The following is a 56,143-nucleotide window of genomic DNA, read 5'->3' on the forward strand; positions in this document are numbered from 1 at the left end:
ACACCATTTTGCCGCAGGCGATGCGGGCTATTCTGCCTCCTGCGGGGAATGAAGTGATCGGTCAGCTGAAAACCACCGCGGTCGTTTCGGTGATTTCATTACAGGATGTGCTGTTCTCGGCGCAGATTATTTATCAGCGCACCTATGAAGTGATCCCGCTGCTGCTGGTCGCCACATTATGGTACCTGTTGCTGACGTCGTTGCTGTCGGTGATTCAGTATTACGTCGAACGACATTTCAGCCGCAGCAGCCACAGGAAGGTAAAACGTAAAGTCACGAAAACCGGCGCAGCCCGCACGGTCAGCACCGTCAGTCTCAGCGCAGGAGAAACCAGCCATGGGTGAGGCCATTGAATTTCGCAAAGTCACCAAGCGTTTCTCCGGTAATACCATACTGGATGAAATCAGCCTCGATATTCCGGCCGGTTCGGTCACGGTGATCCTCGGGCCTTCTGGTTCAGGGAAATCCACCTTGCTGCGCTGTATCAATCATCTTGAAAAACTCGATGGCGGCACAATCCGTATCGGAGGTGAACTGGTCGGTTATCAGCAGAAAGGTTCCGCGCTGTATGAACTGAGCAGCCGCAAAATTGCCGCACAGCGCAGCCGTACCGGCATGGTGTTTCAGCAATTTAATCTGTTTCCGCACCGTACGGTTTTGCAAAATATTATCGATGCACCGCTGCGGGTGAAGAAGCAAAACCGTCAGCAGGTAGTCAGTAAAGCCCGCGCGTTGCTCCGGCAGGTCGGCTTAGACAACCGCGAAGATGACTGGCCTCAGCAGCTTTCCGGTGGCCAGCAACAACGCGTGGCAATTGCCCGTGCGCTGGCGATGGACCCGGAAGTGATGTTATTCGATGAACCGACCTCCGCGCTGGATCCCGAACTGGTGGGCGAAGTGTTGCAGGTGATCAAAAAGCTGGCGCATTCAGGGATAACGATGGTGATCGTCACCCACGAAATCGGCTTTGCACGTGAAGTGGCGGATAACGTCATTTTTATGGAGGGCGGAAAAATTGTGGCGTCAGGGCCGACGAAAAGCGTGCTGGATGAAACGGAGAACGTCCGTGTCCGCCATTTTCTGTCGACTGTTTTATAACGTTATTCCTTAACCCGTTTCCCAAACAATATCTCTGCAAGCCGTGGCAGACTGTCGCGGCTTTCCAGCCTGCTCAGTGCCACGATTTCTGTCCGCTGTGCGTCAGTGAAATCCGGCAAACAGGTGCGCAGTTTCGCCGGCAAATCAAACGGGATCGCCAGACTTTGCTGACGGGTGAAACGCCGTTGCAGCAGGGTGCCGTCGCGCAGGAATACCGTCACCTGATGAAAACGCGCAGCGGGGTTCAGCTCGTCCGGCGGTGCGGAGAAATCCGGGCAACGCGAGACACGCTCTGCCAGTGCGGCAATGTCGGCTTCCACCGCTTGCGGGGTGAAATCCTCTAAGCGTAAGTCTCCGCGCAGCAGACAGGCTGCAATCACGTATTCCAGGCTGAACCGCGCTTCAACGCCGGTTGCCGGTTTTCGTACCGACGCCGCAATATCACCGCCCGGCGGGAAAGACACCTCTATCCGTTCGATGGCGCCGATCAGTGCATCTGTGCCTTGACCGGTTTGCAGCCAGTCATAACGAATAGTCCGCGCGGCATCGGCAGCGCTGTGCGTGCCACCGCAGGTCGGATAGGGTTTGAATTCCAGACCGGGCGAGACAATCCGCCACGGCGCGCCCCAGTCTGAAATGAGTTTTTCCGGCTGTTGCTGACCGGCGCAGTAAGCCGATAAAAAGCTGTCAAGCACGTTGTCTGCCTGGCCGTGAAAGCCTGCCAGCGTCAGCTGTGTGGCAATGACGGCGGTCTGCGCCGCCAGCCCGGCGTGCAGCGGTTTGACGTCACTACCGAACTGCGCACGTAACCCTGCGGACTGCGTCGCCGCTAAACCCAGAATCAACGCCGTTTGCCGTTCAGTGGCATCCACCAGCCGCGCACAGGCAGCGGAGGCCGCAATCGTGCCGAGCGTGGCGGTATTGTGAAAACCGAGTTTGTAATGCTGAGAACCGGCGGCCAGCCCGAGGCGTCCGGCCATTTCCACGCCGGTCACGTACGCATCGAGAAACTGCCCGCCGCTGATGTCTGGCCGTTGTGAGGCCAGCGCCAACAGCGCGGGCAAAATCACCACGCCGGGATGGCCGCGAAAGTCGGGATGGAAATCATCAAAATCCAGCGCGTGACCGGCATATCCGAGCAGTAACGCGTGGGTGGCCCGATCGCCAGCGCGGTAAACCTGATGCAAACTGTTCAGCCCTGCATCGGGTAAATCGCCGCGTAAAACCGGCAGGGTAACCGCCAGAAAATCCAGTAACCCTTCGCGGGCTGCCTCATGAGCGGCTGGAGTAGGGGATGAACTGACGATAAGTTTCGCCAGCGACTGCGTTAATGTCATAGGTGTATTTCCCGCTTCAGGCCCGAATGACCGGAGATAATAAATCAACGAAATGTTCACGCTCGCAAAGAGCATGTAATTGCGCCAGAAGGGCGTCTGAAACTAAACACATCGGGATCACCAAACGCGGCCGTATCCAGCGCCAGAAAGAAATGCCCGATATTGGGCATTCCCCACCCGGTAAAAATGATCATGGCTTGCTGACGAAGTCATTGCGCCGAAAAATGTCTCTGCTTATTCAATCTTTTTTTTCTTTGCTGAGAATTTCCGCACTCAGCGTTTGCAGTGCCTGTACCGCCAGTTGCGACAGGTAATGTGCAGTCGGAAACAGGGCGCGATCGTCAACGCGAAATTGCGGATGATGCAGCGCGTAAGGACCACCGGAGCCGATCATGATGAACGCGCCGGGTAATTTTTGCTGATAGAACGCGAAGTCTTCGCCAATCGGGCTGGCTTCAACGCGACGGGCTTCGAAGCCGGAGCCTTCGCCTCGCGCCAGCGCGAAATCCACCCACTTAGCCGTATTGACCACTGACGGCGGGCCTGGCTGCCAGTCCAGGCTGATGTCGGTATCAAATGCCGCAGCGATGCCTGCGAGAACCTGCCGGAAACGGCGCTCGATCAGTTCTCGTGTATCCTGATTAAAGGTGCGGACAGTGCCTTCCAGCCAGGCGGAATCCGGGATTACGTTCCAGGTACTGCCACTGTGAACCTGAGTGATGGATATCACCGCGTTGTGTGCGGACGGCACGTTGCGGGCGATCAGGGTTTGCAGTGCGGAAATCACCTGTCCGGCGATAATAATCGGGTCGTTGCCTTCGTGCGGACGTGCCGCGTGGCTGCCGGTACCGGAAATGGCGATCGCAAAGCGATCCACGCCCGCTGTTAATGCGCCGTCTTTGCTGCCGATAACGCCGACCGGCAAAGAGGGATCGTTATGAATGCCGAAAATGACGGCGGCGTTATCGAGCGCGCCGGTATCAATCAGCGCCGGGGCTCCGTGACCGGTTTCTTCCGCCGCCTGAAACAGTATGCGCACCGTGCCGGAAAGCGACTCTTCCTGCGCTTTCAGCAAAATCGCCGCGCCGAGCGCCGCCGAGGTGTGGAAATCGTGGCCGCAGGCGTGCATCACACCGGGATTTTGCGAGGTGTAATCCACGCCGGATTGTTCTTCAATTGGCAGAGCATCGATATCAGAACGTAGCACCACCAGTTCACCGGGATTGATGCCGCCAATTTCTGCTACCAGACCGGTTTTGAGCGGCAAATCCAACACGCGGATTTGATACTTCTCCAGTGCCTCCCTGATGCTGGCGGTGGTGTTAACTTCTTCGTTGGACAGTTCCGGATAGCGGTGCATGTGGTGGCGGAAATCCTGAATGAACGCCGCCACAGGCTGATGGTCTTGCGTGATATCTGACATTTAAACTCCTGTAGGTGGCTGACGTTCCAGCCAGCGGGTGTGGCTTTTCTCATCGAGAATTTTTTTCAGGTACAGCGTGATATGCCCTTTGCCGAGGTCTCTTTCGAAGACCGGTTGAAAACCCAGTTTCAGGTACATGTCGCGCAGCCACGGATGGCTGGTGGCGGTGCCGAGGGAGTAAGCCGGGGCTTTCAGTTCGCGGATCAGAATGTTGTCTTCCAGCCAGCCCAGCAGTTTTTTGCCGAGGCTCTGACCGGTGTAGTCCGGATGCGTGCCGAACCAGCCAATATGCGGCAGGCCCATCGGCCCAGGCATTGCGCCCCACGGGAAACGCAGGGTGACAGAAGCGACCATTCGATGGTCATCAAACAGCGCAAACACCGCATGATCGTCGAGATGTTGCGTCACGCGTGCCAGATCGGCGGTGGCCGCATCAAACTGAATCCCGAGCGCTTTAATGGGCGCGTAGGCGGCCAGCATCAGCGCCAGATAATCGTGTTTATCATCCAGCGTCAGACGCCTGAAATGGTGCGTCATAACCCGTGCTCCTCAGGAGAACTCAGATGACCGGACTGCACGGCAAAACGGATGACGTCATCGACTTTTTGCGCGGCGCAGCCGGTGTAATGAGCCGGATCTAACCAGTGGTCAAGATCCTGTTCAGTAATACTGGCTGCCAGCACCGGATGCGCAAGCAGAACAGTTTTAAATGATTGCCGTTTTTCAAACGCCTGCATGGCACAGTCATACACCAGATGATGTGCAGTTTGTTTGCCGAGTTTTTTACCGACCTCAAACATCACTTTTTCGGACAGCAGCAGGCCGTCCTGCATCTGTAAATTCGCCAGCATACGGGCTTTATTGACCGTCAGGCCGGAGAGAATCGCTTGGGCATTTTGCAACTGGGCAGAGAGATAAATCGAGATTTCCGGCAGGGTGATCCACTCGGCGCGCCAGCTCATCGCATCACGTTCATGCTCCACGTGCATTGACTGATAAATCAGAGATGCGCTGTGCAACAACGGTTGGGTCAGGCTGGCGAGACCTTCGAGGGCTGCAGGATTGCGTTTGTGCGGCATGGTGGTGGAGCCGATTTTTCCACTGCTGAATGGTTCTTCGATTTCATTAATTTCGGTGCGCATCAGGTTGTAAAGTTCGTTGCCAATTTTGCCCAGCGTGCCGCTGATCAGCACCGCCACCGAGGCGTATTCAGAAAAGCGGTCACGCGCGGCCTGCCAGCCGATATTCGGCGTATTAAGGTTCAGGCGCGCCAGTGTGCGGCGTTCAACTTCCGGACCCGCTTCGCCCAGTGCGGCGTAGGTACTGATCGCTCCGCTGATATTGCCGGTCAGCAGGCGCGGCGTGATGGCGTCCAGGCGGTCGAGATGGCGGATAAATTCATCCAGCCAGACGGCGACTTTAAAACCAAATGTGGTCGGCAGCGCCTGCATGCCGTGGGTGCGGCCAGCCATCAGCGTGTACTGATGCTCGCACGCCAGAGATTTCAGCACATTCGCCACGGCGGTACTGTCACGGACGATCGCTTTCAGGGTTTGCGCCAGCTGTAAAACGGTGGCGGTATCGACGATATCCTGCGTGGTCGCGCCGTAATGAATGTATTCCCCTGCGTCACCACATTGCTGTTGTAGTGCGCTGAGCACCGGCATCAGGGAATGCTTCATCTGCGAGCCAGAAGCGGCGATATCCTCAATATTCAGCTGGCTGGCATCGGCCAGCTCAGCAATGGTCAGCGCGGCCTGTTGCGGGATTACACCCAGCTCACCTTCGGCTAATGCCAGCGCAACTTCGACATTGATTTGCTGTGTCAGGCGATTTTGCTCTGACCAGATTTCCCGCATTTCTGGTGTGCCAAAATTGTTACCAAGTAAAAGAAAATCTATCGGATGTGAGGACATAATACTCTCTTCTTATATAAGGGTTAATTAACGTTGTTTTTAAGGCCGTAATTAAAAACAAATCATCGAAATAGCGTATCAGGTATAGGAAGATGCCAGATGCGTCTGTTTTCATTGCGTTAAATTAGCCCTGCCTGACACTATCATTTCTTTGATCCAGCACAGCATGCAAGGGGTTTATCGACTATAGCAAAAATCAATCTATGCTATTGAGAATAAGTTAATAAGAATCCCCACTTAGCACTTTGTTAATTTTTTCAATTCTCGTAGGATGTTTTTAATAACACTTGAATATATCCCATATCAAATTCCTGTTTAATTACGGGCAGTTTCTCTTTAACCAGACGACAAATACAGGGCATCGATGTGTTCGCCATAAAATCACCGCAGACCTATCATCATCAGCCCGACCTGCTTTCACGTACCGGTGAGCTGCTTGCCGTTCATTCCTCCGATATCGCGATCATCACCAGCCCGAAAGCGTGGCGGGCAGTGAATCCGCAACTGGAAACCAGCCTGAAGGCAGCCGGTATTCGCTGGCAGGTCAATTTTCTCACCACGGAATGCACCGATGCGGCTATCGAAAAACATCTGGTCAGCGTGCGGGAACAAAACGCCACGCTGGTGCTGGGCATTGGCGGTGGGCGGGTGCTTGATTGTGCCAAAGCGGTGGCGAACCTGCTGACCGGCGTCGGGCTGGTGACAATACCGACAGTTGCCGCGACCTGCGCCGCCTGGTCGCCGGTCAGCATCATTTATAATGAGCACGGCGGGCATGTGCGCAGCCAGCCATTGTCGCGTATGCCACTTATGCTGCTGGTCGACACGAATGTGATTGCGCAAAACGATGTGCGTTATCTCAAAGCAGGCATTGTGGATGCGCTGGCTAAATGGTACGAATTCCGCCCGTATAAACAGAAAAGCGACGATAGTCTGGCGCTGAACCTTAAAGTGCAGGCAGCACAACTGGCGGTGGACGTCTTTGAACAATATGGCGCTCAGGCGGTGAAAGACAACGCCCGCCATGTAGTCACGCCGGCGCTGATGAAAGTTATCGACGCTAATATCGCGGTGGCAGGTATGGCTAACAGCATGCGCGATGAAACCCCCGCGCCGGGCGTGGCGCACGCGATCCACAACCGTTTCACCCATCAGCCGGAATTGCATGACTGGCTGCACGGCGAGAAAGTGGGTTTCGGGTTGCTGGTGCAGTCGCTGATGGAAAGCTATAACGGCCAGCCGGAGCTGCAGTTGCTGGGGTTGTTGCGTCAATATGGCGCGCCGCTGGCACTGCCGCCACTGAATGGCGACCGGGACACGATCATCGCGGCCATTGCCCGCGAAGTGAAATTCTCCACCGAAAATGCCGACCGTTTGCCGTTCTCAGTGGCAGCGGAAAATATCGAAAAAGCCCTGCGGGCAACTGAAGTTCATCATTATTCTCAGGGATAACGCCATGACCTCTTCTTCATCTTCTTCAGAAAACACGCGTAAATTGCGTCTTGGTCTGTTTGTGCAGCCGCTCGGGCATCACGTCAGTGGCTGGCGCTTAACTGAAAACCTCGGTTCGCCGACCGATATCGACTGGCTGACGTGGATCGCCAGAAAAGCCGAAGCGGGTAAATTCGATATGTTCTTCATCGGCGATGCCCTGGCGACCAGCGTCTACCGTTTACCGTCCACCATGGCGCGGCTTGAACCGCTGACCTTGCTGTCGGCGCTGGCGGTACAAACCCGCCATATCGGGCTGGCCGCCACGGCTTCAACGACATTCAGCGATCCGTTTAATCTGGCACGCAGCTTTTCTTCTCTCGATCACATCAGCCGCGGCCGGGCGGCGTGGAACGTGGTGACGTCGTTTTCAACGGACGTGGCGCGTAATTTCAGCCGTGACGATATGCCCGCACATGCCGAACGTTACGCTGTGGCGCATGAGTTTCTCGAGGTGACGTTCAAACTGTGGGAAGGTTGGCAGGAAGGGGCGGTACAGCCGGACAATGCCAGCGGTCAGTATTTCGTCAATGAGAAAATCAAACCGGTGAACCATCAGGGCAAGTATTTCCAGGTACAGGGGCCGCTGAATATTACCCGTTCGCCGCAGGGGCGTCCGGTAATTATCGAAGCGGGTTCCTCCGCTGACGGCCAGAAACTGGCTGCGGCCACCGCCGAAGTCGTGTTTACCGCTGCCGCAACGCTGGAAGAAGCGCAAACATTTTACCGTGCGCAGAAACAGCAGGTGAAAGAGGCCGGACGTAATCCGGAGCATGTGCTGATTTTGCCGGGTGTAATGCCCATTGTCGGCCGCACGCGGGAAGAGGCGCGCGAAACCTGGCGCGAACTGAATTCGCTGGTGGATATTGATAACGGCATCCGCCAGCTGTCCACTCGCTTTAATATGGATCTGAGCGTGTTTCCGCTCGACGGGCCGGTGCCGGATGTGCCTGCCGGTGAAGGTAATCAGAGCCGTGTGAAACTGCTGACCGATCTGGCATATCGCGAAAATCTGACCTTACGTGAACTGGCCGCAATTGCTGCCGGTTCGCGTGGGCATCGCGTGCTGGTCGGTACGGCGGAAGATATCGCCGATGATTTCCAGCACTGGCTGGAAGAAGGCGGAGCAGACGGTTTCAACATCATGCCTGCAGTGATGCCGGAACAGCTTTCGCTGTTTGTTGAGCTGGTGATCCCCGAATTGCGTCGCCGTGGGTTGTTCCGTGAAGAATACGAATTCAGCACGCTGCGTGAAAACCTCGGTCTGCCTGAGCCTGACTTTAACCCTCAGAGTTAACTTTAGCGTTGGAAAATTACGATGACGATTTCTTTGTCAGACCGCGTTCAGCGCGCGTCACTTTCCGCCAATGCGGCGGCGAAACAGCGCACCAATGACCTGAAAAAAGCCGGGGTGGATATTTTGGATCTCACCACCGGCGAACCGGATTTTGATACACCCGATCACATCAAACAGGCAGCATACGAGGCGATTGCGCGTGGCGAAACTAAATACACGCCGACGCCGGGGATTCCGGCGTTGCGTGAGGCGGTGCAGCAGAAATTACAGCGGGAAAACCGGCTGGAATTCGCTGTTGCAGACATCATTATTGCCAACGGTGCCAAGCAGGTCATTTTCAATGCCTTTGCCGCCACGCTTAATGATGGCGATGAAGTGATTGTACCGGTGCCGTACTGGCCGACATTTCCGGACAGCGTGCGGTTTAACGGCGGCACGCCGGTGTTTATCGAATGCCATCTGGAGCAGGGTCACAAACTGACGCCGGAACAACTGGCTGCCAGCATTACGTCGCGTACCCGCTGGCTGGTACTCAATCATCCGGGAAACCCGAGCGGTGCGGTATATTCTACCGCTGAATTACGGGCGCTGGCCGCGGTCCTGCGCGGGCATCCGCAGGTGCTGGTCATGCTCGATGACTTATATGAGCAGATTCTGTTTGATGGCTGTGAACATCAGAATCTGCTCAACGTGGCCGATGATTTTCAGGCGCGTAGCCTGCTGGTGGGCGGCGTATCCAAAACCTATGCGATGACCGGCTGGCGGATTGGTTTCGGTGCCGGGCCGAAGGCGCTTATTACCGCCATGACCGTGGTGCAGTCGCAAATCAGTTCCGGTGCCAGTTCGGTGAGTCAGGCGGCTGCGCTTGCAGCTTTTAACGGCGGGCTGGATTTTATTGCACCACAGGTTGCGGCGTATCAACAACGGCGCGATGTGATAACCGACATTCTGGCGAATATTGATGGGCTGGAGTTGCGGGTGCCGCAGGGCGGTTTCTTTGTCTTTTGCCGCTGCGCCGGATTAATCGGACGTTACCGGCCTGACGGGACAAAAATCAAAAACGAAGCTGACGTGCTGGATTATCTGCTGGAAAGCGGCGTGTCCGGCGTTGGCGGCAGCGCATACGGCTTGTCGCCCTATTTCCGCTTATCGATTGCCACCGATAACGCTACAGTAGCTGAAGCCGGGCGGCGTATTGCATCGGCTTGCGCGAAACTCAGCACCGCTCAGTAAATTCAACGTAATTATTGAACCGCCTGGATTGACTAAAAGGTACAGGCCACGAGAGTCGGAACTTTGAAAGGTTTAGCGGATGATTTTAAGCTGCGGATTTTAGTGTCGTTCAGAGGCATAGGGTGGCCACTCCATAATCGAACTGAAATGACCCCAAATCAGACCACCAATCTTGCCCGATGCGCAGGGGAAAATGAAAATGCATCAGGAAGACTTTTCACGCTAACCTGTTGAATCTAAATCGTATAAAGATTCGTGAAGATGCATGAAAACAAGAATTTGGCTCCTCTGACTGGACTCGAACCAGTGACATACGGATTAACAGTCCGCCGTTCTACCGACTGAACTACAGAGGAATCGTGTGAACGGGGCGAATACTACTGGTCTCGGATTTTTGTGTCAACACTAAATTTAACTTGCTGATTCAAATGGCTAAATTTAGTGCAGGTCGTTGTTTTAGTGTACTGCCGGGCTATCACCGTCATCCGGTGGGGTATTCTCACGTAATCTCTCCAGCGGATCCTGGCGATAGAACAGGCAAAAACGCTGCCAAAGCGCGGGAAAACGCGGGGCGAACAGCTCTGGCGCGCTGAAGAAGTATTCAGAGAGCACGGCGAAACATTCGCCAGGATCGGTGGCCGCGTAGGCGTCAATACTGGCGGCGCTTTCACCGACCAGATCGATCTCATCCTGAATATTGTTCATGGCAGCATGGAGATCGTGTGCCCAGCCTGCCACCTCGCGCAGGGGGATAAACGGCACGCCGCTCGCGCGATCGCCATTGCGGGTATCCAGCTTATGCGCCACTTCATGAATAATCAGATTGAAACCGGAAGCGTCGAAGGAGTCCTGAATATCCAGCCAGTTTAGAACAATGGGCCCTTGCTGCCAGCTTTGCCCTGATTGCACGATTCGCTGGCTATGCACCAGGCCGATATCATCTTCCCATTCGTCGTCGACAACGAAGGGGGCAGGGTAGATAAGCACTTCGTGAAAACCATCTAACCACTCGATGCCCAGTTCGAGAACCGGCAGGCAAAACAGGAGCGCGATACGAGCGCTCTGCAGGGGAGTGAGCTCCAGCCCCTGTAATGCAACCAGACGCTTCTGTTGCAAAAAGCGGGATGCCATTTGCGCCAGCTGCTGCTGCTCATGGTCGGAGAGGTTGGCTAATACAGGGATGGCAAGCGCCTTTTCCCAGGGGATTTCCGCGTTGCCGGACTCTTCATCTACTTTCCAGGGCCATTTAAACATCATATTGCTCGCAAAGTCGTCACTTGAACTGAATTAAAGAGACAGGAACTATTAAAATGCCAAAGAACCTGGCATTATAGCAACCTCAACAGCGGAGAGATGCCGGAGCGGCTGAACGGACCGGTCTCGAAAACCGGAGTAGGGGCAACTCTACCGGGGGTTCAAATCCCCCTCTCTCCGCCACTATTCAACAAAATCAACCAGTCGCAAAGCGCTTTTGATTTTGCCCTGCATGAATCCCTGCATTAAAATTTCTTTCTATCGCTCTGTTTTCTCGCCTCTAACGCTGTCTTTTTTACCATGTTGCCTCTTGTTGGGCATCCACTTTTATCCTCTTTAGTTCACAAGCTCACACTCTTTACAATAGCTTAGCCCGTCTTGCATCACAGATAACAAAGCAGTTAACTGCCCTTGCTACACACGGATTCTGTAAGGATATCCTCAAGAGAAGGGATGATGGATGAAAAGGAGCGAACTCAGAAAAGCACGGGAAGCATGGTTGACTGTCGAGCGCTGTGAGGTGATAGAGAGACTTATGACCCAGGCCCGAGCTGCCGGGATAAAAACTATCCCGCGCGGATCTGGCGCGGGATCATATACCGGTATGCGGGGTGGCGAAAAGTTTCAATAGTTGGAGGTTGAACTCCTCATCGCATCGCCCGTTTTTATAATGATGCAATCAGTGGCGCATTGCTCCTTTGCCGTCAGAATAACATTATCGGGAAGCCTGAAATGCATTGACTTGCTAATTAAGATTTGCTCCGCCATCCCCTTGATAGCCCAGGGAGCCGCAAGGGAAATATTGCCAAACTCGTCATAACGTTGTGTTTTAGTAAAGGCGTTATAGGCAGGATCTTGGATGTCAAAAAGAACATCCCCTGTAAATGTTTTCCCCACCTTGTAGGAAAGCGCGCTGGCTAATGCGTTTAACTCCGATTTTTGTGGGATAATGAAACCATTAAAGATATTGTATGATGCAGCGATCATCGCGAATACCGTCAATATGGGTAGCGCTTTTTTTGCTATGTTGAGTTTGCTTGTCAAGGCATCTAACCCAATAATAATAAGAGCGCATGTGAAGAATTCCAGTGCTATCAGTGACCTATATGCAGCCCAGTTTTCCTTGACTAATAAGTTTGGAGAGTAGGCGCCAATCCCCATGATAATAAACATAAGAACCTTAATCGGGCCTGATTTGCCTTTTATTATTGAAAGTAAACCTATTGCGCAAATTATTAATGAGAGCGTTGTGAAAAAGGTGCCTGGAGTTATATTAAAGTTGTTGATAGCGTTAATCAACGGTTCTTTTATAAACCATCGTAATTTCTCAAGTGGATTATTAGTTAACTCGGCACGTGCAATTGAACTGCCATATAACCATACAGGTATAAATTTTGAAAATAGCAGGCTGCCAAGCATGCCGATAAATAAAGCTGCGCCACTGATTAAAACAATGTGGATAGAAAATGGTTTGTCTTTTTTCAGACAGTTATCAAGCATGACGAAAAATAAAAATGCCATCGCCGTTGGTTGATATATGGCAAATGCAAACCATAAAATAATGACGGATGCTGCAAATCTTATAATTGTCGTTTTCTTATTGATCGGTTTTAATGTCGCATAACTTATTCCGGCAAGGAGTATGGAGAGTACAAAAGGGAAACATGTCGCCCAGGAATTATAAACCTGTACTGCGGGCGTCAGGCATATTAATAAAGGGAATACGATCGTTGTTATTTTACGCTCGAATATGTTTCTTTTTTCTATAAATGAAAAAAGGAAAAAGCAAAGCATAAATACCGATATTACGGTAAAAAATCTAAGATAGGCAAGGTCATCGATATTGTGAACTAGCGTAAAGGCAAGTCGTCTGGCAACGGCATACAAGGGTCTGCCGGATTGCATATCCCATTGAAACGGAGAGCCTTTCCCTGAAAAAACATCGGAAAGTGTCGACCAGTCATCTGAAAATGCGTAACTAAATATAATCGTTGGGCTATAAACTAAGAAAATTGCCGCGAGGTAAAACATTGCAATAATTTTTTTAGAGTAAGACGTCATCCGTTCGTCCTCAGTGTTCATTGCTCGCCTCTCATTTCGTGTTTTGCTACCTCTTCGATAAAATATTTGGGCCGATTTTTGGATTCCATATATATTTTCCCAACGTATTCGCCAATTATCCCCAAAGAAAGCATCTGGACACCGCCAAGGAAGAAAATCGCAATCATTACCGATGTCCAACCCGCAACGGTATTTCCCAGGAGCTTCTCAATGAAGGCATAGATTGCAGCAAGTGAAGATAGAAGGCATGTGGCAACCCCAGCGGCAGCGATCATACGTAATGGGGTAATTGTCAGAGACGTTATTCCTTCTAACGCCAGTGCTACCATCTTTTTTAAGGGGTATTTTGATTCGCCTGCAACCCTTTCATCTCTGCTATAATAAACGCTGCTGGACTTATAACCCAACAGCGGAATTAGCCCCCTTAAATATAAATTTTGTTCTTTAAAATCCTTTAAAGCTGTCAACGCTGTACGGCTAAGAAGCCGGAAGTCCGCATGGTTAGGAACCTGATTGACGCCCAGCCCTGACATCAGAGAATAGAATTTATTGGCTGTTGCCCTTTTGAATACTGAGTCACTACTCCTGTTGTCGCGTACGCCATAAACAATCTCAAACCCTTCATTATATTTGTCTATCATTTCCTCAATGCAACCTATATCATCCTGTAAGTCTGCATCAATACTTACGGTAACGTCCGTATCCGCGTTTGCCAACCCCGCCAGCAGGGCGATCTGATGGCCCCGGTTCCTTGATAATTTCAGACCGCGGACGAATGACTTTTCCTGTGATGTGGATTTAATTTGTTCCCAGGTGTTGTCTTTACTGCCATCATCGACAAAGAGGATATAACTATTTCGAGCGATTTTTTCTTTTTCGAGGAGGTTTTGTAATACCGTGGTAAGCCCCTCCAGGCAGTATGGAAAGGCCTCTTTTTCATTATAACAAGGAACAACGATTGCTAACGAAGGTATTTTGCTCCTCGTGTGGTTTATATTAATTTCTTTCATTTCATTGACCAGTATTTGTTTAGAATAAAACCAGCTGTTGTGTAAATCACCATGCCTACAACTTGCGCTGTATAAATAGCATTAGGTATGACGATGAAAAAAACTTTCATTGCTATTAAATTTAAAATGTAACAAAAAGCGCATGTGGACAGGAATTTGATAAATCTCAGGGGGCTTAATGTCGTTGAGAAAGTGAACTTCGCATTCATAACAAAACTGAAAATAATACCAACGACATAACCTGTTGCATTTGAAAGGTAGACTCCCATGCCGACATGCATCAGGCCAAATATAACAACTGCCGTAATGGCTGTATTTGCCAGGCCAACGATAATGTACCTGACCGCTTCTCTGGATATATTTTTTTTCAAGGTGTAATTAATCATTTATTGATTTACATCAATTTTGCAAAGGGGCGGTTAAGAGACTGAATGCACGGTCGATATAAGCAATGAGCCCCTGGAATATAAGTATTTGACGCCAACTCGTGGTCGGTGTCAACCTGGGTTTTTATTACTGTGGACATATTCCTCGTCGGGTATTGTTTTACGTTTCTCTGGCCGAGCTTGTATGGATATGATAATGCCGAATGGCTGCGATATAAAAGCCGGAAAGCAATCGGAGGCGTGAGCTCTGGTGCGGTCATATCAGGCAGAGCTGCGGTATTAACTTGTCTACTGTTACGGTATTTATGCGCGGACGTTGCTGCGCTCAAGAAGAAAAAACAGTTTAAATCTCCCGGATAGGGCTGAGGGCGGGGAGTGAAAATATTGTGAGTTTTTTGTTTTTTATTGTTAATTATATCATTTGCATGATGACGTAATTTTCTTCCAACGTCTCCCGTCACAAAGGATATCACGCCTCGAAGGGGCTATAATTATCATCTTCATGATTTACTGCGGAGCAATCGTTGATAGATCGCAACGCCTCATCTTTCTGCCGTGTAGCGATATTCGCGATGCAGGACGAGGAGTCGTTGGTAAAAACGAAAAAACCCGCACGAGGCGGGCTTTAGATTAACCAGGCAGTCTTAGAACTGGTAGGTGATACCCACGGCGAACTGATCGTCGGTGGCTGCGCCACTAACCGCCGCGTCTTCATCATCGATCAGATTGAATTTGTATGCGGTGTAAACGTTGAAGTTTTTGTTGAAATAGTACCAGGCACCCAATTCAACGTAGTTCATGATATCCGCATTAGTGTCTTCTTTGGCGCCCAGGTCTTTACCTTTCGCGTAGACATAGCCCAGGGATGGACGCAGGCCAAAATCAAACTGATACTGAACAACGGCTTCGATGTTCTGGGTGTGATTGGCAAAGCTGCCAAAAGTCGTTTTCTCCAGCGGAGTCATGTTACGGGATTCACCGTACATGACTGATGCATACAGACTATTTGCATCGTATTTAGCCGCCAGGTTCCAGACTTCAGCTTTTTCGCCTCTGCGGTCCGCAGTTTGTTCATCAGTACGGTCAGAGTTGCTGTAGGCGCCAACGAAACCGAAGCCGTCAAAGTTGTAGTTAACGGAGAAACCAAAACCGTCGCCGTTTGATTTTTTCGCGGTGGTATCGTTGTTTTTACCCTGATACTGCAGAGCAAAGTTCAGGCCATCCACCATGCCGAAGAAGTCGGTGTTACGGTAGGTTGCTACGCCGTTGGTACGGCCGGTCATGAAGTTATCGGTGTAAACCAGACCGTCACCACCCCACTCAACGAGCATATCAGTGTAACCCGCCGCGTCATAAACCACGCCGTAGTTACGACCATAATCGAATGAACCGTAGTCGCTGAATTTCAGACCGGCGAATGCTAAACGAGTAGCGCTGCCCTGTTGACCTTCCGGTTTGTCCGCTTTGATGTTGTATTCAAACTGGCCATAGCCGGTCAGTTCATTGCTAATCTGGGTCTCGCCCTTGACGCCGAAACGCGCATAGGAGGTATCGTCAGAGTTGTTGTTGCCGCCATCATGGGTCATGATGTGTTCGCCAACCATTTTGCCGTAGAAATCCAGTTTGTTGCCGTTCTTATTATAGATCTCTGCTGCATTAGCCGCGCCAGCAACTAATAAAGCTGGAACCAGAATTGCCAGTACTTTTCTTTTCATTATATATTCCCTTTTGATTATAATTAATATGAATTGTGTCATTCCTTCCGGGGTGACTATTAAATACTAACGGCGAAGTTCATTTTTCTTTAAATTAAAAATGTAACTAAATTATATCTAATATTACAAAATGTTTCTGTTCTATTCATTATATTTAAATTGTATTGGTGTTTGAAAATTTATTTATTGTGTTTATGTCTTTTAATAACATTGGTTTATGATTGGTTTTGTATGATTTTTGTTGTCCATAAGCTTCATGTGCTCTATGAATTGCGGGGTTGTATTTATATGTTATATGTTTATTTCTCAATCTCTTATTGCCGCCACTTTTCTGTAAAGATAAAGCGAAGGGCGAGCAAGCAAATATGATATTTGAGGCAGGGAAGGTGGGGGTGAATATGGTCTCAGAAATTCAGTTATATTCATTAATTTGTATTATTTAAAAACGAAATGAATTCATTGACTATATGTAGCAGGCGATAGGGTCGTGCTCCCGACCAGTGCGCAAAATCGAACCCGTGAGAGAGGGATCTGCTGTTTTGCAGGCGTTTTCGCTATATAATGTGACCGATATCACATTTTTACCGGTGGGTGATAGGGGTTGTGAAGTAGATGGAGAACAAATGAATGGAAGATAAAGCGAAAAGAAGTCCTGGCGGGAAACTGGCGCTGTGGGCATTTTACGCCTTTTGCGGCTATTTCCTGTGGGCGATGGCGCGTTACTGGTGGGTTGTGGGGAAGATTGAAAGCGTGCCCGGCGCCACGATTGACGGCGAGCTCGGCTCAACGGCAGGAAAATGGATTGGCGCGCTGCTGGGTTTTCTTGTGTTGGGTATTGTCGGGACCCTTCTCGGGGCGATCGCCTGGTACACGCGTCCTAATCCGCAGATGTATGAACATCACGATTAAAATTGCTATGCTCGTTGCTGGCCTTATATCAAAGGAACGCGCATGGATCTTTATCACTGGCAGCAACGATTTGAAGCCTGGCTAAGCCAACATCACGGGCAAGAGGATGCTGCTCACGATATTTCACACTTCCGCCGGGTATGGGCTACCGCGCAGCAGTTGGCCGAAGAGACCGCTGCCGACCGTCTGGTGATCCTCACTGCCTGCTACTTTCATGACATTGTCAGCCTGGCGAAAAACCATCCTGAGCGAAGCCGTTCTTCCGCGATGGCGGCGGAAAAAACGCTGGCTATCCTTCAGTCCGCTTTTCCTGATTTCCCCCCGGAACGCTACGCGGCGGTTTTACACGCGATTGAAGCCCACAGTTTTAGCGCGGCAATTGCTCCGCAAAGCGAAGAAGCGAAAATCGTCCAGGATGCCGATCGCCTTGAGGCGCTGGGGGCGATAGGGCTGGCGCGCGTATTTGCGGTGTCCGGCGCGCTGAACAATAGCTTGTTTGATGCCCGCGATCCCTTTGCTGACCGGCGGGAATTGGATGACAAAACGTATGCGCTGGATCACTTCCAGTGCAAGCTGCTGCGTTTACCGAAAACGATGCAGACAGAAAAGGGCAGGGCAATGGCGGTGCACAATGCGCGTTTTCTGGTGCAGTTTATGGCCAAGCTGAGCGCAGAGCTTCGCGGAGAGCCGATGGCGCTTGATGCTGAGGTTTTGCAGCGCTTTGATCCACTAGCATAAAACTGACCGCGCTATTTATGGTAACCTCTGCAAAAATAGTCGGGCTGGTTGAGGTTATGGCGCAAAATTTATCCAAGGAAAATCCCCCGTCTTTGAAGGTTGAACATACCGGAGAAGACGCGCAGGCGCTATTGCGTCAGCTAATGGCGATATACGATGTCAAAACGCTGGTCGCGCAGTTAATTGCCGTCGGCGAGCAGCACTGGAGCCCGGCTATCCTCAAGCGCGTTGCGACGGTAGCGCGCGCGGCAGGTCGTATCACCCGCCAGGAGCAGGCCCACCTGCGCACGCTCCTGCCGCAGCCGCCGGCGCATCATCCGCATTATGGGTTCCGCTTCGTCGATCTGTTTGCTGGTATCGGCGGTATTCGCCACGGTTTTGAAGCGATTGGCGGGCAATGCGTGTTTACCAGCGAATGGAATAAACATGCGGTGCGCACCTATAAAGCCAACTGGTACTGCGATCCTGAGCAGCATCGTTTCAATGAAGATATCCGCGATGTGACTTTGAGCCATCTCCCTGAGGTGAGCGAGGAAGAAGCCGCGCAGCATATACGCCAGACTATCCCGCAGCATGACGTTTTACTGGCCGGCTTCCCCTGCCAGCCGTTTTCTCTCGCCGGCGTGTCGAAGAAGAATGCCCTTGGTCGCGCTCACGGCTTTGCCTGCGAAACGCAGGGGACGCTGTTTTTTGACGTGGTCAGGATTATCGCCGCCCGTCAGCCGCCGATTTTTGTTCTGGAGAACGTCAAAAACCTGAAGAGTCACGATCGGGGGCGGACGTTTCGTATCATTATGCAGACGCTGGATGAGCTGGGGTACGAGGTTGCCGACGCGGCGCATACCGGGGCGGATGACCCTAAAGTCATCGACGGGCGCTATTTTTTACCCCAGCACCGGGAGCGTATTGTGCTGGTGGGTTTCCGGCGCGATCTCCAGCTGCATGAGGGATTTACCCTGCGCGATATCGCCGCTCTCTATCCCACTCGCCGGCCGACCTTTGGCGAGCTGCTGGAGCCCGCGGTTGACGACAAATTTATTCTCACCAGGGTGCTGTGGAAGTATCTCTATCGCTACGCGCGTAAGCACCAGGAGCGGGGGAACGGTTTTGGCTACGGGCTCGTCGACCCAACGAATCCGCACAGCGTGGCGCGAACGCTCTCTGCGCGCTATTACAAAGATGGCGCGGAAATCCTCATTGACCGGGGCTGGGATCGGCCTCTGGGCGAAAAGCATTTTGATGACCCTGAAAACCAGCTTCGTCGTCCGCGCAGGCTGACGCCCCGCGAGTGCGCGAGGCTTATGGGTTTTGAGACGCCGCAGGGATATCGCTTCCGTATTCCGGTCTCGGATACCCAGGCCTATCGCCAGTTTGGCAATTCCGTCGTCGTGCCGGTATTTGCGGCGGTGGCGAAGCTGCTGGCGCCGCGTATTGAACAAGCGGTTGCCAGGCGTGAGCAAGAGATTAACCATGGCCGACGTTCACGATAAAGCCACCCGCAGTAAAAACATGCGCGCGATAGGCACCCGCGATACGGCAATAGAGAAACGGCTGGCTGGGCTACTGGCGGGCGCCGGATTCTCTTTTACCGTACAGGATGCCGCGCTGCCCGGCCGCCCGGATTTTGTCGTGGCGGACTATCAGTGCGTTATCTTTACCCACGGCTGCTTCTGGCATCATCATGATTGCTATCTGTTCAAGGTTCCCGCCACAAGAACCGCGTTCTGGCTGGATAAAATAGCCAAAAACGTGGCGCGCGATCGCCGGGATATCGGGCGACTGGCGGAGCAGGGATGGCGGGTGCTGGTGGTCTGGGAGTGCGCGCTGCGCGGGCGAAAGAAGCTCAATGACGACGCGCTGGGAGAACGGCTGGAAGAGTGGATCTGCGGCGGCGGTCAGTGCGCGCAGATCGATACTCAGGGCATAGGTGTGCTGGACGTTACTTCTCCGCCTTACAGGATGTAATTTCACGACGCGCCGGGAGCAGGTATTTGCCGAGCGTCACCAGAATGACCGCGAAGATGATAATCCCGAGCGCCAGCCACTCTACGGCAGATAAGCTTTCTCCGGCAAAACCGGTTCCCAGCAGTACGGCGACCACCGGGTTTACGTAGGCATAGCTGGTCGCTACCGCCGGTGTTACGTTACGAATCAAATACATATATGCATTAATGGCGATAAGCGAACCGAAGATAGCCAGATAGGCGACGGCAAAAATACCGGACCACGACGGCATCTGGGTTAATTTTTCTCCGGTTAGCGCGGAGGCAATCATCAGCACGACGCCTGCCGCCAGCATCTCAATGGCGCCCGCCATCATCCCCGTTGGTAGCTCGATTCGCGAGCCGTAGACGGAACCAAACGCCCAGCTCATTGAACCGATAAGTATCAGCAGCGCGCCCCAGGGGTTACCGTTCAGGTTGCCGCCGCTGTTGAGCAGTACGATCCCCGCGAGGCCAATAGCGATACCCAACCACTCAAGCTTACGGGTCGCAATACCAAAAAAGCGGCTAAAACACAGGGTGAACAGCGGCACCGTCGCAACCATGACCGCCGCAATGCCTGAAGGCACGTGCTGATGTTCGGCGAGCGTCACAAAGCCATTACCTACCGCCAGCAGCAGCACACCAATCAGCGCCGCGTTAAGCAGCGGCTTTCGCGCAGGCAGCTTATGACCGGTTGCCAGCAGCCAGGCGGTCAGCACCGCGCCCGCGGAAAGAAAACGCACGCCAGCCATCATCAGCGGAGGCCAGCTGGCGACGCCGACGGCGATAGCGAAATAGGTGGAACCCCAGATGATATACAGCGCAAACAGCGCCCCGATGAGCGGTAACAGCTGACGGGTAGACATACTTCCTCACGACGGTGCAGAGATAGAAAGGGGACGTATAGTAAACGTGAAAACTATCGTGCTGGCGAGTGCTTTAATTCGCCTGCTATGGTTAAATTTTTGTTGACTATGGACACCGGTGGGCGAAAAAGCGCTTTTGCTTCATACTTCAGGAGGAACAATCATAAATGAAGGAATGCAATTTTGGCGGGAAGTAGTCTATTAACCTTATTGGATGATATTGCCACGTTACTCGATGATATTTCGGTCATGGGGAAACTGGCAGCAAAAAAAACGGCAGGCGTATTGGGAGACGATCTCTCGCTTAATGCTCAACAGGTCACCGGCGTGCGGGCCAACCGCGAACTGCCGGTAGTCTGGGGCGTAGCCAAAGGCTCATTGATCAATAAAGTCATCCTGGTGCCGCTGGCGTTGTTGATCAGCGCTTTTATTCCGTGGGCGATTACGCCGCTGCTGATGCTGGGGGGCGCGTTTCTGTGCTTTGAAGGCGTCGAGAAGGTGCTGCACAGCCTGCAGGCGCGCAAACACAAGGAGGATCCGCAGGTTCGCCAGCGGCGGCTTGAGGCCCTGGCGAACCAGGACCCTATGGCTTTTGAACGGGATAAAGTGAAAGGGGCGATACGCACCGATTTTATTTTGTCGGCTGAAATTGTCGCCATCACGCTTGGGATTGTGGCGGAAGCGCCGTTATTGAATCAGATCCTGATTTTATCCGGCATCGCGCTTCTGGTGACGGTGGGGGTCTACGGTCTGGTGGGGATCATCGTCAAGCTGGATGATATGGGCTACTGGCTGGTGGAGAAAACCAGCTCGCTGGCGCAGTGGACAGGCAAGGCGTTGTTGGCAATCGCGCCCCGTCTGATGAAAGTGTTGTCCATCGTTGGCACTCTGGCGATGTTCCTGGTGGGCGGCGGTATTGTGGTCCACGGTATTGCGCCGCTGCACCACGCTATTGAAAATCTGGCCCATGGACAGAACGGGGTCATTGCCTCGCTGCTGCCAACGGGCGCCAACCTGGTGCTGGGATTCATCATTGGCGCCATCGTGCTGGCTGGAGTGAAAGCGATTGCCGCTCTGCGTCGTCCGGCAAAGTAAATGTGCTCCTGGTCATGCAAAGTGGTTCAGCTTCGTCTATGTTAAATCTGTTTCTTCCTGATACCGGAGGCAAAAATGGTCTTGTTGGTCAGTGATGAAGTCAGGCGTAAAAGCGGTGGCCCCCGAATGGTCGTTACCGGGTTCGCCAACGGCATGGTTGAATGTCGCTGGTATGACGGTTACGGCGTTAAGCGCGAGGCGTTTCGTGAAGATGAACTTATTCGCGGAGGGGGAGGGAAGCTGAACCGCTCCTGACCCGTTATCAGCGCCCGGCATTCGTCGGGCGCTTTCATATTAATGGTTGTTTTACGAACAGGGAGCGTGGATGACGTTTGCTTCTTTAACCGTGCTGCGAGAAAACGATGGATAAGCTGATGTGGGTGAAAAAATTGCGCCAGATTTTAAGCCCCGGATATGTGGTTAACCTCTGTTTTTTTATCGTCTTCTGCTTTTCCACGTTGTTGATATGGCGTGAGATCAAGGTCCTTGAAGAAGCCTACGTCGCAAACCAGCGCAATAATCTTGAAAACGTTTCCCATGAGTTCGACAGCCTGCTGCAGTTTAACATCGACAGAATGATTTTTTTTCGTAACGGGATGCAATCGGCGCTGGGAACGCCGCTGGATTTTGTCGTATTGCGCAAGGCGGAAGAGGATTATTTAAAAAAGCGGCATGATCCCCTCTGGTCCGTTGAGATTCATAACCGGCGGACGCTGCCGGTCTATGGCGTTGCCGATGCATTTGTCGACGGCGACGCGCTTCTCTCTCGCGATAATTCCTTTTCCGGCAATGAGCTCATGGCCACTCTTGAGCTGGGCTATATGCTGCGTCTGGCTAATAACAACCGTGGTTTTGCGAAACGCATGCTGTACGTGTCGCGTAATGGCTTTTTTACCACCACCGAGCCGCTGAAGAATGCGACACAGGCGCTGGCGCTGTATTCGCGGGCGACAAGCGCCCCCTGGTTTACCCGGCAAACGCAGAGGAATAATCCTGCTCGCGGCATCGTGTGGCAAACCTTTCCCGATGAGGCGCCGCAGCGCGAAATGCAGGTGGTGACGGCGTCTATTCCGCTTGATTTCCAGCGCTATTGGCTCGGCGTACTGGCAATGGATTTCTCGGTACAAGAGATGAAAACGTTTCTGGTCAATGCGATTAAAACGGGCGAAGAGGGCGAGTACCAGCTTTACGATAATCAGCTCAATTTGATTGCCTCTTCCGCGCCGGGCAACGTACTAACGCTGCTGTCGCCGCGGGAACAGGAGATGCTGAGCCGCGCGTCTTCTCATGAGAATCAGGGAGGGATTCGCCTGGTCACGCGTTATATCAGCTGGGAAAACTTACGCAATTTTGATGGGGTACTGATCCGTATCCATACGATCCGGGAAGGCGTCCGCGGTGACTTTGGCAGCATCACCATTGCTTTAATGCTGATGTGGCTCATGTTCACGCTGATGTTGATGATCTCCTGGCTGGTGATCCGCCGAATGGTGCGCAATATGAGCGTGCTGCAGACCTCCCTGGAGTGGCAGGCCTGGCACGATGCGTTAACCCGCCTATTAAACCGCGGCGCGCTGTTTGAACGCGCCACTGCAGAAACTCGCCTGAGCGAGCGTTTAAAGCGGCCCGTTGCGGTGATTCAGCTCGATCTGGATTATTTCAAAAGCGTTAACGACCTGTACGGCCATCACGCGGGCGATCGCGTGCTGTCGCTGGTGGCCAGTACTATCGCCAGCCATATTCGGCAAGGCGATCTTGCGGGGAGAGTTGGCGGGGAGGAGTTTTGTATTGTGCTGCCGAATACCGCGTTAAAAGAAGCGAAGGCGATTGCTGAACGGATCCGTATCCGGATCAATAGCCGCGAAATTTTGCTGGGTAACAGCACGTCTTTGCGTATTACCGCTTCGTTTGGGGTGAGCTGTAGCGAGGATTCGGGTGAGTATAACTTTGAAAATTTGCAGTCTGTTGCCGATCATCGCCTGTATCTGGCCAAGCAAAACGGACGCGATCGGGTCTGCGCCGAAGGGTAAAATTAATTCCTCATGTAAATAAATTGAATTGAAATCATCCACTACGGTTATTTTAGTGAGATTATTCTTAAAAAACGTTTGGCGGCGATCGGACGTTCGTGGAAGAACAAATGTCTGCAGTCCTTGCCTGGCGAGCGTTGCCGGCGTGAGGGGGAAGGTAAACCACGTTTTTCAATAATTTGCTTCATGAATGTTTGTTGTCATGCAAAATAATTGAGGGTAATGTTTGTAGCGCATCGGATATCCTGGTGTAACGAATTTTCAAGTGCTTCTTGCATTAGCAAGCTTCATCCCGACTCCTGCGAGTCGGGATTTTTTTCGCTCAGAATTCAGCGGTTGGCTTCCGTGATGCTGAAATCATGGATATCGAGCTCAAAGGCCTCAGCCAGCTCGCGCCAGGTGTGGTAACCCCGGCCATCAATACTGACGTGGTGGGGATCGTCTTGCGTACGCTGAACTTCACTTTCGCTGATTTCATTAATCGCCGCCAGCAGGGCGTCAACGTCTACGCTTCCTGCGCCTTGATTTTCTTTGGCGGTTTTCATTGCGGGTACCTCGCTTAACTCAGACAGGGCTATTTAAGTATAGTCGGTCTACAAAAACAGCAGTTACCGGGCAGGACACTGCGCGATCGGCAGTTTTGTTCTACACTGGCTCAAAAATAGAGGAGATGAGTTATGCAGGTAAACGATCGTGTCACGGTGAAGACCGATGGTGGCCCACGTCGATCGGGTGTTGTACTGGCGATAGAGTCGTTTAGCGAAGGCGTAATGTACCTGGTTTCGCTGGAAGATTACCCGCTCGGGATCTGGTTTTTTAATGAGAACGGTCATCCCGACGGTATTTTCGTTGAGCGGGACGAGTGATTTGCCTCAAGTGAACTGGCGGCAGCGGCCGCCAGCGTCTTTCAACGCAGGTTGACGTGAATTCCGGAGGTGATGTTTTCAGCCAGTCGTACGATATGATAAATCACCTGTTTGTTGTGGGTATGAATTTTCTTTTTAATATTGCCCTTATGCGATGAGACGGTTTTGGCCTTAATGTTCATCTGCGCTGATATGTGCGAGGTTCCGTGCCCGGCCATCCACATCTGCAGCATATTTGATTCGGTCTGGCTTAAGGACAGCGTGGGGATATTAATCCGGGTGGGACGATAGTTCTCATATTTCAGGCGGATGGCAAGGATGTCGTCCAGGTCTTTTTCGGTCAGTGATTTAGAGCAGATAAGTAAGTTTTTGCGCACCAGCAGGTAGTGATCGAAATGTATATTCGCCAGCGACATAAAGATAACAAATAGCGTCGCAGGATACTGGCTAATGATTTGCCGGATAAGCTGGTTGCTCTCTTCATGATGAATAAAGCAGTCTTCGTTGATAAATACCACCGTAGGGCGGCTGGTCTCGCAGAGAGCCTTCAGGCTCGGCGCACTGTGTACTTCAGTGATATCGCGCTTCCTTACCCCTCTGCCCGTCAGGTACCCGGTTAATCCCAGCCGGGTGAAGCTGCACAAATCCATGATAATCGTTGACATGACCCATCCTCAATCAACACGTAACGATAATTTATTCCTCGCTGACAAGCGCGATGAAGTCCATTTTGTTAGCAATAAAAAACGACTGCTGCCGTGGAACCATTAGGCAGCCTGAACTATTCCGTAATAAGCCCCATAATTTGCCAGGAATATTCTCAAAGTAAAGGCTACAAATCGCTATGTGGAGGAAATAAAAACAATAAATACCCGTCATATATAAGTTTGCCATTTTAGCGGCTTTTTAAAATAGGATTATCCTTATATTGAATGGTTAAAATAACACCTGCTGATTTATGGGTTTTATTCGATGGGTTAGAATAACTTAACATTCGAAGGCTATTTTTTACCATATTGGGTGTGCCCGACGTTCGCCCTGCTTCGCTGTTGCCGAATCGCGAAGGGTGGCGAGCTTAACGCTTTAATGCCACAATGTTTTTTTATCGGTGTGTGGGATGGATGATGAAAAAGATAGTGTTTGCTGGCGCTCTGCTGGCCCTGGCCGGCTGTGTTCAGGTTGATAGCTACAGCGAGGTTGTTAAAGCGCCAGCGCCGGCTGGGCTGGAAGGATACTGGCAATCGGCCGGCCCGCAGAGTGAAATGATGAGCCCGGATGCGATTGCGAGCCTGATCGTCACCAAAGAGGGCAATACCCTTGACTGTCGCCAGTGGCAGCGGGTTATCGTCCTGCCGGGTAAATTAATGAAGCGTGATGATGCGGTTTATAACGTCACCTCCGCGTTGGATGTTTATCCGATTGAGCGCGAAGGCGATACCCTGAGCTACGACCGGATGACGCTCAAGCGGGTGGATCGTCTCACCCCGGAGTGTGAACAGGCATGGAAAAAGGCCTCGGCTGATAAAAGCGGGCAATAAGCTTTTTGCGGGCTGAAACCCTTCTCAGCCCGCGGTGTTTCTCTGTATTTTATAGCACCTCTTCGATAACCCAGACGCTGACGCTGCCGCCGTTACAGGTAAAAACCCCGTTTCCTTCATCGTCGGTTTCAATCACTTCCTCGCGGTTGCCGAGAAAATCACGCCAGCGTTTATTACGGTAGTTTTCCCCCAGAGGAAGCGTTTTTTCTCCGTCGTCACCGTTGGAAAGCACCACCACGCAGCCCGGATCCTCTTCGGTACCGCTGCGGCTGAAAGCGATACAGTTCGGATGATCGAACCACAAAGTTTGTACGCCGTGAGCAAAACGCTGACGGGCATCGATCAGTTCGTGTAATTGCTCAATAACCGGCATCTCAACGGCGTAGGTCTCGCCGTCGCCGCCGGTATCTTCGTAGCTGGCGCCGAACAGGTCGGCATAAAAGACGGACGGAACGCCGTTTTCACGTAACAAAATGAGCGCATAAGCCAGCGGTTTGAACCAGGCCTCAACCGGCGCCTCCAGCGCCTGCAGCGGCTGGGTATCATGGTTGGTCACCAGGGTTACGGCGTGGAACGGGTCGGCTTCCACCAGGGTGCCGCTAAAAATCTGGCTCATGTCATAGTCGCGTCCCTGCCGCGAGGCTTCATGGAATTTCATCTGCAGCGGCGCGTCAAAGAGCATCGTCTTACCGTCAACCATGTCGATATACTGCTGGAGCTTATCGACTTCATGCGACCAGTATTCCGCCACGATAAACAGCGGCTTTGTCGCCACCTCCTGGACGTGGTCAATCCACTCTTTATAAAACCAGGCGGGGATATGTTTAACCGCATCGAGGCGGAAGCCATCGCAGCCGGTCTGTTCCATCACCCAGCGGGCCCAGTACTTAATCTCCTCGGTTACCGCCCGATTGCGAAAATCGATATTTTCACCCATCAGGTAGTCGAAGTTACCCATTTCATCATCAACCTGATCGTTCCATCCCTCTCCGGTATAGTCGTTGACGATTTTAAACACGCCATCTTCATCAGGATTCTCAATATGGTCGATGCCGCTGAAGCACTTATAATCCCAGATGAATTCAGAGTATTTCCCGGCGCGTACCGGGAAGGTGTAGCGCGTCCAGGCTTCACATTCCACAATCTCCTCGGCGATTTGCGTGCGGTCGTTTTGATCAACCCGCTGAATACGTACCGGCTCTTTTTCATCCGCGCCCATTTTATGGTTGACCACGACGTCAAGGAGTACGGCGATATCGTGCTGGCGCAGGGCGGATATGGCGGCCAGCAGCTGGGCTTTATCGCCATATTTTGTGGCGACAGACCCCTTCTGGTCGAATTCGCCGAGGTCAAACAGATCGTAGCAATCATAACCGACAGAGTAGCCGCCGGAGGCGCCTTTGTAGGCAGGAGGCAACCAAATCATGTTAATGCCGATTTCGTTGAGGTTTGGCGCCAGGGCTTCGACTTCACGCCATAACTCGCCGCCGGTGGGGTAGTACCAGTGAAAGCACTGCAGTAACGTGGGGTTTTTCATCTTCCATGCTCCATACGTCATCAAGCTGACCATTGCAGTATGAGAGATATCCAGCAAAATGGAGATGTTTTCGATACGTTTTCACTATGCCCTAAAAGGCATCATATATAATAATTTGGAATAAGATGTAGCGTATCGATGTTGGTGACTAAGGTTAAACGCCTTACACTACAGCAAAATATCACTCTTTTAGGGGTATCTATGAAATTAGCACTTCTGGGTCGTCAGGCGCTGATGGGCGCAATGGCCGTCGTATTAATGACCGGCGTCAGCGTAAAAACCTTTGCTGCTGAAAATCTGCTTAATCAGGTTAAAGAACGCGGCACGCTACGCGTGGGTCTGGAAGGGACATATCCGCCATTCAGCTATCAGGGAGATGACGGTAAGCTGACCGGCTTCGAGGTGGATTTTGCTAATGAACTGGCGAAACATCTGGGCGTGAAGGCTGACCTTAAACCCACGAAATGGGACGGCATGCTGGCTTCGCTGGACTCTAAACGTATCGATGTGGTGATAAACCAGGTCACTATTTCCGATCAGCGTAAGCAAAAATATGACTTCTCGACGCCGTACACCGTTTCCGGGATCCAGGCGCTGGTGAAAAAAGGTAACGAAGGCGTGATTAAAACTGCAGCCGACCTGAAAGGTAAGAAAGTTGGCGTCGGCCTGGGGACCAACTACGAAGAGTGGCTGCGCCAGAACGTACAGGGCGTCGACATTCGGACTTATGATGATGACCCGACGAAATACCAGGATCTGCGCGTAGGGCGAATTGACGCCATCCTGGTTGACCGCCTGGCAGCGCTGGATCTGGTGAAGAAAACCGGTAACACCCTTGCCGTCACCGGTGAAGCCTTCTCTCGCCAGGAGTCCGGCGTCGCTCTGCGCAAAGGTAATGAAGACCTGCTGAAAGCGGTTGATGGCGCCATTGCGGATATGCAAAAAGACGGCAGCCTGAAGGCGCTGTCGGAAAAATGGTTTGGCGCTGACGTCACGAAGTAACGGCCAGCGGTGAAAAAAGGCGCTCCTGATAGCGCCTTTTTTTATTTCGCGCGTCACAGCGTGCATAATCAAGGATAATTCAGTCAGGAGGTCTTATGTCACTGCAAAATTTAACCCTATTCCCGCGTCTGGAACTGATTGGCGCGCCGACGCCGCTGGAATATCTGCCGCGCTTGTCCGATTACCTTGGCCGCGAAATTTTTATCAAGCGCGATGATGTGACCCCGCTTGCGATGGGGGGCAACAAGCTACGTAAGCTTGAATTTCTGGCTGCCGATGCGCTGCGAGAAGGGGCGGATACCCTGATTACCGCAGGAGCTATCCAGTCCAACCATGTGCGCCAGACGGCGGCGGTGGCGGCTAAGCTGGGCCTGCACTGCGTGGCGCTGCTGGAGAATCCAATGGGTACCCGGGCTGAGAACTACCTGACCAACGGTAACCGCCTGCTGCTTGACCTGTTTAATACTCAGGTCGAAATGTGCGACGCGCTGACCGATCCTAATGCTCAGCTGGAAGCGCTGGCGACCCGCATTGAAGCTCAGGGCTATCGTCCGTACGTGATTCCGGTTGGCGGTTCGAACGCGCTGGGCGCGCTGGGCTATGTGGAGAGCGCGCTGGAAATTGCCCAGCAGTGCGAAGGGGCGGTCGAGCTCTCCTCCGTGGTCGTCGCCTCCGGCAGCGCCGGTACGCATGCCGGCCTCGCCGTGGGACTGGAGCAGCTGATGCCCAATGCCGAGCTTATCGGCGTGACCGTATCGCGCAGCGTGGCTGACCAGCTGCCAAAAGTGGCTGCGCTGCAGCAGGCGGTGGCAAATAGCCTGGAACTGGAGGCAAAGGCCGGTATTCAGCTGTGGGATGAGTACTTTGCGCCGGGTTACGGAATACCGAACGACGAAGGGATGGCGGCGGTGAAGCTGCTGGCGCAGCTGGAAGGTATCCTGCTGGATCCGGTGTATACCGGGAAGGCGATGGCCGGATTGATTGATGGTATCAGCCAGAAGCGCTTTAAGGATGAAGGCCCAATACTGTTTGTTCACACCGGCGGCGCGCCTGCGCTGTTCGCCTATCATCCTCATATCTAATGCAGAACACATAGAATGCAAGAGAGTATCCAACTGGTTATTGATTCCGCGCCTTTTCTGCTGAAGGGCGCGGTATTTACGCTACAGCTCAGCATTGGCGGCATGTTTTTTGGCCTCGTGCTGGGGTTTATTTTGGCGCTGATGCGCATGTCGCCCGTCTGGCCGATTAAATGGCTGGCGCGGATGTACATCTCCATCTTTCGCGGAACGCCGCTGATTGCGCAGCTGTTTATGATCTATTACGGCTTGCCGCAGTTCGGCATCGAGCTGGATCCTATTCCCGCGGCGATGATCGGCCTGTCTTTAAACACGGCGGCCTACGCGGCGGAAACGCTGCGCGCAGCGATTGCCTCCATTGATAAAGGGCAGTGGGAGGCCGCGGCGAGTATCGGTATGACGCGCTGGCAGGCAATGCGCCGCGCGATTCTTCCTCAGGCCGCGCGCGTGGCGTTACCGCCGCTTTCCAACAGTTTTATCAGCCTGGTGAAAGATACCTCGCTGGCGGCAACTATCCAGGTGCCAGAACTGTTCCGTCAGGCTCAGCTGATCACCTCCCGGACGCTGGAGGTATTCACCATGTACCTGGCCGCTTCGCTTATCTACTGGGTAATGGCAACGGTGCTTTCCACGCTGCAAAACTATTTTGAAAATCAGCTGAACCGCCAGGAGCGAGATCCAAAATGAGTGCGATTGAAGTCAAAAACCTGGTGAAAAAATTCCATGGCCAGACGGTGCTTCATGGTATCGACCTTGAGGTTCAACAAGGGGAAGTGGTGGCGATTATCGGTCCCAGCGGTTCGGGGAAAACGACGCTGCTGCGCAGTATTAATCTCCTGGAGCAGCCGGAAAGCGGCACGATTCGCGTAGGCGACGTGACGATCGATGCCGGGCGTAGCATCAACCAGCAAAAAACGGCCATTCGCCGCCTGCGTCAGCACGTGGGCTTTGTGTTTCAGAATTTTAATCTTTTCCCCCACCGTACGGTGATGGAAAACATTATCGAAGGGCCGGTCATCGTTAAAGGGGAGGATAAAAATGAATCCATCGCCCGGGCGCGTGAACTGCTGACGAAAGTTGGGCTTACCGGTAAAGAAAATAGCTACCCGCGTCGTTTGTCCGGCGGGCAGCAGCAGCGCGTGGCGATTGCTCGCGCGCTGGCGATGCGTCCGGATGTCATTCTGTTTGATGAGCCAACGTCGGCATTAGATCCTGAGCTGGTAGGGGAGGTACTCAATACCATTCGCCAGCTGGCGCAGGAGAGGCGCACGATGGTTATCGTGACCCATGAGATGAGCTTTGCCCGCGACGTAGCGGACCGCGCTATTTTTATGGATCAGGGGCGTATCGTTGAACAGGGTGAAGCAAAAGCGCTGTTTGCCAATCCTCAGCACGCGCGTACCCGCCAGTTCCTCGAAAAATTCCTGATGCAGTAATCGCCCCGCGCCGGCCGCATTCGCTCAGGCTTGTGCTGACGGATGCGGCCGGGCAGCGCTGAATAACCGGTTTATCAGCAAAAAAAGCATGTCCGGATGGTGGTCATAAGCAACGACGATACATCTGTCAAGGTTTTGTGCCACATCAATTGGCATAATTTTTTTAACGTATCCGGTACTTTCGCCGGACGTAGTCTAATAAATGCGGTGGCTGCCATTTTTTATACATATAAGCAGGATTTATGTGTTAGTTTTATGTATTTATAATAATGATTATCACTCAGGAGTTATTTGGTTAGTTATGAGGGACAATGATTTTTTCAGCTGGCGGCGGGAAATGCTGCAACAATTTCAGTCCGTTTCTGCAGGCGAGGGGGTTTATCATCTTCTGCAGCAGGAAGCAAAAGGGCTGGAATATGACTACTTCGCACTCTGCGTACGGCATCCCGTGCCTTTTACTCGGCCCAGGGTGACGCTGCAATCGACCTATCCTCAGGCCTGGATGGCGCATTATCAAGCCGAGAATTATCTCGCGATCGACCCGGTGCTGCGCAAGGAGAATTTCCTTCGTGGGCATCTGCCATGGAACGACAAGCTATTCCATGATACACCGGAATTATGGGACGGCGCGCGCGACCATGGATTACGCAAGGGCGTCACGCAGTGCCTGACGCTGCCGAACCATGCTCAGGGATTCTTATCCGTTTCAGGAACCAGCCATAGCCAGGGACCCTTTGCGGAAGATGAACTGGAGATGCGCTTAAGAACGCTAACCGAATTGAGCCTGCTGACGCTTTTGCGCCTGGAGGACGAGATGGTTATGCCGCCGGAAATGAAATTTAGTCGACGTGAACTGGAGATTTTGAAATGGACGGCGGAAGGGAAAACCTCGGCTGAGGTGGCAATGATTCTGTCTATCTCAGAAAATACCGTCAATTTCCATCAGAAAAATATGCAGCGAAAATTCAACGCGCCAAACAAAACCCAAATTGCCTGCTATGCCGTAGCGACGGGCCTAATTTGATCTCATGTGTTGTTCTGCGTGCCAGACGTAAGACCGGCTGTTAGTAATACCTTCAGCCGGTAATTGATTACTGACGATATGCCTGCTTAATTTGCTTAACGGTGCTGGAGAATACGGCAGCCTGAGCCTCATCTTCCATCTGCGCGATTTGTTTTTCCATTTTAATAATCACGCGGCCTGCATCAGCCTGACCCATGGCCTGCAGCATCAGCGTTATCATTGCTTTCAGACACGAAACTTCCTGTGCCAGTTCTTGGTTATTTTCCGCAGTGGAAAAATCTGGAGTGCTCATCTATATCCTCGATTGCTTTCTGCGCAATTGCGCATGACTAAAAGTGAAGGCGGCGCAGTATACCACAAGCAAAGGAAAAAAAAGGAGTGCTTGATTTCTGTTCTTTCATCCGAGTGGTGAATGATTTAATTGACTGAATAATACGTATTCATGAGATCTAAGCGTGTTAATTTTTTCGTACGCCCCGTGTTCGTGTTAATAATTGTTACATATTCAGGCACATATTTATCGCCTACGCAATGTGTTGTGTTTTTACGTAATCTGTATGATGAATGTTAAAAAATAACTGTTGTACAACTCTATGTTATGTATGGCTTTCCAGCGGGTGTGCAGACAAATTTCCATAATTGCGCAAGAAATCTTTCCCAGCACATTTTTTGGCTTTCAAAATTAGGTTAAAACCCGGTAATATGTGGGAGATAAGCTATCAGTAGCGTTATCCCTAATTCTGGAGAATATTCCTTTGATCAACGTCCTTCTTGTTGATGACCACGAACTGGTGCGCGCAGGGATACGACGCATTCTGGAAGATATAAAAGGGATTAAAGTTGCCGGCGAGGCCTGCTGCGGTGAGGATGCCGTGAAATGGTGCCGCGCGAATCCCGTTGATGTAGTCCTGATGGATATGAACATGCCGGGTATCGGCGGCCTTGAGGCTACGCGAAAAATTGCCCGTTCCGTTGCTGATGCCAAAGTGATAATGCTGACCGTGCATACGGAAAATCCGCTGCCGGCGAAAGTCATGCAGGCCGGGGCTGCTGGCTACCTCAGTAAAGGCGCCGCGCCGCAGGAGGTTGTGAATGCGATTCGCTGCGTGGCATCGGGTCAGCGTTATATCGCCTCTGATATCGCCCAGCAGATGGCGCTAAGCCAGATTGAACCGGAGAAGGCGGAGTCGCCGTTTGCCAGTTTGTCTGAGCGAGAATTGCAGATTATGCTAATGATTACTAAAGGTCAGAAGGTCAACGAGATCTCAGAGCAGTTGAATCTGAGTCCCAAGACCGTGAACAGCTACCGCTATCGTATGTTCAGTAAACTGAACATACACGGCGATGTGGAGCTGACGCACCTGGCAATTCGCCATGGCCTGTGCAATGCGGAGTCGTTAGCAAGTCAGTGAGTGATGTTTTTGATGCAAAAGCTTTCCTGAAAACAGTAACCAGCCAGCCGGGCGTCTATCGTATGTATGACGCTGGCGGTACTGTTATCTATGTAGGCAAAGCGAAAGACCTGAAAAAGCGGCTGAGCAGCTATTTTCGCAGCAACCTGGCTTCGCGTAAAACCGAAGCGCTGGTGGCGCTTATCGCCCAGATTGACGTTACCGTGACCCACACCGAAACGGAAGCGCTGCTGCTTGAGCATAATTACATCAAGCTATACCAGCCGCGTTACAACGTGCTGCTGCGCGATGATAAATCCTATCCCTTTATTTTCCTTAGCGGCGATACGCATCCTCGCCTGGCGACGCATCGTGGGGCGAAGCATGCGAAAGGCGAATATTTTGGCCCGTTCCCCAACGGCTACGCGGTTCGCGAGACGTTAGCGCTGCTGCAAAAAATCTTCCCTATCCGCCAGTGTGAGAACAGCGTCTATCGCAACCGTTCGCGGCCTTGCCTGCAGTATCAAATTGGCCGCTGTCTGGGGCCGTGCGTTGCCGGACTGGTGAGCGAGGAAGAGTATGCCCAGCAGGTCGACTACGTGCGCCTGTTCCTGGCGGGCAAAGACGATCAGGTACTGACTCAGCTGATTGCCCGCATGGAAAAGGCCAGCCAGGCGCTGGAATTTGAAGAGGCAGCGCGGATCCGCGACCAGATTCAGGCCGTACGTCGGGTAACGGAGAAACAGTTCGTCTCCAATACCGGTGACGATCTGGATGTTATCGGCGTCTCGTTTGATGCCGGCATGGCGTGCGTCCACGTGCTGTTTATCCGCCAGGGTAAAGTCCTTGGTAGCCGCAGCTATTTCCCCAAAGTGCCGAATGGCACCGAACTCGGTGAAGTGGTGGAAACCTTTGTCGGACAGTTCTATTTGCAGGGCAGCCAGATGCGGACGCTGCCGGGCGAGATCCTGCTGGATTTTAACCTGGGCGACAAAACCCTGCTGGCGGATTCGCTCTCAGAGCTGGCCGGGCGCCGGGTTAACGTACAGACCAAACCCCGCGGCGATCGCGCCCGTTACCTGAAGCTGGCGCGCACGAACGCCGCGACGGCGCTGACCACCAAGCTTTCCCAGCATTCAACGATTACGCAACGTTTGCGGGCGCTGGCGACATTACTCAAGCTTCCGGTCGTCAATCGGATGGAATGCTTTGACATCAGCCATACGATGGGCGAACAGACGGTGGCGTCGTGCGTGGTTTTTGATAGCAACGGACCGCTGCGCGCAGAGTATCGCCGTTACAATATTACCGGCATCACGCCGGGAGATGATTACGCGGCGATGAATCAGGTCCTGCGTCGTCGCTACGGTAAGGCAATAGAAGAGAGTAAAATTCCCGATGTTATCCTGATCGACGGCGGTAAAGGCCAGCTTGGGCAGGCGAAGACGGTTTTTGCCGAGCTGGACGTGCCGTGGGATAAAAGTCACCCTCTGTTATTGGGCGTGGCAAAAGGCAGCGATCGTAAAGCGGGCCTGGAGACGCTATTCTTTGAACCGGAAGGCGAGGGCTTTAGTCTGCCGCCGGACTCCCCCGCGCTGCATGTGATTCAGCATATTCGCGACGAGTCGCACGATCACGCCATTACCGGCCACCGTAAGAAACGGGCAAAAGTAAAAAGCACCAGCACGCTGGAAACCATTGAGGGGGTCGGACCCAAACGCCGACAGATGCTGCTGAAATATATGGGCGGTCTGCAGGGGTTGCAGAAAGCCAGCGTCGAAGAAATTGCGCAAGTACCGGGTATATCTCACGGTCTGGCAGAAAAGATCTTCTACTCGTTGAAACATTAGGGGCTCTGTAGCAACATAGGGCTAATTTTTACTTACAACAGATAGTTACCCGTTACTATGCAATTTAATATCCCTACGTTGCTCACTCTGTTTCGCGTCATTCTTATCCCGTTCTTTGTACTGGCGTTTTATCTGCCGTTTACCTGGGCCCCTTTTGCCTGTGCGCTAATTTTCTTCGTCGCAGCGGTGACCGACTGGTTTGATGGTTATCTGGCGCGTCGCTGGAATCAGAGCACGCGTTTCGGCGCTTTCCTCGATCCGGTCGCGGATAAAGTCATGGTGGCTATTGCGATGGTACTGGTTGCCGAGCATTACCATACCTGGTGGGTGACGTTACCGGCCGCCACCATGATCGCGCGTGAAATTATTATCTCCGCGCTGCGCGAGTGGATGGCCGAACTGGGCAAGCGCAGCAGCGTGGCGGTGTCATGGATAGGCAAAGTCAAAACCACGGCGCAAATGGCCGCGCTGGTGTGGATGCTGTGGCGCCCAAATATCTGGGTTGAATGGGCGGGGATTGGTCTGTTCCTCGTGGCGGCGGTGCTGACGCTGTGGTCCATGCTGCAGTATTTGAACGCGGCGCGCGGCGATTTGCTTGATCAGTGATCGTTTCGGCGCAATTTTCAGCAAACAACACAAGGTTTTAAAAAATATCGTTGACTCATTGCGCCAGGTAAGTAGAATGCAACGCATCGAACGGCAGCACTGTCTGACAGACGATAACAAAATCAAGTAATTAGCAAATTAGCTTGATGATGCGGGAATAGCTCAGTTGGTAGAGCACGACCTTGCCAAGGTCGGGGTCGCGAGTTCGAGTCTCGTTTCCCGCTCCAGTTTACAACATCGGCATCAGCGGGTGTTCAAGCATTAAGGCGCGTTAGCAAAGCGGTTATGTAGCGGATTGCAAATCCGTCTAGTCCGGTTCGACTCCGGAACGCGCCTCCAATTTCTATCCCGAGCCCGGATGGTGGAATCGGTAGACACAAGGGATTTAAAATCCCTCGGCGTTCGCGCTGTGCGGGTTCAAGTCCCGCTCCGGGTACCATTGGGATAAAGCAGAATAATCAAAGCAATAAGCAGTGTCGTGAAACCACCTACGGGTGGTTTTTTTGTTTTTGTATTGCCATAACCTCGCTTTTGAACCTCAGCCCCACCTCATTCATTTTTGTCATAGGACAAAACCCGCTTCTGTTGTTACTCTGTGTCGGCAATCTATCATTATCTCAATAAGTGGGGATGAAATGTTTACTGGCCTCTGCGCTTTTCCTCTGACTCCGTTACATCAGCATGGCGTTGATGAAACCGCTTTTGCCCGGATTGTCACTCGCCTCGCCGACTCTGCCGTCGATGCTCTCGGCGTGCTCGGTTCCACGGGAAGCTATGCCTGGCTCAGCCGCGAGCAGAGAATGCAGGTTATCCGACAGGCCAAATCGCATGCCGGAGCGGTGCCGCTTATGGCAGGGATCGGCGCGTTGGGGACCGATCGGGTCCTTCGTCTGGCAGAGGATGCGCAGCGGGCTGGCGCCAATGCGCTGCTCCTGCCGGCAATCGCCTATCAGCCACTGACGGAAGAGGAGATTTTTGCTTTTTACCAGACCGTCACCCGCGAAGTCTCCGTGCCCGTCTGCGTTTACGATAACCCCGTTACCACGCATGTGACGACCTCAGATGCGCTTAAAGGCGCGATCGCTGCGCTGCCGGGAATCGCCTCAATTAAAATACCGGGTCCCGCTAAAAATGACGTCACACGGCGCGTTCAGAGCCTGCGGCGGCAGCTACCGGCTGAGGTGACGATCGGGATTAGCGGAGACGCCTGCGCGGCCGATGGCCTGAACGCCGGCTGCGAAGTCTGGTATTCGGTGTGCGGCGGCCTGTTCCCGCACGTCGCCAAAGAGCTGACGGCGGCCGCGACGCGGGGGGAGGCTCAGCGGGCGGAGGCAATAAGCGCCAGGCTGGAGCCGCTGTGGACGCTCTACAGGAAGTATGGCGGAAGCCTGCGGGTCACTGCCGCAGCGGCGACGATCCTCGGTATGTGCGGTGAGGATTGTTTGCCGCGTCCCCTGCTACCGCTTTCGCCGGATGCCTTTCGTGAGATTGCTGAGACGCTGCGCAGCCTGAACCTTGAGTAGCCGGGTGGTTTTCTCTCGCTATTTCCGCTACTGTAAGCGCCATTTTTTACGACGATGAGCCTGTTTATGAAAACTGGACCCCTGAACGAAAGCGAAGTTGAATGGCTGGACGATATCCTGTCGAAATACGCGGTAGAAGGCACCATCATGGACGTTGCCGAGCTTGATGGGCTGCTGACGGCCATTCTCTCCGGGCCGACGGAGATTGAACCCGCGCAGTGGCTGCTTGCTATCTGGGGCGGAGCGGATAACGTGCCGCGCTGGGCCAACGATCGCGAGCGGGATCGTTTTGTGAACCTGACGCTGCAGCAAATGAGCGATATCGCCGAGCGCTTGAGCGATTATCCCGAACAGTTCGAACCGATGTTCGGCAGCCGCGAAGAGGAAGGGCAGGAGCTCACGATTGTTGAAGAGTGGTGCTTCGGCTATATGCGCGGGGTGGGGCTGAGCGACTGGTCCGCGTTGCCGGCTGAGCTGCAGGCGGAGCTGGACGTGATTGCCCTGCACGGTACCGAGGAGCGATTTGAGGCGCTTGATGAATTATCCGCGGAAGAGTTTGTCGCCAGCGTTGAGCGAATTCGTCCTGCCGCCCTGGCGCTTTATAACTACTGGACTGAGCACGCGCAGCCGGCGGAAGTTCAGCAGCCCATCCGGAATGAGGCGAAGGTGGGGCGCAACGATCCTTGCCCGTGCGGCAGCGGTAAGAAATATAAGCAGTGCTGTTTAGCCAAATAAAAGAGGGGGCCAATATGGCCCCTTCTTTTTACCCTACCGCGGGCAGCAAGCCTGCGACAATCGCAAACTGGATCGCGACGATGCCGATCCCGCAGAGCAGGACGAGCCACAGCGCCGCTGAGCCTCCCGCGACCCGCCATGCTGCATCAGGATGCTGTTTGCGGCTCTTCATGACCAGCAGCGCAGGCAGCATGAGCGCCAGCACGGCCAGCGCGACGCCCGCATAGCCTAACGCCATCACGAAGCCACGCGGATAAAATAGCGCGAACGCCAGCGGGGGCAAAAAGGTAATCAGGCCGCTCTGTATCCGTCCACCGGCGCTGTTCTGGCGTTGAAACAGATCGGCCAGATAGTCGAATAACCCAAGCGCCACGCCGAGAAATGACGTCGCCAGCGCCAGATCGGCAAACAGATGCACCGCCAGCTCAACGTGCGGTGAGGCGACCACTTCGCGGATAGCTTCCAGCAGCCCGTTAAGCCCGGCATTTTTTGCCAGCAGCGCGGTAAAGACGGGAGAGTCAATGCTGCCGAGCGTCGCCAGCTGCCAGAAAATATAGGCGACCAGGGGAATAAAGCTCCCGATGACAAATACCCGACGCAGCTTGCGAATATCCCCGCCCAGATAGCTCACAATACTGGGTATGCTGCCGTGAAAACCAAACGAAGTAAAAATCACCGGAATCGCTGACAGAGCCAGTCCCTGCTGTAGCGGCAGCGTCAGTAAATTTACCTGGTGAATATGCGGCAGCAGCAGAGCCAGCATAATGGCGAGAAAGATAATTTTTGCGCTGAACAGAAAGCGGTTAAAAAGATCGACCAGCGAGGTTCCGATACACACTACCGTCCCGCCGATCCCGGTAAAAATCAGGACGCCTGCCGCAGGAGGCAGTCGCCAGTCCAGCCACTGGTTGAGGCTGGAGGCCAGCAGCTCGCCGGCGCCGCTAATATAGGCGGCGGTGAGAGCGTACAGCAGAAACAGCATGCAAAACCCGGTAGCCCACTGTCCGTAGCGGCCGAGATAGCGTGCGGCCAGCGACCCCAGCCCCATATCAGCCGGCACGTGCTGATACACTTCCAGCAGCAATAAGGCGGTATAACACATCAGCGCCCACAGCGTTATCAGCAAACCAAATGTTACGCCGAAACCCACGCCCGCCGAGGCCAGCGGCATCGCTAACATCCCTGCGCCGATTGTGGTGCCGGCAACGATTAAAATACTACCCAGAGTGCGGTTCTTCACGCTTTTCTCTATCCATCACGGAATACACAATTAATTATGCCGCGCAGAGTATGTGAAATCAGTGAGTTCGTCAAATGAGGGTTACAGGGAGTGTAATGATAACTTTACGATGCCAGAGGTTTGCGCGAAAGCTGCGCTGGCGCAAGAATCCGCCGCCCTGGCTGGTTTATTCTTCGGCCTTTACGGGAGGGGTTATGCCATCGATTCATGGTCACGAAGTGCTGCAAATGATGATTTCATCAGGCGAGTCTTACACTGTTGCTACGCTGGAAGCGGCGATTATCGACCGTTTTGGGAAAGAGGTTCGATTCCATACCTGCTCGGCGGAAAATCTGAGCGCGGCGGAGCTGGTGGCGTTTTTGCAGAAAAAAGGCAAATTTATTGCCGCTGAGGAAGGATTTAATACGCACGAAAGTAAAATTTGCCGCCATTAATACTCATACGGCAGCGAACGCCGGGCGTCGCTGCCGTAATGATTAATTTTGTGTGTCGAGCGTTGCCAGCTCTTTATCAATAAAGTACAGGCCTTCACCGCTTTTACCGGCAAGGGTCAATTTATCAATAACGGATTTAAACAGTTTCTCTTCTTCGTGCTGCTCAGCAACGTACCACTGCAGGAAATTAAATGTTGGATAATCCTGGCTGGTCATTGCCGCATGGGCCAGTTCGTTAATTTTCTGCGTAATCAGCTGTTCATGTTCGTAGGTGACGCGAAATAGCTCATCCAGGGACGCATATTCGGCGAAAGGTGAGGCGATAGCCGTGATGCAGGGCAGGCTGCCGGTATCGGTCAGATAGTCGAACAGGCGCTGCATATGGGTCATTTCTTCCTGCGCGTGGCGACGCAAAAACGCGGCGGCGCCTTCAAAACTGTGGTAGCTGCACCAGGCGCTCATTTGCTGATAAAGCAGAGAGGAATAAAGTTCGAGATTCATCTGCGCATTCAGCTTGTCGATCATTTCAGTTTTTAGCATCAGGCTGCTCCGGAAAATAGAATTAAGGATTATTGTGCGCTCACTATAATTTGTTATTAATTTATTTGCAAAAAGTAAATTAATAAAATCATTTATTAATAATGCAAATGGGAATAACACGCATTGGCGATTTAAAAATAATGAGAATGGTTTTAATTTAATATTCTATGCGAAAAATCGTTGAGCCTAATTTAGCGGTGAAAATAGACCCGCCCGATGGCCGCGGCGGGATTAGCCTGACGCGGGTAAGGGCGGGGGGATGCCGTACCAGCCGGGGGCGGAAGTCAAAAGTGTGAGGTGAGATGCAATTTATAAAACAACTTTTCATAAAATTTGAAAGTATGTTCGTAAGGTAGTATTGTTCATAGCAACGCTAACGAACTATCGCGGGAGTGCCCGCAGAGCATTCAGGAGAGTAAAGCATGAAAATCGCACTGATGATGGAAAACAGCCAGGCGAACAAAAACGCCATCATCCTCAATGAGTTAAACGCCGTTGCTGAAGAAAAAGGCTTCCCGGTTTACAACGTCGGTATGAGCGATGAAAACGATCATCATCTGACCTATATTCATCTGGGGATCATGGCCAGTATCCTGCTGAATTCGAAAGCGGTGGACTTTGTGGTGACCGGCTGCGGTACCGGGCAGGGCGCGCTGATGTCGCTGAATATTCACCCTGGCGTGGTATGCGGCTACTGTATCGACCCTGCTGATGCCTTCCTGTTTGCGCAGATCAACAACGGTAACGCGCTTTCTCTGCCGTTTGCGAAGGGTTTTGGCTGGGGCGCAGAGCTGAACGTACGCTTTATCTTTGAAAAAGCTTTTACCGGCCGCAACGGCGAAGGTTATCCGCCGGAGCGTAAAGAGCCTCAGGTGCGTAACGCCGGGATCCTGAACGCGGTTAAAGCGGCCGTGGTTAAGGAAAACTATCTGGATACGCTGCGCGCGATCGATCCGGAGCTGGTGAAAACCGCCGTTTCTGGCCCTCGTTTCCAGCAGTGCTTCTTTGAGAACTGCCAGGATAAAGAGATCGAAGCGTTTGTGCGCCAGATCGTCGGTTAATATCCCGTCATGATGAGATGCTAAAGGCCAGCGCTGCTGGCCTTTTCTTTGGCTACTTCTTTTTGTTCGATACGCTGCTACCCGCCTCTTTGGCCAGATGCAGGCTATCAATCATGCCGACCAGGCAAATCACCGCGATAAAAATAAACGACAGGCGGAAGCTGATGCCCGGCAGGTGAGAAAGCGTAAACCATTCGCTGAACGTTTCCCCAAGACGAATGCCTATCGCGCCGAGCGTGATGCCCAGCCCCACGGCCAGCTGTGACGCGGTGCTGAACAGGGTATTGGCGTAGCTCATTTGCGCGGAAGGCACATCGGCAAACGCGAGCGTGCTGATGCCGGTAAACTGGATAGAACGGAAGACCCCGCCAAGATAGAGAATCACAAAGATCAGCCAAACCGGCGTTTGCGGCGTTAAAAAAGCGCAGGCCAGCAGCGACAAAACGTTTAATGCGCCGTTAATCAGCAGCAGGCGGCGAAAGCCCAGCCAGCGGATCAGCGGCGTTGTGAGGGGCTTGATGGTTAAGTTGCCGACGAACACGGCCAGCACCAGCAGCCCCGAGTGGAAGGGGTCCATACCAAATCCGACCTGGAAAAGCAGCGGCAGCAGAAACGGCACGGCGCTAATGGAGCCGCGGAACAGGGAACCGCCGTACATGGTGACCCGGAAGGTGGGGATCTTGAGCGCATCAAGGCGCACCATCGGCCACCTGGTGCGGCGGAAGTGCCGCAGCGCGAAGAGCATACAGCCCAGGCCCAACGTCAGCAGCGCCAGCGTCTGCCAGCCCAGAGGCTGGCGATCGCCGAGCAGCTCCATGGCGGCGACCAGGCTAACCATCGCCACCGAGGTGGCAACAAAGCCGGAAAGGTCGAAGGGGCGCTGCTCATCTTCGCGAATATTCGGAATGATACGCAGCGACAGGGCGATAGCGATAAGCCCGAGCGGCACGTTAATAAAGAAGATCCAGTGCCAGCTGGCGTAGCGGGTGATAAATCCGCCCAGCGGTGGGCCAATAATGGGCGCGACCAGCGCCGGCCAGGTCAGGGTGGCAATCGCCTTAATCAACTGGTGCTTCGGTGTGGTACGTAGTACCGCCAGCCGGCCAACGGGCACCATCAGCGCGCCGCCTATCCCCTGCAGAATACGCATCGCGACGAACACATCGACGTTGGTCGACAGCCCGCAAAATACCGACGCCAGGGTAAAAATCGCCAGCGCGAGAGTAAAGATTTTCCGCGCGCCAAAACGATCGGCGATCCAGCCGCTGGCCGGTATCAGAACCGCAAGGGTAATAAGATAAGCGCTAATCCCGATATTGAGGTCGACCGCCGTCACGCCAAAATCTTTCGCCATGTCGGGCAGGGCGGTGGCTATCACCGTGCCATCGAGAAACTCCATAAAAAAGGCGCCAGCCACCAGCAGCGCAGGTGCTGAAAAAGAACGGTCGTCCCTGGAAGAGGTGTTTGTACTCATTATTGTGTCGCTGCCATAGCAAAGAGAGCGCAGATTGGTCCGGAGCGTTCGGCTCTTCACTATCCGGTTCTGCCCATTTTGTTTAAAAGTTAAATTATTTTTGTAAAAAATAGGTGATTTAGCGCACGTTTAGATTGATTTTTGTGATGTAAGTCATATTATAACCATCAATGCATTAACACCTGCATAACAAAAATGGAGTCAACCATGAAACTGCGCAAAATCCTGAAGAGCATGTTCGAAAACTACTGCAAAACCTTCAAAGACGTACCGCCTGGCGCTATGTTCTGATAAAAAAACCTGCTGCGGCAGGTTTTTTTATATCCCGGAATTTAGGGTACTATTACGCTCCTGAAAAAAGGAGTGAAAAATGTCTCAACATCTTACCGAGCACGACGAGCTGGTCTCTGACGTGGTTGCCTGCCAGTTAGTTATCAAACAGATCCTTGACGTCATCGACGTCATCGCCCCCGTCGAGGTGCGCGAAAAAATGACCACCCAGCTGAAAGCCATCGATTTTGCCAGCCACCCGGCATCGGCTGACCCGGTGACCCTGCGGGCGGTACAAAAGGCCATCGCGCTGATTGAACTGAAATTCACCCCGCAGGAAGAAGCGCACTAGCGGCGTCAGCCCCGCCATCATTGTGATAGCGGGGCGTTATCACCTGTTAGTGGGAGACGGCGGTTTGAACGGCGCCTTCCTGCGTATCTTTAAACAGCCTGCTGTTGCCCCAGCACTCTTCGTACCGGTGGCCAACTAAATCTTCAACGACAAGGCGAACGTCCGGTGCGATATCGGCGATCTTACCGCCTGCTTTAATACGCGCGACTTCCTGCAGCACTACCAGATGCGCCTTGCGATCGAGTTTCATCTGCTTACTGAACACAATGGCTGCCAGCGCCAGCAGAATCACACCCGCACAAAACACCACCGCAATCGCGGTGACCGCGCTCTCTGGCTGCGTATGTGCTTTCGACTGAAAGCCGTAGAAGCTGAGGATCGCCCCCATGGAAAAGACGATAATCGAGCGCAAAATTTTACCGGAGAAAGTCATGGCTCCCGCATAGATCCCTTCGCGGCGACGGCCGGTATAGATTTCATCGACATCCGCCAAAAAGGTGTAAACGGTCCAGGGAATATAGTACACGCCGCCGGTGCCCAGGCCGAAGAGTACGGTAATGCCAAACATCAGGACGGTGGCCAGATGCGCCGGCAGATGGAAGAACCACAGCGAGGTGTAGAGCAGAACGGCAAAGATAACCACGCCCAGTGCCAGAATATACGGCTTACTGAAACCTTTCTTCACGCACAGGCCGATAAACAGGGCCGTTGATACCAGCTGCAGGATGGAGTTCAGACTGTTAAGCCCGGCCACCATCGCCGGATCGTGCTGCAGCACGAATATAACAAAGTAGGTGAAGATCGAGGCAAAAAGCCACTCGGCGCCGAAGCCGCAGAGATACATGCCCAGGTGTTTACGGAATACGCGCAGGTAAAACGTTGAGCGCATATCTTTCGCCAGCATGAGCAGAGTATTGAACAGTCCCTTTTTCTCTCCCTTGCTTATCTCCTCTTCGCGGAGACGCTCCCAGCTGCAGTACCACAGGCAGGAGATGGCCACGACAAGAATGACGCCGTAGGTCAGCCCGGTGAGAAAAAACGGGGTGGCGGATTCTTTACCATAAAGCAGGATGAACTGCCCGGGGATAAATGCCGCGAGAAAGTTGGCCAGTTTGCCGAAAATCGCTTTATAACCGGTAAGCTTTGAACGCAGTGAGAAATCGTCGGTCATTTCGGTCGCCAATGTTTCATAGGGGACCATAATCGAGGTATAAATGATTTCAAAGACGACGTAGGTGCACAGGTAGTACCAAAAGCCGAGGCCTTCTACCCACAGCAGCGGGTAGAACATCATCAGCGGAATGCCAATCAACAAAAAGAAACGGCGACGACCAAAGCGTTTACCCAGCCGCGTTTTGCCAAAGTTATCGGTGAGATAGCCCATCAGCGGGTTACTAATTGCGTCGATAATGCTGGCGACGGAAAAAATAAAGGAGGCTTCGATCAGCGTCAGCCCACAGAAGGTTGTATAAAAATAGAGCAGCCATGCGCCGCTGATCGCCAGTGCGCCGCTTCCCAGTAAATTCCCGCCGCCGTAGGCTAACTGATGGCGTAACAAAATCGGTCTTCCCTGCAGCCCCTGTGGGGCTGAAGCCGTATATCTTGCCATTAAAGTAAACTCCGTGTTTTAAATTTTTGAAACAGTGTTTTTATATTCTCAACCCGTAGTTTTAAACGTGATCCAGATCACCAATACCCTGCTAATTCCTCCGGCGGAGCAGGAATGAGATCTGGTTAAAAGTTTTTAATGCTTTTCTGGAATAAAAACGGCGCCGAAGCGCCGAAAAAGAAGGGGGACAGGGAACCTGTGATTAAAGAGAGCGCTGGCCCGAACAGGCGAGTTCTGATGATTTATCGCCGGCGAGCATCCGCCGGCATGGCGTTATACGCGCTGTTGACTGACCAGATCCAGCAGGTGGCTATCGGTTTGTTGTACGCTGGTTCCGGCATTTTTCGCATGACGGATTTCTTCAAGAATGGTCTCCAGCAGCATGCCATCCTGATCCTGCTCTTCAGCAAGCAGCGTCAGAAAACGCAGGGTTGATTCATCGCTTTGCGCCTTCGCCTCTTCCGCCAGGCTGGAAAGTATCGTGCTGCGCTGCTGATAATCTTCCACGGTTTTGCTAAAGAGATCTTCCAGGGACGAACATTCAGTGCCGTAGGTTCCTTCTGCTTTCACAACGGGCCAGGCGCCTGATTTTTTCATAAAATCAAAGACCCGCATCATCTGCGTGATGCTGGCTTGCGCTCGGTTACGGAGAAAAGTGGCGGTACCGTTCAACCGTTGCTGAGTACACCATTCGCTCAAATGCAGATACAAATTTGAGGTATAGAACTCAAGATTCATCTGGTTATTCAGCTTTTGAACCATTCCTGGTACGGCCATACAAATATCCTTATTCACTTTGGAGGGGGCGGGCGTCATATCTTGACGCATCTACATCAGGGTCGCCTTAGAAATTACGGTGCACAGAGAGAGTCCTGAGTAATAGTATTCAGGATTTCTGTACAGCCGTTTGAATTAAATTTCTTATCTCAACAAATATAGAATAGCGCCATATTTGAATTAAGAAAACTCTCAATGAGTGATATTTACATTTCGTTACAACATCCGTATTTATCTTGAAAAGAGGGTCTTTTGTAAGAATAAAGTCTGATTTTTAACGAACGCAAATAAGTTTATTTAGCTGATTTTAAATGTTTTTATTTCCACGCCTCATTAATTGATAGCAGTTCTAATGATTTTGTTGAAATTGAGTTTTAAAAATAATGATTAATAATTCTATTTTGTGATAGCCTGCGAGTGAGAAAATGATGAGGTTAATTTAAAAAGATGCTGCTTTTGTAAACACATTATTGCTAACAGGCTATCTGAAGGAGTCGGAAATGAAAAAAGTTGCGGTGCTGCTGGCACCGGGTTTTGAGGAAGGTGAAGCGATTGTGGTGATTGATATTCTTCGCCGCTTACACCTCGATGTCGAACTGCTCTCCTGCGCCGATTCGCGCGCGGTGGTGAGCTATCACGATATCCCCATGGTGGCGGACAGCACGCTAACAGAGCGCGCCGGGATACTGTACGACGCGGTGGTTCTGCCCGGCGGCCCGCAGGGAAGCGTCAATCTTGCCGCCAGCCGGGACGTCGTGGCGTTTATTTCGGCCCACGATACCGCGGGAAAGCTGATCTGTCCGATCTGTTCGGCGGCAGCGAGAGTGCTCGGCGGCAACGGGCTGCTCAAGGGGCGACGCTACGTCTGTTCGGGAGAGTTATGGCAGCACGTTACGGACGGAGAGTACGTGGACCAGGCGGTAGTGGAGGACGGTAATTTGATTAGCGGTAAAGGCCTGGGACACGTTTTTGACTTTTCTTTTACCGTAGCCGCCCGTTTATTGGGGGATGAGGCGCCCGTTCGCAATCATGCGGAGCACATTTATTGTCGCTGGTAATCTCTACAGGGATAACTCTGCTGATGATATAGAGAATATTGCTACGGCCTGCGCTAATTGTCTGACAATTAGCGCTTTTTTTATGTCATTTTTCGCTGTTTATATGCACGCAATTACTGTAATTCCGCGATGTGATTGGGCTCTCGTATGGAGAAATAATTTCCGGTTAATACTATTTAAACAACGGCACTCAGCGTTGAGATTTTTCTAATGCCTTGTTTTTCGTCCGATTAAAAATTTAAGACTTATTATTCCCTACATAAAAGCGAATTAAAGCTGGAGTTTACCATGCACAAATTTACTAAAGCGCTGGCGGCAATCGGTCTTGCCGCGGTTATGTCACAATCAGCTATGGCTGAGACGCTTAAGCTGGGTTTTCTGGTGAAACAGCCTGAAGAGCCATGGTTTCAAACCGAGTGGAAATTTGCCGATAAGGCCGGTAAAGATTTAGGTTTCGATGTCATTAAAATTGCTGTGCCCGACGGCGAGAAAACCCTGAACGCGATAGATAGCCTGGCGGCTAGCGGAGCCAAAGGCTTCGTCATTTGCACCCCGGATCCGAAGCTCGGGGCGGCCATTGTCGCCAAAGCGCGCGGCTATGATATGAAAGTGATTACCGTTGATGACCAGTTCGTCAACGCCAAAGGCAAACCGATGGACAGCGTACCGCTGGTGATGATGGCGGCCAGCGAAATCGGCGCGCGCCAGGGGCAGGAGCTCTATAAAGAGATGCAGAAACGCGGTTGGGACGTGAAGGATACCGCGGTTATGGCCATTACTTCCGACGAGCTGGATACCGCCCGCCGCCGCACTACCGGCTCAATGGACGCTCTGAAAGCCGCCGGTTTCCCGGAGCAACAAATCTATCGCGTGCCAACCAAATCTAACGACATCCCCGGCGCGTTTGACGCCGGTAACTCCATGCTGGTTCAACATCCTGATGTTAAGCACTGGCTGATCGTCGGCATGAACGACAACACCGTGCTGGGCGGCGTGCGCGCCACCGAAGGCCAGGGCTTTAAAGCGCCTGACGTTATCGGGATCGGTATCAACGGCGTCGATGCGGTGAACGAACTTTCTAAAGCGCAGGCCACCGGTTTCTATGGCTCTTTGCTGCCAAGCCCGGATATTCACGGCTATAAAACCAGCGAAATGCTTTACAACTGGGTGACAAAAGACGTTGAACCGCCGAAATTCACCGCGGTAACCGACGTGGTGCTGATTACCCGCGACAACTTTAAAGAAGAGCTGGCGAAAAAAGGGCTGTAAGGCCAGTTGACCGGGCCTCTTGCCTTGCGCGAGAGGCTCTGTACAGAAAAGCGGAGTCGTTATGCAACAGTCTACCCCTTATCTCTCATTCCACGGCATCACCATGACATTCCCGGGCGTTAAAGCGCTGTCCGATATTAGCTTTGGCTGCTATGCCGGACAGGTGCACGCCCTGATGGGAGAAAACGGCGCCGGGAAATCCACGCTGCTGAAAATTCTCAGCGGCAACTACATACCGACCGCCGGCAGCCTGCAAATCCGCGGCCAGCAGATGACGTTTACCCACACCACCGAGGCGCTGAACGCCGGGGTGGCCATTATCTATCAGGAGCTGCATCTGATCCCGGAAATGACCGTGGCGGAAAATATCTACCTCGGGCAGCTGCCGCATAAAGGCGGGATTGTGAACCGGTCGCTGCTGAATTATGAAGCCGGCCTGCAGCTGAAGCATCTGGGGCTGGATATCGATCCGGAAACGCCGCTCAAGTATCTCTCTATCGGCCAGTGGCAGATGGTGGAGATCGCCAAGGCGCTGGCGCGTAACGCAAAAATTATCGCCTTTGATGAGCCGACCAGCTCCCTGTCTGCGCGGGAAATCGAAAACCTGTTTCGGGTTATCCGCGAGCTGCGCCAGGAAGGACGGGTCATTATTTACGTTTCCCACCGCATGGAAGAGATCTTCGCGTTAAGCGACGCGATTACGGTGTTCAAAGATGGTCGCTACGTGCGCACCTTCGACAATATGCAAGAGGTTAACCACGACGCGCTGGTACAGGCGATGGTGGGGCGCGAGCTGGGCGATATCTACGGCTGGCAGCCGCGTGAATATGGCAAAGAGCGTTTGCGTCTTGAACAGGTGAAGGCGCCAGGCGTGCGGCAGCCCGTCAGCCTTTCGGTGCGCAGCGGAGAAATCGTCGGCCTGTTTGGGCTGGTTGGCGCCGGGCGCAGCGAGCTCATGAAAGGCTTATTCGGCGGCAGCAGAATAACCGGCGGCCAGGTTTATATCGACGGGGAGGCCATTGATATTCGCAAGCCGGCTCAGGCGATTCAGGCCGGGATGATGCTCTGCCCGGAAGATCGCAAAGCGGAGGGGATTATTCCGGTCCACTCGGTGCGCGACAACATCAATATCAGCGCTCGCCGCAAGCATATTCTCGCCGGCTGCGTTATCAACAATGCCTGGGAAGCGCAGAACGCCGACCAGCATATCAAATCGCTGAATATCAAAACGCCCGGCGCCGAGCAGCTGATTATGAACCTCTCCGGCGGCAATCAGCAGAAGGCGATCCTCGGCCGCTGGCTGTCGGAAGAGATGAAAGTCATCCTGCTTGACGAGCCAACGCGCGGTATTGACGTGGGTGCTAAACATGAAATCTACAACGTTATCTACGCATTAGCGGCATCGGGCGTCGCGGTGGTCTTTGCCTCCAGCGATTTACCGGAAGTTCTCGGCGTCGCCGATCGCATTGTTGTGATGCGCGAGGGTGAGATCGCCGGAGAGCTGCTGCATGAACATGCGAATGAACAGCAGGCATTGAGCCTTGCCATGCCAAAAGTGAGCCAGGCGGTCGCCTGAGTAAGGAGTCTATGATGTCATCAGTTACCACTTCAGGTACTACCCGGTCGGCTTTTAGCTTCTCCCGCATTTGGGATCAGTTCGGCATGCTGGTTGTTTTCGCGGTGCTGTTTATTGGCTGCGTGATTTTTGTGCCTAATTTTGCCTCGTTTATTAATATGAAAGGCCTTGGGCTGGCTATTTCTATGTCCGGAATGGTGGCCTGCGGAATGCTGTTTTGCCTGGCATCGGGGGATTTCGATCTGTCGGTCGCCTCGGTTATCGCCTGTGCCGGTGTGACCACGGCGGTGGTGATTAACCTGACGGAGAGCATGTGGGTGGGGATCGGCGCCGGTCTGCTGCTCGGCGCGCTGAGCGGCCTGGTCAATGGTTTTGTTATTGCCCGCCTGAAGATTAACGCCCTGATCACCACCCTGGCCACCATGCAGATCGTCCGCGGTCTGGCCTATATCATCTCTGACGGTAAAGCGGTTGGGATTGAAGACGAGCGTTTCTTTACCCTCGGCTACGCCAACTGGTTTGGCCTGCCAGCGCCTATCTGGCTGACCGTTGCCTGCCTGATTGTCTTCGGCCTGTTGTTGAATAAAACCACCTTTGGCCGCAATACCCTGGCGATTGGCGGTAACGAAGAAGCGGCGCGTCTGGCGGGCGTGCCGGTAGTGCGGACCAAGATCATCATTTTCGTCCTTTCCGGCCTGGTTTCCGCGGCGGCAGGCATTATCCTGGCTTCACGAATGACCAGCGGACAGCCGATGACCTCAATTGGCTACGAGCTGATTGTCATCTCGGCCTGCGTGCTGGGGGGCGTATCGCTGAAAGGCGGGATCGGTAAGATCTCCTACGTGGTGGCCGGGATCCTGATCCTGGGAACGGTAGAGAATGCGATGAACCTGCTCAATATCTCGCCATTCTCGCAGTATGTCGTACGCGGCGTGATTTTGCTGGCGGCGGTTATCTTCGACCGCTACAAACAGAAAGCGAAACGAGCAGTTTAATTCGTCCAACTTTTCAGTTTAATCCTAATCCATTGCCAGCGCTCGTTGCGCTGGCAATGACTATCAAAAATGGCGAGGCTGGTCACACTGTCTATACTTACATGGCTACAATTATTTAACACCCAGCATGTTGCTGGCCATGATAAGGAGGAAACAGGGTGGCTGACCAGATTTATGTACCGCCTGCGTTAACCGGAAACTGCGCTTTTTTCTTTGACCTCGACGGTACCCTTGCCGGTATCAAACCCCATCCCGATCAGGTGGTCATTCCTGCCGATGTTTTGCAGTCGCTGCGCCAGCTCGTGCAGCAGCACAACGGCGCGGTGGCATTGATTTCAGGGCGCTCAATGGTTGAGCTGGATGAGCTTACCCGTCCTTACCGGCTGCCGCTTGCCGGTGTCCACGGGGCTGAACGCCGTGATATCAATGGTAAAACGCATATTGTCTCTTTACCGGATTCTCTCCAGAAGGCGCTCTCTGCGGAACTGACCGCGGCGCTGGATGACTTGCCGGGATGCGAACTGGAAAGTAAGGGGATGGCCTTTGCTCTGCACTACCGACAGGCGCCGGAGCATCAGCACGCGGTGCTGGCGCTGGCGCAGGCCGTCGTGCAGCGCCATCCCATTCTGGCGTTACAGCCGGGTAAGTGCGTGGTGGAGATCAAACCGCGCGGAGTGAATAAAGGTGAAGCGATAGCCGCTTTTATGCAGGAAGCTCCATTCAGCGGGCGCAGGCCGGTGTTTGTCGGTGATGACTTAACCGATGAAGCGGGTTTTAGCGTCGTCAATCAACTGAGTGGCGTATCGGTCAAAGTGGGCGGCGGTGAGACCCAGGCGCACTGGCGCCTGCCGGATGTCGCCGCTGTTCATCTTTGGATTAGTAACATCGCGAATCATGGGCAACAACCAGATGCGCTAACCGACAGGAGAGATGGCTATGAGTCGCTTAGTCGTAGTATCTAATCGTATTGCCCCGCCGGATGACAAAAAGGCCAGCGCCGGTGGCCTTGCCGTGGGGATTATGGGGGCATTAAAAGCAGCCGGAGGACTGTGGTTCGGCTGGAGTGGGGAAATCGGTGACGACCAGCAGCCGTTAAAAAAAGTGAAGCAGGGGAATATCACCTGGGCTTCCTTTAACCTTAGCGAGCAGGATCACGACGAATATTACAACCGCTTTTCCAATGCCGTTTTATGGCCCGCCTTCCACTATCGTCTCGATCTGGTCAATTTTCAGCGTGAAGCCTGGGAAGGCTATCAGCGCGTCAACGCAACGCTGGCGGATAAACTGCTGCCGCTGATCGAACCTGACGATATCGTCTGGATCCACGATTACCACCTGCTGCCGCTGGCCAGCGAACTGCGCCAGCGCGGGGTCAATAATCGCATCGGCTTCTTTTTACATATTCCGTTCCCGACGCCGGAAGTCTTTAACGCGCTCCCGCCGCACGCGGAGCTGCTTGAACAGCTGTGCGATTACGATTTACTGGGTTTCCAGACCGAGAGCGATCGCCTGGCGTTTCTCGACTGCGTATCGATGCAGACTCGCCTGACGACGCGCGACGGCAAAAAGCATGTGGCCTGGGGGAAACCTTTCCACACCGAAGTCTATCCGATCGGTATCGATCCGGAAGAGATTGCGCGGAGCGCAAAAGGGCCGCTGCCGCCGAAGCTGGCGCAGCTGAAGAGCGAACTGAAAAGCGTGCAGAATATCTTTTCCGTTGAGCGGCTGGACTACTCCAAGGGGCTGCCGGAGCGTTTTCTGGCCTACGAGGCGCTGCTGGAGAACTATCCGCAGCATCACGGCAAGATTCGCTATACCCAGATTGCGCCGACGTCGCGCGGCGATGTTCAGGCCTACCAGGATATTCGTCATCAGCTTGAAACCGCGGCCGGCCGCATTAATGGCCGATATGGCCAGCTGGGCTGGACGCCGCTTTATTACCTGAACCAGCACTTTGAACGCAAGCTGCTGATGAAAATCTTCCGCTACTCGGACGTCGGTCTGGTTACGCCGCTGCGCGATGGGATGAATCTGGTGGCGAAAGAGTATGTGGCCGCGCAGGACCCGCAAAATCCGGGCGTGCTGGTGCTGTCGCAGTTTGCCGGCGCGGCGAACGAGCTGCCGACGGCCTTAATCGTCAATCCTTACGATCGCGACGAGGTCGCGGCTGCGCTGGACCAGGCGTTAACCATGCCGCTGGCCGAGCGTATTGCCCGCCATTCGGCCATGCTGGCGGTGATTAAAGATAACGATATTCATCGCTGGCAGGAGCGGTTTATTGCCGATCTAAAGGAGATTGAGCCAGGAAGTGAGGAGAGCCACTTAGCGCGCAAGGTCGCGACCTTCCCCAAGCTCGCCTGAGACGATCGCGGTTAGCGCTTTCGGCGCTAACCTTTTTCCAGACACACCAGCAGCACGTCAACGCCGCTGCTGCCTACGATATCTTTCGCCGAACAGGTGGCGCGAGAAAACAGGCTCTGGTTGTGGTTGCCGCAAATCACCAGGTCAACGCGATGCCGCTGGCAAAAATCCTTCACATGGTGGGCAATCCCGCCGCTGGCGATAGTCATTTTCTCTATCGGGTAGTCGGCGTGGCGGGCGAGCTCGGCCAGAAAGCCGCGCGTCTCCTCCTGCATCACTTCGCGTAAATTTTCCATCATTGGCGCCGCAAACTGGTTATACAGCTCCGGGTCCGTTGCCAGGGTAATCAGGCTGACCTTCGCATTGACCGGACGGGCGATGGAGACGGCTTTCTGAATGAGGACCCGGCTTTCCGGGGTTGGCGCCACGGCGACCAGCAGATGTGAGTAGGGCATCAAGCCTCCTTGAGATACGCGAAACAACCCTTTTCTATTGTCTTTACTCCCATTCCTTAGCTTTCGCAAGGTTTATCCGCAGCGAAATAACGCGCCCAGATTTCACTCCGCCGCGCGCCATTTTGGTGGTCGCTTCGCAACTTTTGGTCCGATCTTTTGTATTAAAAGAAACGCTGTTTTATAAATCAGTGAGGCGCGTTCATCGACTCTTTGTGTTTTTGCCATTGAACGCTTTTGGCTGGCAAAAATGAAAAGGTAACGCCGTTCCCATGTTCTTAATGTAGCCATGTATCAACCCCCTTTTGGCTGAATGGGCCAAAACGCGGTTCGGAGTTCTCTAAAAAAAGACACAGGATTTACGGCGATGAAAACACGTAAAATCGGTTTGGTTAACTACCTTGCCTATGGATCGGGCGATTTCCTTGGTGCGGGAACGACCGCACTCACAGCAGCATGGCTGCTCTACTTCTACACCACCTTTTGCGGCCTTTCCCCTATCGAGGCGACGCTTATTTTTGCCACCGCCAGGGTTCTGGATGCGGTAATCAGTCCGCTGATGGGCTTTCTGACGGATAACTTTGGCTCAACCTGGCTGGGGAAACGTTTTGGCAGGCGTAAGTTCTTCATCCTGCTCGGCATCCCCTGCGTGTTTAGCTACTCCATCATGTGGGTAGGGGATATGGGGTTCTGGTACTACCTGCTGACCTATCTTCTTTTTGATATTGTCTACACCATGATTCTGGTGCCGTATGAAACGCTGGTACCGGAAATGACCGATGATTTTAAACAGAAAACCAAATTCTCCGGCGCGCGTATTTCTATGGCGCAGATGTCGGCGATTCTGGCTTCCTTCCTGCCGGGCGTTCTGCTGACTCTCTTTGGTAAGGACAACGCCGTTTCTTTCTTCTATGCCAGCCTGGTGTTCTCGGTGCTGTGCGCCATGATGCTGACCTTCGTCTGGTTCTTTACCTGGGAACGCCCGCGTGAAGAGTGGACGGAGGCCGCGCTGCGCGCCGAAGAGGAGAAACAGAACCTGAGCCTGTCGCAGAGTCTTAACCGCCTGTTCATTGAGTTAAGTTCGACCCTGCGCATTAAAATTTTCCGTCAGCATCTGGGGATGTATCTGGGCGGCTATATCGCCCAGGATGTCTTCAATGCGGTCTTTACCTACTATGTGGTGTTTGTCCTGATGCAGGAAGCCTCAATGGCTTCTAACCTGCTCGGAACCATGGCGATCTTCCAGTTTATTGCGGTTATCGCCATGATCCCGCTGTGTATTCGCTTCGGGCCGGCGCCATCGTACCGCATGGTGGTGGTGCTGTTCGGCCTGAGTTCGCTCTCTTACGCGGTGCTGTACTACGCTGGCCTCAGCGATGTCTATTCGCTGCTGCTGCTGATATCCGCAGTGGCGGGCCTGGGCCGCGGCGGCATCAACTACGTTCCGTGGAACACCTATACCTATATTGCCGACGTGGACGAAGTGATCACCGGCCAGCGCCGCGAAGGCATCTTTGCCGGGATCATGACCCTCACGCGTAAAGCTTCCCAGGCCGGAGCGGTGATGCTGGTGGGGATCATCATGCAGATGTCGGGCTTTGTCTCCGGACAGAAAACGCAGCCCTATGAAGTGAGCCATACCATTCTGCTGATCCTCAGCGTGGGCACCTTACTGGTGCTGGCCTGCGGTTTCCTCGTTTCCCTGCGCTTTAAGCTCAATCTGCAAACCCACAGCGTCCTGCGCGCGGAAACGCTGAAAATGCGTGAATCCGGCCGCGCTCAGCCAGAACTGGCCAGCGCCGGGGATCGTGAGGTGGTGGAGATGCTGGCCGGGATGCCGTACGACGCCCTGTGGGGAAACAACAATATTGGTTATCTGAATCGGAATAAACCCGCCGCGCCAGCGCTGAAGCCGCGTTCAGCCATGAATTCGACATATAACAGAGGTTAAGGATATGAAAGTTTGGCCTGTCAAACATAGCCCACTACTGCGCCAGCCGGAGCGTTTTATCGCCCGCAATGAACTGCAGGCGCTGATTCAGAAGGTGACGCACAATCTGGTCAACATTAAGGACGAAAGCGGGCAATTTTTACTGCGGCTGGACGACGGACGCGTTATCGACACCAAAGGGTGGAACGGCTGGGAGTGGACTCACGGCGTCGGCCTGTACGGTATTTATCAGTATTACCAGCAGACCGGCGATACGGCGATGCGCGACATTATTGATGGCTGGTTTACCGACC

The 56,143-nt window shown here is 53.0% G+C and carries 57 protein-coding genes and 5 tRNA genes (2 of these 62 cut by a window edge); 40 read left to right on the top strand and 22 right to left on the bottom strand.

Annotation, left to right across the window (positions count from 1 at the left end; genetic code table 11):
* Together ABLV30_RS14845 and ABLV30_RS14850 are read left to right on the top strand one after the other, a co-directional pair.
* On the top strand, positions 1-344 hold the 3' portion of the coding sequence (locus ABLV30_RS14845; protein ID WP_064375754.1) for an amino acid ABC transporter permease. The gene continues 595 nt to the left of window position 1, outside the view; the window shows 344 of its 939 coding nt (coding positions 596-939); its start codon lies beyond the left edge, outside the window; it ends in the stop codon at positions 342-344.
* Positions 337-1,098 (top strand): amino acid ABC transporter ATP-binding protein, encoded by a 762-nt coding sequence (locus tag ABLV30_RS14850; protein ID WP_048260955.1) that lies wholly within the window; start codon positions 337-339, stop codon positions 1,096-1,098. Before ABLV30_RS14845 ends, ABLV30_RS14850 begins: the two co-directional genes overlap by 8 nt.
* 2 nt (positions 1,099-1,100) lie before the next feature.
* Here the strand turns inward: ABLV30_RS14850 and ABLV30_RS14855 are convergent, their stop codons facing one another.
* The 4 genes from ABLV30_RS14855 to purB form a co-directional block, all read right to left on the bottom strand.
* On the bottom strand, positions 1,101-2,435 hold the full coding sequence (locus ABLV30_RS14855; RefSeq protein ID WP_265800191.1) for an MmgE/PrpD family protein: 1,335 nt from the start codon (positions 2,433-2,435) through the stop codon (positions 1,101-1,103).
* A gap of 238 nt (positions 2,436-2,673) precedes the next feature.
* On the bottom strand, positions 2,674-3,858 hold the full coding sequence (locus ABLV30_RS14860) for an amidohydrolase (RefSeq protein ID WP_064375751.1): 1,185 nt from the start codon (positions 3,856-3,858) through the stop codon (positions 2,674-2,676).
* On the bottom strand, positions 3,859-4,395 hold the full coding sequence (locus ABLV30_RS14865) for a GNAT family N-acetyltransferase (protein ID WP_122117440.1): 537 nt from the start codon (positions 4,393-4,395) through the stop codon (positions 3,859-3,861).
* Positions 4,392-5,774 (bottom strand): adenylosuccinate lyase, encoded by a 1,383-nt coding sequence (gene purB, locus ABLV30_RS14870; protein ID WP_064375750.1) that lies wholly within the window; start codon positions 5,772-5,774, stop codon positions 4,392-4,394. Before purB ends, ABLV30_RS14865 begins: the two co-directional genes overlap by 4 nt.
* Positions 5,775-6,140: 366 nt before the next feature.
* Between purB and ABLV30_RS14875 the strand changes: the two genes are divergently transcribed.
* Genes ABLV30_RS14875 through ABLV30_RS14885 form a run of 3 tightly spaced genes read left to right on the top strand, consistent with a single transcriptional unit; the run spans position 6,141 to position 9,795 of the window.
* Positions 6,141-7,226 carry an iron-containing alcohol dehydrogenase family protein gene (locus tag ABLV30_RS14875; protein ID WP_102803811.1) on the top strand — a complete coding sequence of 362 codons (1,086 nt, stop codon included), beginning with the start codon at positions 6,141-6,143 and terminating at the stop codon, positions 7,224-7,226.
* A gap of 4 nt (positions 7,227-7,230) precedes the next feature.
* Positions 7,231-8,562 (top strand): LLM class flavin-dependent oxidoreductase, encoded by a 1,332-nt coding sequence (locus ABLV30_RS14880; RefSeq protein ID WP_122117438.1) that lies wholly within the window; start codon positions 7,231-7,233, stop codon positions 8,560-8,562.
* Between the two features lie 21 nt (positions 8,563-8,583).
* Positions 8,584-9,795 carry an aminotransferase class I/II-fold pyridoxal phosphate-dependent enzyme gene (locus ABLV30_RS14885; RefSeq protein ID WP_265800187.1) on the top strand — a complete coding sequence of 404 codons (1,212 nt, stop codon included), beginning with the start codon at positions 8,584-8,586 and terminating at the stop codon, positions 9,793-9,795.
* Between the two features lie 280 nt (positions 9,796-10,075).
* On the opposite strand, the gene ABLV30_RS14890 is transcribed toward ABLV30_RS14885, so the two are convergent.
* Together ABLV30_RS14890 and mtfA are read right to left on the bottom strand one after the other, a co-directional pair.
* A tRNA-Asn gene (locus ABLV30_RS14890) sits at positions 10,076-10,151 on the bottom strand.
* A gap of 100 nt (positions 10,152-10,251) precedes the next feature.
* The gene (mtfA, locus tag ABLV30_RS14895; protein ID WP_348865616.1) at positions 10,252-11,052 is read right to left on the bottom strand and encodes a DgsA anti-repressor MtfA; all 801 of its coding nucleotides are present in this window, start codon (positions 11,050-11,052) and stop codon (positions 10,252-10,254) included.
* Positions 11,053-11,142: 90 nt separating this feature from the next.
* Here mtfA and ABLV30_RS14900 point away from each other — a divergent pair.
* Positions 11,143-11,232: transfer RNA gene (locus ABLV30_RS14900), tRNA-Ser, on the top strand.
* Between the two features lie 441 nt (positions 11,233-11,673).
* Here ABLV30_RS14900 and ABLV30_RS14905 read toward each other — a convergent pair.
* From ABLV30_RS14905 to ABLV30_RS14920, 4 genes are all read right to left on the bottom strand, one after another.
* Positions 11,674-13,131, bottom strand: coding sequence for a glucosyltransferase domain-containing protein (locus ABLV30_RS14905; protein WP_064358828.1), 1,458 nt, complete (start codon positions 13,129-13,131; stop codon positions 11,674-11,676).
* Positions 13,128-14,120, bottom strand: a complete 993-nt coding sequence (locus ABLV30_RS14910) for a glycosyltransferase family 2 protein (protein ID WP_047723436.1) — start codon at positions 14,118-14,120, stop codon at positions 13,128-13,130. The genes ABLV30_RS14905 and ABLV30_RS14910 overlap by 4 nt, the downstream gene beginning before the upstream one ends.
* A complete protein-coding gene (locus tag ABLV30_RS14915; protein ID WP_265800182.1) occupies positions 14,117-14,506 on the bottom strand; it encodes a GtrA family protein in 390 nt (129 codons plus the stop codon). Before ABLV30_RS14915 ends, ABLV30_RS14910 begins: the two co-directional genes overlap by 4 nt.
* A 644-nt stretch (positions 14,507-15,150) precedes the next feature.
* Complete coding sequence (locus ABLV30_RS14920; RefSeq protein WP_265800181.1) at positions 15,151-16,221, bottom strand: porin; 1,071 nt, start codon at positions 16,219-16,221, stop codon at positions 15,151-15,153.
* A gap of 627 nt (positions 16,222-16,848) precedes the next feature.
* On the opposite strand from ABLV30_RS14920, the gene drpB reads away from it, so the two are divergent.
* From drpB to ABLV30_RS14940, 4 genes are read left to right on the top strand one after another with little or no spacing between them, the layout of a single operon-like run.
* Positions 16,849-17,130 carry a cell division protein DrpB gene (gene drpB, locus ABLV30_RS14925; RefSeq protein ID WP_004852229.1) on the top strand — a complete coding sequence of 94 codons (282 nt, stop codon included), beginning with the start codon at positions 16,849-16,851 and terminating at the stop codon, positions 17,128-17,130.
* 42 nt (positions 17,131-17,172) lie between these two features.
* Positions 17,173-17,868 (top strand): phosphohydrolase, encoded by a 696-nt coding sequence (locus ABLV30_RS14930; protein WP_014229888.1) that lies wholly within the window; start codon positions 17,173-17,175, stop codon positions 17,866-17,868.
* Between the two features lie 56 nt (positions 17,869-17,924).
* A complete protein-coding gene (locus tag ABLV30_RS14935; protein ID WP_057173081.1) occupies positions 17,925-19,358 on the top strand; it encodes a DNA cytosine methyltransferase in 1,434 nt (477 codons plus the stop codon).
* On the top strand, positions 19,339-19,833 hold the full coding sequence (locus ABLV30_RS14940) for a very short patch repair endonuclease (protein WP_047723441.1): 495 nt from the start codon (positions 19,339-19,341) through the stop codon (positions 19,831-19,833). The genes ABLV30_RS14935 and ABLV30_RS14940 overlap by 20 nt, the downstream gene beginning before the upstream one ends.
* Here ABLV30_RS14940 and yedA read toward each other — a convergent pair.
* Positions 19,808-20,719, bottom strand: coding sequence for a drug/metabolite exporter YedA (gene yedA, locus ABLV30_RS14945; protein WP_025106101.1), 912 nt, complete (start codon positions 20,717-20,719; stop codon positions 19,808-19,810). The two genes, ABLV30_RS14940 and yedA, sit on opposite strands and share 26 nt — an antisense overlap.
* Positions 20,720-20,902: 183 nt before the next feature.
* On the opposite strand from yedA, the gene ABLV30_RS14950 reads away from it, so the two are divergent.
* From ABLV30_RS14950 to dgcQ, 3 genes are all read left to right on the top strand, one after another.
* A complete protein-coding gene (locus ABLV30_RS14950; protein WP_004852222.1) occupies positions 20,903-21,814 on the top strand; it encodes a DUF808 domain-containing protein in 912 nt (303 codons plus the stop codon).
* A 75-nt stretch (positions 21,815-21,889) separates the two neighbouring features.
* Positions 21,890-22,069, top strand: coding sequence for a DUF2158 domain-containing protein (locus ABLV30_RS14955; protein ID WP_025106102.1), 180 nt, complete (start codon positions 21,890-21,892; stop codon positions 22,067-22,069).
* 107 nt (positions 22,070-22,176) lie between these two features.
* Positions 22,177-23,844 (top strand): cellulose biosynthesis regulator diguanylate cyclase DgcQ, encoded by a 1,668-nt coding sequence (gene dgcQ / locus ABLV30_RS14960; RefSeq protein ID WP_148849298.1) that lies wholly within the window; start codon positions 22,177-22,179, stop codon positions 23,842-23,844.
* 329 nt (positions 23,845-24,173) lie between these two features.
* Here the strand turns inward: dgcQ and yodD are convergent, their stop codons facing one another.
* Positions 24,174-24,389, bottom strand: coding sequence for a YodD family peroxide/acid resistance protein (gene yodD / locus ABLV30_RS14965; protein WP_014229881.1), 216 nt, complete (start codon positions 24,387-24,389; stop codon positions 24,174-24,176).
* Positions 24,390-24,521: 132 nt separating this feature from the next.
* Here yodD and dsrB point away from each other — a divergent pair, with 132 nt between their 5' ends.
* Positions 24,522-24,710 (top strand): protein DsrB, encoded by a 189-nt coding sequence (gene dsrB / locus ABLV30_RS14970; RefSeq protein WP_004136599.1) that lies wholly within the window; start codon positions 24,522-24,524, stop codon positions 24,708-24,710.
* Positions 24,711-24,751: 41 nt separating this feature from the next.
* On the opposite strand, the gene rcsA is transcribed toward dsrB, so the two are convergent.
* On the bottom strand, positions 24,752-25,375 hold the full coding sequence (gene rcsA, locus ABLV30_RS14975; RefSeq protein ID WP_025106103.1) for a transcriptional regulator RcsA: 624 nt from the start codon (positions 25,373-25,375) through the stop codon (positions 24,752-24,754).
* 456 nt (positions 25,376-25,831) lie between these two features.
* On the opposite strand from rcsA, the gene yedD reads away from it, so the two are divergent.
* Positions 25,832-26,248, top strand: coding sequence for a lipoprotein YedD (yedD, locus tag ABLV30_RS14980; protein WP_161505342.1), 417 nt, complete (start codon positions 25,832-25,834; stop codon positions 26,246-26,248).
* Between the two features lie 49 nt (positions 26,249-26,297).
* On the opposite strand, the gene amyA is transcribed toward yedD, so the two are convergent.
* Positions 26,298-27,785, bottom strand: a complete 1,488-nt coding sequence (amyA, locus tag ABLV30_RS14985) for an alpha-amylase (protein ID WP_025106105.1) — start codon at positions 27,783-27,785, stop codon at positions 26,298-26,300.
* A gap of 201 nt (positions 27,786-27,986) precedes the next feature.
* On the opposite strand from amyA, the gene tcyJ reads away from it, so the two are divergent.
* From tcyJ to sdiA, 5 genes are all read left to right on the top strand, one after another.
* Positions 27,987-28,787, top strand: coding sequence for a cystine ABC transporter substrate-binding protein (tcyJ, locus tag ABLV30_RS14990; RefSeq protein ID WP_014229877.1), 801 nt, complete (start codon positions 27,987-27,989; stop codon positions 28,785-28,787).
* Between the two features lie 95 nt (positions 28,788-28,882).
* A complete protein-coding gene (gene dcyD / locus ABLV30_RS14995) occupies positions 28,883-29,869 on the top strand; it encodes a D-cysteine desulfhydrase (RefSeq protein WP_025106106.1) in 987 nt (328 codons plus the stop codon).
* Positions 29,870-29,884: 15 nt separating this feature from the next.
* Positions 29,885-30,553, top strand: a complete 669-nt coding sequence (gene tcyL, locus ABLV30_RS15000) for a cystine ABC transporter permease (protein WP_004103458.1) — start codon at positions 29,885-29,887, stop codon at positions 30,551-30,553.
* Positions 30,550-31,302 carry an L-cystine ABC transporter ATP-binding protein TcyN gene (gene tcyN / locus ABLV30_RS15005; RefSeq protein WP_004852203.1) on the top strand — a complete coding sequence of 251 codons (753 nt, stop codon included), beginning with the start codon at positions 30,550-30,552 and terminating at the stop codon, positions 31,300-31,302. Before tcyL ends, tcyN begins: the two co-directional genes overlap by 4 nt.
* A 301-nt stretch (positions 31,303-31,603) precedes the next feature.
* The gene (gene sdiA / locus ABLV30_RS15010; RefSeq protein WP_014229875.1) at positions 31,604-32,326 is read left to right on the top strand and encodes a transcriptional regulator SdiA; all 723 of its coding nucleotides are present in this window, start codon (positions 31,604-31,606) and stop codon (positions 32,324-32,326) included.
* Between the two features lie 67 nt (positions 32,327-32,393).
* On the opposite strand, the gene ABLV30_RS15015 is transcribed toward sdiA, so the two are convergent.
* A complete protein-coding gene (locus tag ABLV30_RS15015) occupies positions 32,394-32,618 on the bottom strand; it encodes a DUF2594 family protein (RefSeq protein WP_004122104.1) in 225 nt (74 codons plus the stop codon).
* Between the two features lie 463 nt (positions 32,619-33,081).
* On the opposite strand from ABLV30_RS15015, the gene uvrY reads away from it, so the two are divergent.
* From uvrY to ABLV30_RS15055, 8 genes are all read left to right on the top strand, one after another.
* Positions 33,082-33,738 carry a UvrY/SirA/GacA family response regulator transcription factor gene (gene uvrY, locus ABLV30_RS15020; protein WP_004122102.1) on the top strand — a complete coding sequence of 219 codons (657 nt, stop codon included), beginning with the start codon at positions 33,082-33,084 and terminating at the stop codon, positions 33,736-33,738.
* Positions 33,735-35,567, top strand: a complete 1,833-nt coding sequence (gene uvrC, locus ABLV30_RS15025) for an excinuclease ABC subunit UvrC (protein WP_025106107.1) — start codon at positions 33,735-33,737, stop codon at positions 35,565-35,567. Before uvrY ends, uvrC begins: the two co-directional genes overlap by 4 nt.
* A 57-nt stretch (positions 35,568-35,624) precedes the next feature.
* Positions 35,625-36,173: a CDP-diacylglycerol--glycerol-3-phosphate 3-phosphatidyltransferase gene (gene pgsA, locus ABLV30_RS15030; protein ID WP_004122100.1), complete on the top strand. Its 549-nt coding sequence runs from the start codon at positions 35,625-35,627 to the stop codon at positions 36,171-36,173.
* A 151-nt stretch (positions 36,174-36,324) separates the two neighbouring features.
* Positions 36,325-36,400: transfer RNA gene (locus ABLV30_RS15035), tRNA-Gly, on the top strand.
* 38 nt (positions 36,401-36,438) lie between these two features.
* Positions 36,439-36,512, top strand: a tRNA-Cys gene (locus tag ABLV30_RS15040).
* 13 nt (positions 36,513-36,525) lie between these two features.
* Positions 36,526-36,612: transfer RNA gene (locus ABLV30_RS15045), tRNA-Leu, on the top strand.
* 196 nt (positions 36,613-36,808) lie between these two features.
* A complete protein-coding gene (locus tag ABLV30_RS15050) occupies positions 36,809-37,696 on the top strand; it encodes a dihydrodipicolinate synthase family protein (RefSeq protein ID WP_064358824.1) in 888 nt (295 codons plus the stop codon).
* Between the two features lie 66 nt (positions 37,697-37,762).
* Positions 37,763-38,431 (top strand): YecA family protein, encoded by a 669-nt coding sequence (locus ABLV30_RS15055; RefSeq protein WP_014229873.1) that lies wholly within the window; start codon positions 37,763-37,765, stop codon positions 38,429-38,431.
* A 28-nt stretch (positions 38,432-38,459) separates the two neighbouring features.
* Here the strand turns inward: ABLV30_RS15055 and tyrP are convergent, their stop codons facing one another.
* The gene (tyrP, locus tag ABLV30_RS15060; RefSeq protein ID WP_025106109.1) at positions 38,460-39,671 is read right to left on the bottom strand and encodes a tyrosine transporter TyrP; all 1,212 of its coding nucleotides are present in this window, start codon (positions 39,669-39,671) and stop codon (positions 38,460-38,462) included.
* 194 nt (positions 39,672-39,865) lie between these two features.
* On the opposite strand from tyrP, the gene ABLV30_RS15065 reads away from it, so the two are divergent.
* Positions 39,866-40,105, top strand: a complete 240-nt coding sequence (locus ABLV30_RS15065) for a YecH family metal-binding protein (RefSeq protein ID WP_004852186.1) — start codon at positions 39,866-39,868, stop codon at positions 40,103-40,105.
* Positions 40,106-40,147: 42 nt separating this feature from the next.
* Here the strand turns inward: ABLV30_RS15065 and ftnA are convergent, their stop codons facing one another.
* Complete coding sequence (gene ftnA, locus ABLV30_RS15070; protein ID WP_004852185.1) at positions 40,148-40,645, bottom strand: non-heme ferritin; 498 nt, start codon at positions 40,643-40,645, stop codon at positions 40,148-40,150.
* A gap of 422 nt (positions 40,646-41,067) precedes the next feature.
* Between ftnA and ABLV30_RS15075 the strand changes: the two genes are divergently transcribed.
* The gene (locus ABLV30_RS15075) at positions 41,068-41,706 is read left to right on the top strand and encodes an RpiB/LacA/LacB family sugar-phosphate isomerase (protein ID WP_014229871.1); all 639 of its coding nucleotides are present in this window, start codon (positions 41,068-41,070) and stop codon (positions 41,704-41,706) included.
* Positions 41,707-41,758: 52 nt separating this feature from the next.
* On the opposite strand, the gene ABLV30_RS15080 is transcribed toward ABLV30_RS15075, so the two are convergent.
* Positions 41,759-43,180 (bottom strand): MFS transporter, encoded by a 1,422-nt coding sequence (locus ABLV30_RS15080; RefSeq protein ID WP_049082494.1) that lies wholly within the window; start codon positions 43,178-43,180, stop codon positions 41,759-41,761.
* A 207-nt stretch (positions 43,181-43,387) separates the two neighbouring features.
* Between ABLV30_RS15080 and azuC the strand changes: the two genes are divergently transcribed.
* Positions 43,388-43,471 (top strand): stress response protein AzuC, encoded by an 84-nt coding sequence (gene azuC / locus ABLV30_RS15085; protein ID WP_014229869.1) that lies wholly within the window; start codon positions 43,388-43,390, stop codon positions 43,469-43,471.
* 79 nt (positions 43,472-43,550) lie between these two features.
* Positions 43,551-43,802, top strand: coding sequence for a DUF2766 family protein (locus ABLV30_RS15090; protein ID WP_014229868.1), 252 nt, complete (start codon positions 43,551-43,553; stop codon positions 43,800-43,802).
* A 46-nt stretch (positions 43,803-43,848) separates the two neighbouring features.
* On the opposite strand, the gene ABLV30_RS15095 is transcribed toward ABLV30_RS15090, so the two are convergent.
* Both ABLV30_RS15095 and ABLV30_RS15100 read right to left on the bottom strand, forming a co-directional pair.
* Entirely contained in the window at positions 43,849-45,360 is a 1,512-nt protein-coding gene (locus ABLV30_RS15095) for an MFS transporter (protein ID WP_265800328.1), read from the bottom strand.
* Positions 45,361-45,684: 324 nt separating this feature from the next.
* Positions 45,685-46,188, bottom strand: coding sequence for a non-heme ferritin-like protein (locus ABLV30_RS15100; RefSeq protein WP_048260981.1), 504 nt, complete (start codon positions 46,186-46,188; stop codon positions 45,685-45,687).
* Positions 46,189-46,688: 500 nt separating this feature from the next.
* On the opposite strand from ABLV30_RS15100, the gene ABLV30_RS15105 reads away from it, so the two are divergent.
* The 6 genes from ABLV30_RS15105 (at position 46,689) to otsA (ending at position 53,447) form a co-directional block, all read left to right on the top strand.
* Positions 46,689-47,246 (top strand): DJ-1/PfpI family protein, encoded by a 558-nt coding sequence (locus tag ABLV30_RS15105; RefSeq protein WP_032693589.1) that lies wholly within the window; start codon positions 46,689-46,691, stop codon positions 47,244-47,246.
* Between the two features lie 288 nt (positions 47,247-47,534).
* Positions 47,535-48,515, top strand: coding sequence for an arabinose ABC transporter substrate-binding protein (locus tag ABLV30_RS15110; RefSeq protein ID WP_014229864.1), 981 nt, complete (start codon positions 47,535-47,537; stop codon positions 48,513-48,515).
* A 61-nt stretch (positions 48,516-48,576) separates the two neighbouring features.
* On the top strand, positions 48,577-50,091 hold the full coding sequence (gene araG / locus ABLV30_RS15115; RefSeq protein ID WP_014229863.1) for an L-arabinose ABC transporter ATP-binding protein AraG: 1,515 nt from the start codon (positions 48,577-48,579) through the stop codon (positions 50,089-50,091).
* Positions 50,092-50,105: 14 nt separating this feature from the next.
* Positions 50,106-51,086, top strand: a complete 981-nt coding sequence (gene araH / locus ABLV30_RS15120) for an L-arabinose ABC transporter permease AraH (RefSeq protein WP_025106114.1) — start codon at positions 50,106-50,108, stop codon at positions 51,084-51,086.
* A gap of 158 nt (positions 51,087-51,244) precedes the next feature.
* Positions 51,245-52,048 carry a trehalose-phosphatase gene (otsB, locus tag ABLV30_RS15125; protein WP_014229862.1) on the top strand — a complete coding sequence of 268 codons (804 nt, stop codon included), beginning with the start codon at positions 51,245-51,247 and terminating at the stop codon, positions 52,046-52,048.
* On the top strand, positions 52,023-53,447 hold the full coding sequence (gene otsA / locus ABLV30_RS15130) for an alpha,alpha-trehalose-phosphate synthase (protein ID WP_196545760.1): 1,425 nt from the start codon (positions 52,023-52,025) through the stop codon (positions 53,445-53,447). Before otsB ends, otsA begins: the two co-directional genes overlap by 26 nt.
* A gap of 26 nt (positions 53,448-53,473) precedes the next feature.
* Here otsA and uspC read toward each other — a convergent pair whose 3' ends face one another.
* Both uspC and ABLV30_RS15140 read right to left on the bottom strand, forming a co-directional pair.
* On the bottom strand, positions 53,474-53,902 hold the full coding sequence (uspC, locus tag ABLV30_RS15135; protein ID WP_004852164.1) for a universal stress protein UspC: 429 nt from the start codon (positions 53,900-53,902) through the stop codon (positions 53,474-53,476).
* 102 nt (positions 53,903-54,004) lie between these two features.
* Positions 54,005-54,190 (bottom strand): hypothetical protein, encoded by a 186-nt coding sequence (locus tag ABLV30_RS15140; protein ID WP_196545759.1) that lies wholly within the window; start codon positions 54,188-54,190, stop codon positions 54,005-54,007.
* Between the two features lie 76 nt (positions 54,191-54,266).
* On the opposite strand from ABLV30_RS15140, the gene ABLV30_RS15145 reads away from it, so the two are divergent.
* Both ABLV30_RS15145 and ABLV30_RS15150 read left to right on the top strand, forming a co-directional pair.
* Positions 54,267-55,850 (top strand): MFS transporter, encoded by a 1,584-nt coding sequence (locus ABLV30_RS15145; RefSeq protein ID WP_265800171.1) that lies wholly within the window; start codon positions 54,267-54,269, stop codon positions 55,848-55,850.
* Positions 55,851-55,854: 4 nt separating this feature from the next.
* Positions 55,855-56,143, top strand: partial view of a glycoside hydrolase family 105 protein gene (locus ABLV30_RS15150; protein WP_265800169.1) — the beginning only. 851 nt of this gene lie beyond the right edge of the window; 289 of the gene's 1,140 nt are visible here — the first part of the coding sequence; the start codon lies at positions 55,855-55,857; its stop codon lies beyond the right edge, outside the window.

This window comes from Klebsiella sp. CN_Kp113, assembly GCF_040064585.1.
In the GTDB taxonomy this organism is placed as follows: Bacteria; Pseudomonadota; Gammaproteobacteria; order Enterobacterales; family Enterobacteriaceae; genus Klebsiella; species Klebsiella michiganensis.

Coding starts and splice junctions, on each gene's coding strand:
- ABLV30_RS14850 (WP_048260955.1), top strand. CDS start 337: ATGGGTGAGGCCATTGAATTTCGCAAAGTCACCAAGCGTTTCTCCGGT.
- ABLV30_RS14855 (WP_265800191.1), bottom strand. CDS start 2,435: ATGACATTAACGCAGTCGCTGGCGAAACTTATCGTCAGTTCATCCCCT.
- ABLV30_RS14860 (WP_064375751.1), bottom strand. CDS start 3,858: ATGTCAGATATCACGCAAGACCATCAGCCTGTGGCGGCGTTCATTCAG.
- ABLV30_RS14865 (WP_122117440.1), bottom strand. CDS start 4,395: ATGACGCACCATTTCAGGCGTCTGACGCTGGATGATAAACACGATTAT.
- purB (WP_064375750.1), bottom strand. CDS start 5,774: ATGTCCTCACATCCGATAGATTTTCTTTTACTTGGTAACAATTTTGGC.
- ABLV30_RS14880 (WP_122117438.1), top strand. CDS start 7,231: ATGACCTCTTCTTCATCTTCTTCAGAAAACACGCGTAAATTGCGTCTT.
- ABLV30_RS14885 (WP_265800187.1), top strand. CDS start 8,584: ATGACGATTTCTTTGTCAGACCGCGTTCAGCGCGCGTCACTTTCCGCC.
- mtfA (WP_348865616.1), bottom strand. CDS start 11,052: ATGATGTTTAAATGGCCCTGGAAAGTAGATGAAGAGTCCGGCAACGCG.
- ABLV30_RS14905 (WP_064358828.1), bottom strand. CDS start 13,131: ATGAACACTGAGGACGAACGGATGACGTCTTACTCTAAAAAAATTATT.
- ABLV30_RS14910 (WP_047723436.1), bottom strand. CDS start 14,120: ATGAAAGAAATTAATATAAACCACACGAGGAGCAAAATACCTTCGTTA.
- ABLV30_RS14915 (WP_265800182.1), bottom strand. CDS start 14,506: ATGATTAATTACACCTTGAAAAAAAATATATCCAGAGAAGCGGTCAGG.
- ABLV30_RS14920 (WP_265800181.1), bottom strand. CDS start 16,221: ATGAAAAGAAAAGTACTGGCAATTCTGGTTCCAGCTTTATTAGTTGCT.
- drpB (WP_004852229.1), top strand. CDS start 16,849: ATGGAAGATAAAGCGAAAAGAAGTCCTGGCGGGAAACTGGCGCTGTGG.
- ABLV30_RS14930 (WP_014229888.1), top strand. CDS start 17,173: ATGGATCTTTATCACTGGCAGCAACGATTTGAAGCCTGGCTAAGCCAA.
- ABLV30_RS14935 (WP_057173081.1), top strand. CDS start 17,925: ATGGCGCAAAATTTATCCAAGGAAAATCCCCCGTCTTTGAAGGTTGAA.
- ABLV30_RS14940 (WP_047723441.1), top strand. CDS start 19,339: ATGGCCGACGTTCACGATAAAGCCACCCGCAGTAAAAACATGCGCGCG.
- yedA (WP_025106101.1), bottom strand. CDS start 20,719: ATGTCTACCCGTCAGCTGTTACCGCTCATCGGGGCGCTGTTTGCGCTG.
- ABLV30_RS14955 (WP_025106102.1), top strand. CDS start 21,890: ATGGTCTTGTTGGTCAGTGATGAAGTCAGGCGTAAAAGCGGTGGCCCC.
- dgcQ (WP_148849298.1), top strand. CDS start 22,177: ATGGATAAGCTGATGTGGGTGAAAAAATTGCGCCAGATTTTAAGCCCC.
- yodD (WP_014229881.1), bottom strand. CDS start 24,389: ATGAAAACCGCCAAAGAAAATCAAGGCGCAGGAAGCGTAGACGTTGAC.
- dsrB (WP_004136599.1), top strand. CDS start 24,522: ATGCAGGTAAACGATCGTGTCACGGTGAAGACCGATGGTGGCCCACGT.
- rcsA (WP_025106103.1), bottom strand. CDS start 25,375: ATGTCAACGATTATCATGGATTTGTGCAGCTTCACCCGGCTGGGATTA.
- yedD (WP_161505342.1), top strand. CDS start 25,832: ATGATGAAAAAGATAGTGTTTGCTGGCGCTCTGCTGGCCCTGGCCGGC.
- amyA (WP_025106105.1), bottom strand. CDS start 27,785: ATGAAAAACCCCACGTTACTGCAGTGCTTTCACTGGTACTACCCCACC.
- tcyJ (WP_014229877.1), top strand. CDS start 27,987: ATGAAATTAGCACTTCTGGGTCGTCAGGCGCTGATGGGCGCAATGGCC.
- dcyD (WP_025106106.1), top strand. CDS start 28,883: ATGTCACTGCAAAATTTAACCCTATTCCCGCGTCTGGAACTGATTGGC.
- tcyL (WP_004103458.1), top strand. CDS start 29,885: ATGCAAGAGAGTATCCAACTGGTTATTGATTCCGCGCCTTTTCTGCTG.
- tcyN (WP_004852203.1), top strand. CDS start 30,550: ATGAGTGCGATTGAAGTCAAAAACCTGGTGAAAAAATTCCATGGCCAG.
- sdiA (WP_014229875.1), top strand. CDS start 31,604: ATGAGGGACAATGATTTTTTCAGCTGGCGGCGGGAAATGCTGCAACAA.
- ABLV30_RS15015 (WP_004122104.1), bottom strand. CDS start 32,618: ATGAGCACTCCAGATTTTTCCACTGCGGAAAATAACCAAGAACTGGCA.
- pgsA (WP_004122100.1), top strand. CDS start 35,625: ATGCAATTTAATATCCCTACGTTGCTCACTCTGTTTCGCGTCATTCTT.
- ABLV30_RS15050 (WP_064358824.1), top strand. CDS start 36,809: ATGTTTACTGGCCTCTGCGCTTTTCCTCTGACTCCGTTACATCAGCAT.
- ABLV30_RS15055 (WP_014229873.1), top strand. CDS start 37,763: ATGAAAACTGGACCCCTGAACGAAAGCGAAGTTGAATGGCTGGACGAT.
- ABLV30_RS15065 (WP_004852186.1), top strand. CDS start 39,866: ATGCCATCGATTCATGGTCACGAAGTGCTGCAAATGATGATTTCATCA.
- ftnA (WP_004852185.1), bottom strand. CDS start 40,645: ATGCTAAAAACTGAAATGATCGACAAGCTGAATGCGCAGATGAATCTC.
- ABLV30_RS15075 (WP_014229871.1), top strand. CDS start 41,068: ATGAAAATCGCACTGATGATGGAAAACAGCCAGGCGAACAAAAACGCC.
- ABLV30_RS15080 (WP_049082494.1), bottom strand. CDS start 43,180: ATGAGTACAAACACCTCTTCCAGGGACGACCGTTCTTTTTCAGCACCT.
- azuC (WP_014229869.1), top strand. CDS start 43,388: ATGAAACTGCGCAAAATCCTGAAGAGCATGTTCGAAAACTACTGCAAA.
- ABLV30_RS15090 (WP_014229868.1), top strand. CDS start 43,551: ATGTCTCAACATCTTACCGAGCACGACGAGCTGGTCTCTGACGTGGTT.
- ABLV30_RS15100 (WP_048260981.1), bottom strand. CDS start 46,188: ATGGCCGTACCAGGAATGGTTCAAAAGCTGAATAACCAGATGAATCTT.
- ABLV30_RS15105 (WP_032693589.1), top strand. CDS start 46,689: ATGAAAAAAGTTGCGGTGCTGCTGGCACCGGGTTTTGAGGAAGGTGAA.
- ABLV30_RS15110 (WP_014229864.1), top strand. CDS start 47,535: ATGCACAAATTTACTAAAGCGCTGGCGGCAATCGGTCTTGCCGCGGTT.
- araG (WP_014229863.1), top strand. CDS start 48,577: ATGCAACAGTCTACCCCTTATCTCTCATTCCACGGCATCACCATGACA.
- araH (WP_025106114.1), top strand. CDS start 50,106: ATGTCATCAGTTACCACTTCAGGTACTACCCGGTCGGCTTTTAGCTTC.
- otsA (WP_196545760.1), top strand. CDS start 52,023: ATGAGTCGCTTAGTCGTAGTATCTAATCGTATTGCCCCGCCGGATGAC.
- uspC (WP_004852164.1), bottom strand. CDS start 53,902: ATGCCCTACTCACATCTGCTGGTCGCCGTGGCGCCAACCCCGGAAAGC.
- ABLV30_RS15140 (WP_196545759.1), bottom strand. CDS start 54,190: ATGGCTACATTAAGAACATGGGAACGGCGTTACCTTTTCATTTTTGCC.
- ABLV30_RS15145 (WP_265800171.1), top strand. CDS start 54,267: ATGAAAACACGTAAAATCGGTTTGGTTAACTACCTTGCCTATGGATCG.